Origin of the sequence: Streptomyces sp. NPDC059166, from assembly GCF_042755185.1 — a bacterium.
In the GTDB taxonomy this organism is placed as follows: domain Bacteria; phylum Actinomycetota; class Actinomycetes; order Streptomycetales; family Streptomycetaceae; genus Streptomyces.
This window is the reverse complement of the sequence record NZ_JBHZCI010000031.1, coordinates 55,075-99,957: the sequence shown is the minus strand read 5'-3', so window position 1 is coordinate 99,957 and position 44,883 is coordinate 55,075. Positions and strand designations below refer to the sequence as shown.

Sequence of the window (44,883 nt, the reverse complement as noted above, 5' to 3'; positions counted from 1 at the left end):
CACCGAAGGACGTCGAACTCGCCGCATAACCCCACCATCCGAACCACCCCAAACCCGACAGGGATGCCTTGACGAACGACATAGAGGCACCCCCCCCGACTGGCTGGCCCGGCTGCCCGACGCCTTCGTCCGACGGGAGATCCGCGCCGTGCCGATCCGCGAGGCGTATGCCCTGCGCCGCCCGGCCTTCGTCAAGTCGCCCAACGACAAGAGCATTCCGGCACTGGTCTATACGGACGGGTCACGGCTGCCCGGCCCCGACGCGGTCGACCCGGGCACGGTGGTGCTGGTGAGCGACATCGTGGTCCTCGATGTGGAGTACCGCCTCTTCCTGCTCGACGGGCAGGTGCACACCGGAAGCCGGTACGCCGCCTCCGGCCGCCTGGCCCTAGCCCCGCTGTCCGCCTCGGCGGAGGCGTTCGGCAGGGACCTGCTCGCGGCCACCGGGCACACCCTGCCCTCGGCGATCGTCGTGGACGTCGGCCGCGACGACGCGGGGCGGTGGATGGTCGTGGAGGCCAACGCCGCCTGGGCCGCCGGCTGCTACGCGTCCGACCCGGAACGCGCTCTCGATGTGGTGCTCAGGGCCGCCGGTCCCGCCGCCCTCCTGAGCGGACGGGACGCCGCGTTCGTACGCTGACGGAGCGCCGCTCGCGGGCGGTGTCCCACCGGCGGATCAGGGACGGGACGTCCGGTGGAGGGTTCGCGCGCTATTCGCGCAGCTCCTCCGGACACGGTGTCCCGGGCCGAAGCTGGTAGGGCGCCGCCAGGCGGTAGACCCCCGGGCGGGGAGCCAGGAGCTCGGTCCACTCGTCGCCGTCGCCGTCCTCCTCCACCTTGATCAGGCAGCCGTGGACGTTGGTGAAGTCCTTCGGGGCGTCGCTGTCCTCGGCGGAGCGCTTCTTGGACTCCTCGGTCTCCTGCGGCCGCTCCACCCCCTGGCCCTCGGCGTCGACGACGGCGAGCCAGCGGGAGTACGGGATCCGGATGAGGACCCTTCCCGCCGTCTGCACGCGGATCGTCAGCTCGTCGTCCTCCGCCCGCTCGACCGTCGCGGGCGGGTCGGCGAGCGGCACCGGGTCCAGGACCCGGAAGAGCTTCCAGTTGGCGTCGCTCCAGACGGCCTTCAGGTAGGGCTGCCCCTTCTCGACGAGCGCCGCCTCCTGCTCCCCGCCGGGGTCGGGCTTCCCGGTCGGCAGCACCACGTAGTGGACGGCCCAGCGGTCCAGCCACTCGCGGTAGTTCACGGCGTTCAGCGTGTCGTCGTAGAAGAGGGGGTTGCGCTTCATGTCGGCCTGACGGTTCCAGCCGCGGGCCAGGTTGACGTACGTGTCGAGCGCCGACGCCTCCCGGTGGCTGCTGGGCGGCACCACCTCGACACGGCCCTTCTCCGCGTCGACCGTCTGGAGCTGGTTGACCAGCGGGGCCAGCTCACGGTTCCAGGAGGCGGTCGGGGCGGTTCGGACGATGTCGTCGACGCCCTTGAAGCCGATCCAGAAGTTCAGCCCCGCGAAGACCACGAGCAGCGCGTACCAGTGGAGCGTGCGCCGCTTCGTGTACGGGAGGGCGGCGAGCAGGACGACACCGGCGAACAGCATCGCCATGCGCGACACGTTCGAGCCGATCTGCGAGTCGACCACGTAGGTCAGCAGCGTCCCGACGCCGTACACGGCGGCGGCGGTGCGGACGGTGTGCCAGTCGCGGGGCACCAGGAAGAAGACGAAGACGGAGTACAGGAAGGGCAGCGAGAGGGTCCCGAGTGCCATCGGCTGCGTGCCCGAGAACGGGAACAGCCACGCGGAGAGCACGACCACGAGGACGGGCGGCAGGCCGACCGCGTACGCCCCCGGACGCCGCTTGTTGAGGAAGAGCGCCGCGGCGACGACCCCGAGGAAGAGACCGGCGACCGGGCTGCCGGCCGTCGCCAGCGCGGCGAGCGGCGCGGCGACGACGGCCTTCGCCCACCGCTTGTAACGCCATCGGTGGGGCCAGCAGAAGACGGCGGCGACGGCACCGAGCGCGAACATCATGCCGAGCCCGAAGGTCACCCGGCCGGACAGGGCGTTGCAGAGATACGCGAAGACCCCCGCGAACGCGCACGCCAGGGGGTTGCGGACGGCGGGGACCCGCACCAGGATCAGGGCGGTGAGCGCCGAGGACACGGTGCCGGCGATCATCATCGTCGTACGGACACCGAGCAGCGACATGAGGTAGGGCGACACCACGCTGTACGAGACGGGGTGCATGCCCCCGTACCAGGCGAGGTTGTACGCGGTTCCGGGGTGGCGGCCGACGAACTCGGACCAGGCGTCCTGGGCGGCGATGTCGCCGCCGCTGTTCGCGAAGAAGAAGAACCAGATCAGGTGGACGGTGGCGGCGACGGCCGCGGTCAGCAGGACCGGGTGGCGCCTGATGCGGTCCCGCAGCTTCGGGCGGCCGGTGTCCTCGCCGTCCCCGGGGCCGGGCTGGGCCGGGATCCGGACGGCCGGCACCGCGGCGGGCTGTACGAGGGGGCCGTCGTTCGCCCGCGTCGGCTCAGCGGTGGTCACTACGACTCTCCCCAGTCCTTGCCCGGGCCTGCCGAACCGTCGGTCTACTGCACTGTGCTGGTCCCTGCCGGGAAGGACGCGTCCCGGCGTCCACCCGTTGCCCGGACGCTAGCACGCGGGGTTTCGGCCGCGCCGGTCCATCCGCGGACCCGCTCGCGGGTCCGTCCGGGACCGCCCGTCCCCTCCACCGCGACGGCGAGGGGCGGACGGTCCCGGGGGCCCGTCAGGTGATGCGGGTCAGCTTGTCGCCGAAGCCCGGTTCCGTCATGGCGCTCTGCAGGGCCACGGGGACCGAGACCTTGCCGGTGCCGCTGCCCACGGAGACCTCGCCCACGACTGTGCCCGCGTCGGCCTTGTGGGCCGGCACCTTGCCGCCGTCGGTCAGCTCCACGTCGACCTCGAGCCCGCCCCAGCCGACGGCCTTCAGGTCCTTCGTGGCGACGAGCGGGGTCTGTCCGCCGAAGCCGTTGTCGACGTACCCGACGACCTGGCCCTTCTTGACGACGGCCGCGGAGTTGACGCCCTTCTGCGCGGCCTGGATCAGCTTGAGGCTGTTCTGGATGGCCCGGTCCAGCTTGGCGTAGAGGGTGCCGTCGGTGTCGGCGCCCATGACCGCGCCGATGATCCGGCGGGACTTGCCGTCGATGACCGTGTCGGCGGTCCACAGCAGGTTGCCGCCCGCCGGGGTCGACGAGCCGGTCTTGATACCGCTGACACCGTCCTCGAGGAGGATCGTGTTGTTGTTGTAGATCTTGCCGACGCCGGGGATGTCGGCCTGCGGCATGTTCACGATCTCGCGGAAGATGTCGTTCTGCATGACCGCCTTGCCCAGGCTGATCTGGTCGGCCGGCGTCGACATCGTCGACGACTTCAGACCGCTCGGATCCGTGTAGGACGAGTTGGTCATCCCCAGGTCGTCGGCGGCCTTGTTCATCTTCTCGACGAAGGCGCCCTCGGAGCCGGCGTCCCAGCGGGCCAGCAGACGCGCCACGTTGTTGCCCGAGGGAATCATCAGCATCTGGAGCATCTGGCGCTCCGTGTAGGTGTCGCCCTCCTGGATACGGGCCATCGACTCGTCGGTGTTGCCCGACTCCTCGGCCGCCTGCTTGTCGACCTCGATCTTCTCGCCGGTCTGGTCACCGGTGATCGGGTGTTCCTTGAGGATCACGTAGGCGGTCATCACCTTCGCCATGCTGGCGATCGGCGCGGACTTCTCCTTGCCATACGAGCCGATGGCGCCGACGCCCTCGACCTCCACCGCGCCCTGCCCCTCGGCCGGCCAGGGCATGTCCAGCTTGTCCCCGCCGAAGGTGTACGTCGGCGACGCGGTCAGCGTCAGCGCCGGGTCGGGGAGCGGGCGCACCGACTGTGCGATCGCGAAGATGATCAGGGCGAGCAGGACGAGCGGCGTCCAGATCTTGACGCGCCGGACGGCCGTACGGACCGGTGTCTCGGGGGGCGGCGGGGTGTTGGTGAGCTCGGCCAGCAGGTCGAGCGGGGGCTTGGGCGGCATGGGCTGCTGCCTGGTCCGCTCGGCCTCGGTGAGGCCGGCCCCGGTGCTCGCGCCCGCGGCGGTCCCGGTCCCGGCCCTGTTCGTCACGTCGGGGGTGACGGTGGGGCCGACCACGGGCTCGGGGCGGACGTCGTCCGACCGCAGCGGCACGAACTTGCTGGTCCGCTCGGCGGGCGCCTCGGGGGCGCCGCCGGACGGCTTCGCTCCCCAGGACGCGGGCTTCCGCGGCGCTTCCTTCTCATCCGCCTTCGCCGTCTCCGCCGTCCTCGGCGGGAGCTTCAGGGCGGTCGTGGGATGGTCGATCCGATCGGTCCGCACCGCCTTGAAGACGGCCGTCGGATGATCGATTCCTCGCCCGTCCCCCACGGGCTCCGCGTCCTCGTCCTCCTCGGACCCGGCGTCCTCGGCGGACTTCGCATCGGCCGCCTTGCCGGCCTGCGCGGACTTCTCCGCCTGCTCGGCCGGGGAACTCTCCTCGCGGGTCTTCGGGACCCGAACGGCGCCCCCCGGGGCGGCGGCCGGAACGGCGTCGGCAGCCGCGTCGGCATCGACAGGCGAGTCTGCGTCGGCACTCGTGTCGACGTCGGCGGTCGTGTCGGCGTCGGCGGTCGTGTCGGCGTCGACCGGAGCCTCGGCTTCGGCTTCGGCTTCGGCTTCGGCGTCCGTGTCGGTGCCGTCCGCGGCCTTGCCGCCCGGAGCCTCGGCGGCTCCGTCGCCGCCGGCCTCGGCCGGGGAGGCGTCGTCGGCCGACACAGCGGCCTCGGCGACGTCCTCGGCATCGGTGTCCGAATCCGAGACTGAGTCGGACGCCTCGGCCCCGGTGCGGTTCTCGTCCGCACCGTCGGTGGACCGGCCGCCCTCGTCGCCGTCCCGGTCGGCGGCTTTCCCGTCCTCGCCGTCCGTGTCCGCGGCCTCTCCCTCGGGTCCGGTGGCCACCCACGCCGCGACGACGTCCCGGAGCCGGGCGTCGGTGGGCGTCGGCTCCGCGCCGGAACCTCGCTCGGGTGCGGCCTCGGAGCCGGATGCGCCCCCGTCCGCGTCCGAGTCGTCGTCCCCGGTGTCCGGGCCGGCCTCGCCCTCGGAACGGTCGCCCGGGTCGGACGCGTCGGACACGGCGGGTTCCGCGTCGGACGCCTCGGCGTCGGCGACGTCCGCAGCCGGTTCCACTTCGGGTTCCGGATCCGCGGTGACGGCGGCCGCCTCGGCGGCGTCCTCGCCCTCGGGCGCCTGAGGCGCCCCCGCAGCCGCTCCGGCGGCGTCCCGCGACTCCGTGGCGCCCTCCGCCTCTCCGGAGGCCGCAGAAGCGCTCTCAGGGCCCTCGGGGTCGCTCGCGCGCTCCGCGTCGCCCTCCGGCGCGTCGGAGGAACCGGAGGCCGGCAGGCGGAAGACGGCGGTCTCCGTGTCCGTCACTGCTCCGGTGGCCCCGCCCTCGGTCTTCCCGCCCGCTCCGGCGGCCGGCTCCCGGAACACGGCGAAACGCGGATCGCGCTCCTCAGCCGTCCCCGACGACTTCCGCTGCTCCGACTTGTCGGGGGACTCGCCCGCCACCGATTACCTCCTTGATGCGCCGCGGGGCCATGCCCGCACTGTCCGAACCATCTACCAGTGTCCTGTGTGAACCGTTGGCTGAGCCGCTAGACGAGAACGACATACCTAACGGTTCCCTCACAAAGCACCCAGGCACCCTCGACAGACCATTGTGAGAGGGGTCACCCTGTCATTCATCCACGCGGGGAGGCATGGATGGGCAGGAGCCGCAGAACAATTCCGGAGGAGCTTCTGCTGCTCGCTCTGGACCCGACCACGGGTACCACAGCGCAGCCGCAGTCGCTCGACCTCGGCCTGGCCGGGGCACAGCTAGTGGAGCTGGCTCTGGCAGGACGGATAGCCCCTGACGGGGATCGTATCGCCGTGGTGATGCCACGGCCGACAGGAGATCCGACTCTGGACTCCGCACTGGAACTGCTGCGCCGTCGTGGCAGTCCGGTACGGGCGGTCCACTGGATCGGCGGGCCCCGACTGGGACTTCGCCAGATCTATCTCGCTCATCTGGAGCGGTGCGGCATGGTTCATGCCGTTGCGGGCCAGATGTGCGGGGTGCTGCCGACGACTCGCTACCAGGCGACGGACACGGCGGTCAGCCGGGACATCAGATCCCGGCTGGACAGTGCGATCCGCACCGGCGTACCGCCGGACCCGCGGACCGCGGCGCTCGCCGCACTGGCCCACGCGGTCGGACTCGGCAAGCACCTGTACCCCGGGAACGAGGGGCGTTCATCGCGCTCCCGGCTCCGGGACCTGATCAGACACGACCCGATGGGCGGCCTCGTGGCGCATGCCGTGATGGACGTCCAGAACGGAGTGGCCGTCCAGCCACGCCGTGGTCAGCAGGCGGCCGGCGTGCCGTTGCAGCCGCAAGCGCAAGCGCGCCGCGGCAGCATGGCGCACACCTCCGTCCACTGACAGCACGACCGCGCGGACATGTGCGCGGAGAACCGAACACCGCCGTGCCGTCGTCCCCATGACCCGGTTCGGGAGCCGCACCAGGCGCGGGGCAGCCGGATCCACCGGCTGCCCCGCGCTTTTGCGTGCGCGCCGGGTGCGGTGGATGCGTGTGGCGATTTCCCAGCGAACCCGGGTGGCCGGGTGGCAATCTGCTGAGCAGCAGACACACACAGCTACAACAGCTGCATATCCGGAGGTGCCGTTCCCGTGCCGACCAACGTCAATCCCACCGTCAGGCGACGCCGGTTGGGCCAGGAACTGCGCCGCCTGCGCGAGATCAAGGGCATGACGGCCGAAGAGGTGGCGGATCGCCTGCTGGTGTCGCAGTCGAAGATCAGCCGCCTGGAGAACGGCCGCCGGTCCATCAGCCAGCGGGACGTACGAGACCTGTGCGGGGTGTACGAGGTCGAGGACCACCGCGTCGTGGACTCGCTGATGCAGATGGCCAAGGACTCGCGCCAGCAGGGCTGGTGGCACGCCTTCGGCGACATCCCGTACAGCGTGTACATCGGACTGGAGACGGACGCGGCCTCGCTGCGCGTGTACGAGTCCCTGATCGTCCCCGGGCTGCTCCAGACACGCGAGTACGCGCAGGCGGTGATCGAGGGCATGTGGCCCGAGGCCACCCCCAGCGAGATCGACAAGCGCATCCAGATCCGGCTCAAGCGCCAGGACAGGCTCACGGACCCGGTCAACCCCCTCCGCTTCTGGGCGGTGATCGACGAGGCCCTGCTGCGCCGCATCGTCGGCAGCCCCCACACGATGAGGGCGCAGCTGCTGCACCTCGCCGAGCTGAGCGAACTCCCGCACGTGACGCTCCAGGTGCTCCCCTACGACGTGGGCGCGCATCCCGGCATGTACGGAAAGTTCGCCATCCTCGAGTTCCAGGAGGCGATGGACGCCAGCGTCGTCTACCTGGAGGGGGTCACCAGCGACCTGTACCTGGAGAAGGCCAACGACGTCCAGAGTTACGCCGTCATGTACGAGCACCTGAGGGCCAAGGCGCTGAGCGCGGAACAGTCACGGGAGTTCATCGTCGCGGCCGCGGACAACTGTGGGGCATAAGTAATCAATCGCCACCCGGCAAAGGGAAGAGCGGAATATAGACCTCGTCACCCCACCCCCGGAAGACCCGCCCATCGCAATTCACCCTAAGGGGTGAACGGCGCTCTCCTTCGAAGATTCCGCAGCGTAGCGTCGCCTGTGGAGTCGCTGACTCGCAGCGACCGCGAACGAGGGCCCTACGGCCGACACAGTCATCGGAGGCGTGCTGATGGAGCATGGAAAGCTGACGGAATGGACCAAGTCGTCCTATTCCGCCGTTAACGGGGATTGCGTCGAGATCAAGGCCGAGGCGGGGGCGCTCGGCTCCGTGGCGGTGCGCGACTCCAAGGACCCTGGAACGGGGACCCTCGGCTTCACGTCCGGCACCTGGTCGGCGTTCCTGCGGGACATCAGCCGGGCCGCGTAACGACGAGGCAGGCAGTAGGGCCGGCCGGCACCCCTGGGGCGGCCGGGCACACCCTCTCGACTGGTCCGCCGTCCTGGCCGAGAGGGTCGCCGCTCGTCGAGGGACCGCCAGCGGAACCACCGGTCACGACCGCCCCCGAGTCGCCCCTTCCAGCAGGCACGCAAGCGTCGGATACGGGTGTACGGGTTCCGAAGTCCCGGCGCCGGCCGGAGTCGCGTGCGAGGCCGCGGGGCCGCCCGCGCTCGGCGCAGACCGATGACCGACACGGCGCGAACATCCCCGCAGTTCACGGTGCGCCGGCCTGGGAGACCACCCTCCGGCACTCGCGCTCGCCCGGGTCTCCCGGCCCGGAAGAATCACCGAGGCCGGCGTCAGCGCGCATTCAGGGCCGCGCAGGGGCTCATATTCGGCGACGGCCTTCCGTGCGAACGACCCAGCCGCTCGTCACCGCCGGAGCAGCGCGACACGAAAAGCGGAAGCCGGTCGGCATATCGTCGGCCGGCCGGGAATTCCTCCCGGTTTCAGAGATGGCGGCCACCTATTCCTCCGGCGGCACGGCCGAATTCCCCGACCCCGGCGACAGCCGCCTGACCGAGGGGGAGAACCGGACCGGGAGAGTGTCCGGACGGTCGGGAAATTCCCTCCGCGGGACACGACCGCGCACATGAACCCTTGAGGCTTGGGCGTATCCGGCCGGGATCCGTCCACGCACCCCGGCCGACCGAGCGGGTGGCGCCCGGAGAGAAGAATTCACGCCTGCCGCGGCCCGCCCCAGACCTTCCCGCCGCCGGTGTCACTACGGGGCGGCAAGGGCCGGATTCCCCGGACCTTCCCGGGCGGACGAGAGCCGCCGCCGCACGGAGGCCGGTCCGGCCCGGCGAACGAGGGCGGTCCGGGTGACGGCCTCCCGTGACGGCACTGCGACCGGGGAGGGTCGCCGGGAGGCCGTGCGGCTGCCGGCCGTCGGCGATGTCCGCCTGTCGGCGGGAGGGAACAGGGCGCCCACCGTGCGGCCACCGCTGTCTCGTAGGTACAGGTCTCCCCCATCTCGTGCCGCACGGGACCCGCATCCCGTGCGGTCGTTCTGCGTTCCCGGGCCTTTCGGCCCGGCGTCCGTCTCTGCACAGCCTGACGAAGTGCCCGCTCATCGTGTGGCCGTGGTCACGTTCACGACAACGCCCCGCAAGGTCAAGAACGAGTAAAATCGTTCTGCTTACTGATCCGCGTTCACATCTCTGACCGTGAATGCCTTGACCGAGGACCGCGGCAAGCGGTTCAATCCCGGAAGTCCCCTTCCCGCACGGGGCCCCGCTGAACGGCCGTACCGACGAAGCGCGTTCCCGTTCACAAGGCGGACCCCTGGAGGGGGCACATGAACAGTCTCGACTGGGCCGTGCTCATCGGATACTTCGGTGTGATGGTCGCGATCGGAATCTGGTCGCACAAGCGCGTGGACAACGTCAGCGACTTCTTCACCGCCGGCGGCAAGATGCCGTGGTGGCTCTCGGGCATCTCGCACCACATGTCCGGCTACAGCGCGGTGATGTTCACCGGGTACGCGGGCATCGCGTACCAGTACGGCGTCACGTCCTTCGTGACCTGGTCGCTGCCGATCGCGATCGGCATCGGCATCGGCGCCAAGCTCTTCGCGCCCCGGCTCAACCGGCTGCGTTCGCGACTTCACGTCGCCTCGCCGCTGGAGTACCTCAAGAACCGTTACAACGTGCCCACCCAGCAGGCCCTGGCCTGGTCCGGGCTGCTGCTGAAGATCGTGGACGTCGGCGCGAAGTGGGCGGCCATCGCCACCCTGCTCTCCGTCTTCACGGGCATCACGCTCACCCAGGGCATCTTCATCACGGGCGCCATCACCGCCGTCTACTGCACCGTCGGCGGACTGTGGGCCGACGCGCTCACCGAGCTCGGGCAGTTCATCATCCAGCTCTTCGCCGGCATCGCGATGCTCGTCATCGCCATGAACGAGCTGGGCGGCTTCAGCTCGCTGTGGACGGTCTGGGACAAGCTCCCCGAGGGCCACACGAGCCCCACGGCAGGTCCGTACACCACGACCTTCCTGCTCGCGTACCTCTTCATCAAGACCTTCGAGTACAACGGCGGCATGTGGAACCAGGCCCAGCGCTACATGGCCACGGACTCCGCGCACTCCGCGACCCGTTCGGCCCGGCTGTCGGCGATTCTGTGGCTGGTGTGGCCGGTGGTGCTGTTCTTCCCGATGTGGGTGGCCCCGCTGCTCGTCGAGGCGAAGAAGCCTGACGCGTCGGACAGTTACGCCCTGATGACCGAGCAGCTGCTGCCCCACGGTCTCCTGGGGCTGGTCATCGTCGGCTTCTTCTCCCACACCATGGCGATGTGCTCCTCCGACGCCAACGCCATCTCCGCCGTCTTCACCCGGGACATCGCCCCGGTCCTCTCCAAGGCGGCCCGCAACTGGAGCAGCAGGGCGGGCCTGCTGGCCGCCCGGCTGTCCACGCTGGCCTTCCTCGGCCTGTCCATGGCGCTGGCGACCCAGATCAACTCGCCCACGTTCAAGGACATCATCTCGGTCGTCATCAAGTGGGTCGCCGGTCTGATGGGCCCGATCGCCATCCCGTTCATGCTGGGTCTGCTGCGCAGGTTCCGGCGGTCCGGCCCGACCGCGGCGCTCACCAGCTGGGCGGCGGGGCTGCTCGCCTTCTACTTCACCAACTACAACTTCGACGGTTCGGTGAAGACGGACGTCGCCCTGCAGTACCAGGTGGCCCTGCCGCTCGCGATCTCGCTGGTGCTCTACATCGTCATCGGCTTCATCAAGCCCGAGGACACCCCGGAGCGCGACGCGCTGATCGAGCGGATCAACTCGGACGACGAGGGCCCCGCCGGCGGAGCCACGGCCGCGGCCGTGCCCGCCCAGAAGCCGGCTCCGGGAGTCGCGGGAGGCGTGAAGGACTGACCGGGCCCCCGCACGCGGAGGCGGGGCGCGGACACAGCGGTGGGCGGGCGCGGCGGCGTCCGCCCACCGCTGCGTCATGCCTGCCGGGTCCGGTCAGTCCCGCGGGTAGCGGGCCAGCCAGCCCGGAGCGGCCGCCGAGGGGCCGTGCAGTGCGGGGCCCTGGGTCATCTCCATGGCGAAGTCGTCGGAGAGCTCCAGAAGGGTCGAGCGCCCCTCCACCTCGGCGAGCCAGGCCGGGGGCAGAGCGGTCTCCCCGTGCATCGCCCCGAGGAGAGCCCCGCACACCGCTCCGGTGGCCGACGAGGGCCCCGAGTGGTTCACGGCGAGGCGCAGGCCGTGGCGTACGTCCTCCCCCACCAGGGCGCAGTAGAGGGCGACGGCGAGCACCTCCTCGGCGGAGTCCGTGTCACCGAGCGCTTCTATGAGCGCCGGACCCGGGATGCCCTGCCGTACGGACCCCAGCGCCTGCCTCAGCGCCTCGGAGACCTGCTCGTTCCCCGGACGCCCGGCGATCAGGGCGAGCGTGTGCTGCACCGAACCGTCGAGGGTCTCCCCGCGCGCCAGCCCGTGCACCAGGAGCGCGAAGGCGCCGGCCGCGAGCTGCGCGGTGGCGTGCCCGTGGGTGTGGGCGGCGCACTCCACGGCCAGCTGGAGCACGAGCTGGGGTTCCCAGCCGACGAGCAGCCCGAAGGGCGCGGATCGGGTGAGCGCGGCGGAGTCCCGCGCCGCGGGGTTCTTGGGCACGGCGAGGGTGCCCATGGTCTCGTCCCCGAAGCCGACGAGGCACTCACGGGTGGGGGCGCGGCGGGCGTACAGCCACTCCTCCCGGGCGAGCCAGCCGATGTCCTTGCGGCGTTCGTCGGGCCCCCAGGCGCTCTGGGTGGACGCCCAGCGCAGATGTGCCCGGTGCACGTCGGTGGGCGGATGCCAGGCACCGGTGTCCTTGCGCACCTGCGCCCGTATCAGCCCGTCGACGGTGAAGAGGGTGAGCTGGGTGACGGCGGTGACGGCGCCCCGCCGGCCGTGCGCGGGGACGAAGTCGCTTATGCCGTCGACGCCGTGCGCCGCCCGGATCGCCTCCAGGGTGAGCCCGGAGACCCCTGCCCCGAGCGCGTCTCCCACCGCCCCGCCGAGCAGCGCCCCCCGGACCCTGCTGCGGAAGTCCTGCTGCTGGGCACGGCCCCAGACTGCGGTGGTCCCTGTGGTCACCGTGCCCCCATTTCCTCCGGCCTGCGGTGCGGCTGCGCAAGCAGCGTAATCGAACGGGGACAGGGGGCTCCCAGCCGGAACGCTATGTACGGACTAGGACTCCTGGGCACTTTTGAACGCCATTCCTCACGGTTTCACGGACCGTTTACACGAAGTGCCTGGGCCGGAATTCCCGGCCCTTGGCACGCCCCGCGCCAGGCGGGCCGTCAGCCCCGCCCGGCGCCCCGATGTCCCGCCGCGGACGCGAAAGAGGCAGGCGTCGGGAGCCCTGATCACGCCGGGAGCCCGATCACCCCGGAACGCCCCCGATCAAGCCGAGGGGATCTGCGCCACCACCCCGCACACGGCACCGGGCCCCCGCCCGGCCTACCGCCGGAGGCGCCGTACACCGTGGTGGGGGCCCGTGCCGCGGCCCCCACCGGGCCCAGCTCAGCTCTCCAGCACCGGCAGCAGCTCCGGCAGGTGGCCGTCGGAGGCCGCCGCCGCCATGGTGCGTTCCTCCGGGACCTCGCCGTACAGGGTCGTACGCGGCTTCGCCGGGCGGCCCGCGAGGTCGGCGATGGCGACGAGGTCCTGGATGGAGCGGTACGAGCCGTAACTCGACCCGGCCATACGGGAGATGGTCTCCTCCATCAGCGTGCCGCCGAGGTCGTTGGCGCCCGAGCGCAGCATCTCGGCCGCGCCCTCCGCGCCCAGCTTGACCCAGCTGGTCTGGATGTTGGTGATGTGCGGGTGGAGCAGCAGCCGGGCCATGGCGGTGACGGCCCTGTTGTCCCGGTCGGTGGGGCCGGGCCGGGCGATGCCCGCCAGGTAGACCGGGGCGTTGGTGTGGATGAAGGGGAGCGTGACGAACTCCGTGAAGCCGCCGGTCTCCTGCTGGAGGCGGGACAGCGTCCTGAGGTGGCCGAGCCAGTGGCGGGGCTGGTCGACATGGCCGTACATCATCGTGGACGAGGAACGCAGGCCCGTCTCGTGCGCCGTCCTGATGACCTCCAGCCACTCGGCGGTCGGCAGCTTCCCCTTGGTGAGGATCCAGCGGACCTCGTCGTCCAGGATCTCCGCGGCCGTTCCGGGGATGGAGCCGAGGCCGGCCTCCTTGGCGGCGGTCAGCCAGTCGCGGATGGACATGCCGGTGCGGGTGGCGCCGTTGACGACCTCCATCGGCGAGAAGGCGTGGACGTGCATCCCGGGGACTCGCTCCTTCACTGCCCTCGCGATGTCGAAGTACGCCGTGCCGGGGAGGTCCGGGTGGATGCCGCCCTGCATGCACACCTCGACCGCGCCCACGTCCCAGGCCTGGGCGGCGCGGTCGGCGACCTGGTCGAGGGAGAGGGTGTAGGCGTCGGCGTCCGTGCGCCGCTGGGCGAAGGCACAGAAGCGGCAGCCGGTGTAGCAGACGTTGGTGAAGTTGATGTTCCTGGTGACGATGTAGGTGACGTCGTCGCCCACGACGTCGCGGCGCAGCGTGTCCGCGATCCGGCACAGCTCGTCCAGGGCCGGGCCGTCGGCGTGGAGCAGGGCGAGCGCCTGGTCGTCGTTGAGCCTGGTGGGGTCGTCGGCGGCCTGGCCGAGCGCCTGGCGTACGTCGGTGTCGATCCTGGAGGGGACCATGCCGGGGGCGGCGGCCTCGCGCAGGGCCTCCCAGTCCCCGTAGACCTCGTCGAAGTCGTCGCGCCGGTCGGTGGTGCGGCCGTCGGTGTCGATGGTGCGGTGCAGGTCGGTGCGGCCCGAGGCGTTGAATCCCTCGTCGGGCTCCTGCCAGGGGATGCCGGCCGGGATCACGCCCTCCTTCGCCAGGCCCGTCTCCGGGTCCGCGAGCGCACGGACGTGCGGGAGGAGGCGGGGGTCGAGCCAAGGCTCGCCCCGCTGGATGAACTCCGGGTAGATGGTGAGGCGTTCACGCAGCCGGAAGCCTGACTCGGCCGTCCGGGAAGCGAGTTCGTCGATGTGCGGCCAGGGGCGCTCGGGGTTGACGTGGTCGGGGGTGAGCGGTGAGACCCCGCCCCAGTCGTCGATGCCCGCGCCGATCAGCAGGGCGTACTCGGCGTCCACGAGGTTCGGCGGCGCCTGGATGCGGGCCGAGGGACCGAGGATGTGGCGGGCGACGGCGATCGCGGCGGCCAGTTCCTCCAGCTCGGCGTCCGGCATCCCGCGCATCGCCGTGTCGGGCTTGGCCCGGAAGTTCTGGACGATGACTTCCTGGATCCCGTGGTAGGCGCGGGCCGTCCTGCGCAGCTCGAAGAGGGAGTCGGCCCGCTCCTCGTAGGACTCGCCGATGCCGATCAGGATGCCGGTGGTGAAGGGCACGTTGGACCTGCCCGCGTCCTCCAGGACCCGCAGCCGGACCGCCGGTTCCTTGTCCGGGGAGCCGTAGTGGGGGCCGCCCTTCTCCGACCAGAGCCGGGTGGCGGTCGTCTCCAGCATCATGCCCATGGACGGGGCGACCGGCTTCAGCCGCTGAAGGTCCGTCCACGTCATCACACCCGGATTCAGGTGCGGCAGCAGCCCCGTCTCCTCCAGCACCCGGACGGCCATCGCCCGCACGTAGGCCAGGGTGTCGTCGTACCCCTCGGCCTCCAGCCACTCCCTCGCCTCGGGCCAGCGGTCCTCGGGGCGGTCCCCCAGGGTGAACAGTGCCTCCTTGCAGCCCAGTTCCGCACCCTCGCGGGCGATCGCGAGCACCTCGTCCGGCGACAGGAACATCCCGTGGCCCGCCCGGCGGAGCTTTCCGGGCACGGTGACGAAGGTGCAGTAGTGGCAGGTGTCGCGGCAGAGCCGGGTCAGCGGGATGAAGACCTTGCGCGAGTACGTGATCACTCCGGGCCGCCCGGCAGCCTCGAGCCCGGCGTCCCGCACCCGGGCGGCCGACGCGGCGAGATCGGTCAGGTCGTCCCCCCGCGCCTGGAGCAGGACGGCGGCCTCGGCCACGTCGAGGGCGACGCCGTCGCGAGCCCGCCGGAGGGCACGCCGCATGGCGTTGGTCGTGGGGCGCTGAGGATCGGTCATGATCCGAGCATACGAGCGCGTCCCCACGTCCGGACCAGGGCCTCCGTCGGCCGTCACCGCGCGATCACCGCTGGCGCCTTGGCCGTTATGTCCCGCTTGCCCCGTAGGCTCGGTGAGGTGATGGAAACGATCGTGTTCGACATCGGAGAGACCCTCGTCCGCGACGACCGCCACTGGGCCGCCTGGGCCGACTGGCTCGGCGTCCCGCCGCACACCGTCAGCGCGCTGGTCGGCGCCGCGGTCGCCCAGGGCCGGGACGCCGCCGACGCGCTGCGCATCCTCCGCCCCGGCATGGACGTGGCCGAGGCCTACCACGCGCGGGTCGCGGCGGCCCGGGGCGAGTATCTCGACGAGACCGACCTGTACCCCGATGTCCGGCCCGCCCTCGCGGAGCTGCGGGCCCTGGGCCTGCGGGTCGTCGTGGCCGGCGACCGGACCGCACGGGCCGGGGAGTTGCTGCGCGCCCTCGACCTGCCGGCGGACCTGGTCGTCACCTCGGAGGAGTGGGGCGTCACCAAACCGGACGGGGAGTTCTTCGCCCGGGTGCTGGAGGTCTCGGGCACCTCCCCGGAGGCGACGGTGTACGTGGGTGACCACCCGGCCGACGACCTGTTCCCGGCAAGGTCCGCGGGGCTGCGTACGGCGCACATCCGCCGCGGCCCGTACGGGCATTGGTGGGCGGACCACCCCGACGTCACGGAGACGGCCGACTGGCGGATCACCGCCCTGACCGAGCTGCCCGCCCTGCTGGGCGGCCCGGGCCCGAAGGGGCGCAGGCCGTACGCCGTCCCGCTCCCCGCACCCGGTGCGCCCGCGTCCCCCGGACCCTCGGAGGAGGAACCGGCCCAGGAGGACACACCGCACGGTCCGGCGTGCGAGAGGGCGGCCGAGGCACCCGCGGGCGGCATCGGGAAGCACCCGTGACCCAGGTGTGACCGCCACCCCGTAGCCTCCAACCGCCCGGGTGATTCCCCGGGGTGTGAGCGATACGGGGGCGGAAGATGACATACGGACGGGCTGCGGCACCCGCGGTCGCCGGAGGGCTGCTGCTGACGCTGCTGCTCTGGTGGGCGGGGGCGAGCGTGAACGCGCTGCACCTCCAGGGGACGGCCGACGTCCTCGGCGGCCGGGTCGCCGCCGATCTCGAACACTGGCTTTCACCCTGGTCGTTCGAGCTCCCGGACGCCGTGCGCTGGGGCACCGGTTCGGTGAGCGGTACGGGGGAGCCGGCCGGTGTCAACGGCTCCCGCTACACCGCCCTGTACGCGACCGGGATGCAGATCCGGATCATCACCGTCTTCGCGTTCTTCCTGCCGGGCGCACTGCTCCTCGTGCGGAGGCTGCCCCCGGTGAACGGCCGGGTGCCTGCCGCGCTGGCGGCCGTCTGGGGCTGGGGGATGGTCGCCGGCACCCTGGCGGTCACGGTGTCCGCCCCCTGGCTGATCGCCTCGCACGGGCGCGGCAGCTTCCGCTTCCTGCCCCAGCTGGCGGGCGAGATGACAGCCGGCCGGCAGATCCTGGTGCCGGCCTCCCTGCTCGCGGCCGTGGTGACCGTGCTGGTCGCCCGGGTCACCGCCAAGGGCGCGGGGGACATCCCCCGGGCCGTCGTGCCGGCAGGGGTCGCACGGCTGTCGGCGACGGCGGGAACCGTCGTCGTCGCCCTGTCGCTGTTCGTGCTGTCCCACCAGTCGGTCGCCGCGAAGCTCCAGGGCACCTATCTCTCCGGTGGGCTGCTGTCCGAGCCGGGGGACCTGCTGCGCCAGTTGCTGCTGCTGGGCGCCTGGGACTGGCCCGCCGGTCTCGCGCTCGACCGGTGGCTGATGTACCGGGCCACCGACGTGCTGCTCCTCCTCGTCGTGTGGTGGGCGCTGCGGCTGCTGCCCTCGCTGCTGACCCGGGCGACCGTCCCGGCCATGGCGGCGGGGGCGGTCGGCGCGACCGTCATGGGGCTGCTGGCCGGCCAGTCCGCCCGGATCCTGATGGACGCCTCGGACTCGGGCATGCGATGGGGGCTGGTGCAGATGACGTCGGTCATCGGCACCGGTGTCCCGGCCGCCCTGGTGGTCGGGGCGGTGGCGGGTACGACCGCCGCCGTGACCCTGCGGCTGACGGCCGTCCGGATGCCCGATGGCACGCGGGCGGCTCCGGAATCCCCCTCCCCGGAGCCGGCGCCCCGGGCCTGAGCACCGGCCCGGGTACGGGCCGGAGAAGTCCCCTTCGCCCGAACACGACTCGGCCCGCACGCCCTTGAGCCCACGGGCCGGCCCTCAGGGCTCGACCGGGGGGTGCCGGGAGGTGCGAGCGGCCGTCCTACTTGCCCAGGACCGCCTGCATCACCTTCCGCGCGATGGGCCCGCCCAGGCCGCCACCGGAGATGTCCGAGCGGGAGATGTCCATCGCGGTCGGGTCGATGAACACCGCCACCGCCACCGAACGGCCGTCGGACCCCTTGCCGTACGACACGAACCAGCCGTACGGCACCTCCTTGGTCACGTCGTTGCCGCGCTGGGCCGTGCCCGTCTTGCCGCCCACCGTGACACCGTCGATCAGGGCGCGCTTCGCGCTGCCCTCCTTGGCGGTGAACTCCATCATCTCCTGGACCTTCTTCGCGGTCTCCTCGGAGACCGCCTGGCTCATGAGCCGCGGCTCGTGCTGCTCCAGTACGTCGGTGTCCGCGTCCTGGAGGCTGTCCACGATGTAGGGCTGCATCAGCTCGCCGTCGTTGGCGAGGGCCGCGGTCACCATCGCCATCTGCATCGGGGTGCTGGTGAGACTGCCCTGACCCATACCGGTGAGGGCGGTACCCGGCTTGTCCAGCTCCTCGGGGTAGAGGCTCTTCGTGGCGAGCAGGTCGCCGAAGGCGTCGGAGTAGACGTCCTCGTTGAAGCCGAACTTCTCGGCCGTCTCCCGCATCCCCTCGTCACCCACCTTGAGGGCCGCGTCGAGGAAGACGTTGTTGCAGGAGTACTGCATCGCCGTCTTGAACGACGCCTTGTCGCACACCGCGTCCCCGGCCTCGCTGCTGATCGTGCTCGACGACAGCGGAAGCTTGTACGGGGAGCGCGCGTCGGTGCGGGCGTCCACATCCGTGACGACCCCGTGCTCCAGGGCGGCGGCAGCCGTAAGGATCTTGAAGGTGGATCCGGGCGGGAAGGTCTCGCGCAGCGGGCGGTTGGCCAGCGGCTTGCCCTTGTCGTCGATGAGCGCCTGGAACCTGTCGCCCTCCTTGAAGGAGTTGCCGGCGAAGACCGAGGGGTCGTACGACGGTGTGGACACCAGGGCGAGCACCTTGCCGGTCGACGGTTCGAGGGCGACGACCGCGCCCCGGGCGTCGAGGTCGGACAGGCCCTTGTACGCCGCCTCCTGCGCCTCCGGGACGATGGTGGTCACCACGTCACCGCCGCGCCGCTCCTCACCGGTGAGGATGTCCTTCGCGTGCCGGAAGGCGAACCGCTCGTCCTGTCCGCTCAGGATGCTGTCGTACGTCTTCTCCAGCAGGGACATGCCCTGCGACTGGGAGGCGTAGCCGGTGACGGGGGCGTACATCGGGCCCTGCTTGAAGGTGCGCCGGTACTTGAAGTCGGTCCCCTCCACCGCCTTGGAGCCGGTGATCGCCTTGCCGCCCACGATGATGTCACCGCGCGGGGTCGCGAACTGCGCGATCTTCACCCGGCGGTTGTGCTCGTGGGTGGAGAGTTCCTCGCTCCTGGCGAACTGCAGCCAGTTGGTCCTGATCAGCAGAGCCAGCATCAGGAGGCCGCAGAAGATGGCTATGTGGCGCAATGGCCTGTTCATCGTGCTCCCGCTCCCAGGCAGCCGGGTACACACGCACGCGGGCCGCATCTTCGATGTCCGGGGTGATGGATGCGATTTTAGCTTCGGCGGTTGCACCCGACGATCACAACGGCGGAAGCTCGGCCACGACTCCCGCCAGTTTCAGCCATATACGGAGGACTTCGGCTGACCGTGCCCGGTTCCGCCCTTCGCCCGCGAGGAGACGGGCCCGTCCGAAGCGCCGGGCCCCCGGGCGCCCGGGGGCCCGGGGCGGCCCGGAGGCCCCCCGGGATCACCGGACGGTCTCAGTCGGCGACCACGAAGGCGGGGGTCTCCTTCGTCAGCACCTCGCCGCGGAAGAACGCCGGGCTGCGGCGCCGCATGACCTCCATCAGCACCACGCCGAGCAGCAGCAGGCCCACGCCGATGACGAAGACCGAGCCGACGCCGAGGACCGACGAGCCGGAGCCGTAGGCCGGGTCCCACATGTCGTAGAGGGTCTTGCCGAAGACGGCGGAGAGCAGGATGCCGCCGGCGACGGGGAAGAGGCCCTTGAAGACCAGGTCCCGTGCGGAGCGGGTGAGTTCGGCGCGGAAGTACCACGCGCAGGCGAAGGCGGTCAGCGCGTAGTAGAAGCAGATCATCAGGCCGAGGGCGTAGATGGTGTCGACCAGTACGTGCTCGCTGACGAGCGTCATGACGGTGTAGAACGCGCCGGTGGAGACACCCGCCACCACCGTCGCCCTGCCCGGTGTCCTGAAGCGGGGGTGGACGCGGGCGTAGGAGGCGGGCAGCGCCTCGTACGACGCCATCGCCAGGACCGTGCGGGCCACCGGGATGAAGGTGGTCTGGAGGCTCGCCGCGGCGGAGGCCAGCACCGCCAGGAAGAGCAGGATGCCCAGGCCCGGACCCATCACCGGTCCGGCGAGGGCGGCGAAGACGTTGTCGGAGGTGTCGGGGTCGGCGAGGCCCAGCCCCGAGGAGCCGGTGCCGACGGCCATCTGGGCGGCGATGCCCGTGGCGAGGTAGGAGCCGACCAGGACGATCATCGCGATGAGCGCGGCCCGCCCCGGCGTCCGGTCGCTGCCGGTGGTCTCCTCGTTGGCGGTGAGGCAGGTGTCCCAGCCCCAGAACATGAAGATCGAGAGGGACAGGCCCGCGGTGAAGGCGCCGAAGGACTGGACGGCGAAGGGGTTCAGCCAGGACCAGGAGAAGTCCGTCGAGGTGGCGGCGAACTCGCCGCTGCCCGCCTTGCCCACGGCCATCGCCACGAACACCGCGAGGACCACCAGCTGGAGTGCCACGAGGGTGTACTGGAGGCCCTTGGTCGCCGTCATCCCCCGGTAGCTGATCGCGGTCGCGACGGCGATCAGCAGGAGGCAGGTGACGATGTGCACCGGCTTGCTGCCGTCCAGGGCCGCGACCGAGTCGCTCCCGGTGATCTCCCCGGCCAGCAGCCAGAAGTAGGAGGTCGCGACGCCGGCGAGGTTGGAGAGCACGATGATCGTGGCGATCACCAGCCCCCAGCCGCACATCCACCCCAGGCGCGGCCCGAAGGCCTTGACCGTCCAGGTGAACGAGGTGCCGCAGTCCGGCACGGCCTTGTTGAGCTCGCGGTAGGCGAAGGCGACCAGCAGCATCGGCAGGAACCCGGCCAGGAACACGGCGGGCATCTGCACCCCGACCTCACCCGCGGTGGAGCCGAGGGTCGACGTCAGGCAGTACACCGGGGCGACCGTGGAGATACCGAGGACGGCGCTGCCCAGCAGGCCGACGGAGTTCCCGCCGAGGCCCTTCTCGCGTACACCGCTCCCGGCCGGGCCGCTTCCCGGTACCGCGTCTCCGGCCTGTGGCCGCGTGTCCAGCTCAGTCATGAGAGGGACGCTATGTGCTGCGATTTCCACATCCGGAGGATGAGACTCCCCCGTCTCACCCTTAACTCATACCACCTGCCAGCCAGTTACCCCAGCACATCCAAGGCAATATGCGAACACGACCTTGCAATTAATGATCGACGACGCGGCCTCGCGTCGTACGAGAACCGCACCACCGCCCGTTTTGTCCGGTTCAAAATTTTCCCACGCCGGTGTCGACCGCACCGCCGCGGCCCCGGTCACCTGCGGTACAGCTCCTCGATCTCGGCGTCGAAGTCCCGTGTGATCGCGTCCCTCTTCAGCTTCAGCGAGGGTGTGAGGTGCCCGCTCTCCTCGGTGAAGTCCCCCGGCAGGACGGTGAACTTCCGGATGGACTCGGCGCGCGAGACCAGCCGGTTCGCCTCGTCCACGGCGCGCTGCAGGGCCGCGCGCAGTTCCTCGTCCCGGACCAGTTCGCGCATGGGGACGCCTTCCTTCTTCCGCATCCGGCGCCAGTGGGCGAGGCCGTCCGGCTCCAGGGTGATCAGGGCGCTGACGAACGACCGGTTGTCCCCGACCACCATGCACTGGCTCACCAGCGGGTGCGCTCGCAGCCAGTCCTCCAGCGGGGCGGGTATGACGTTCTTCCCGCCGGAGGTGATGATGACGTCCTTCTTGCGGCCGGTGATGGTGAGGTAGCCGTCCTCGTCCAGCGCGCCCAGGTCTCCCGTCGGGAACCAGCCGTCGTCCGTGTACGGGACCGCCCCGCCGCGAGCCGTGTCCCAGTAGCCCCGGAATACCTGCCCGCCGCTGAGCAGCACCTCCCCGTCGTCCGCGATGCGCACGGCGGTGCCGGGCAGGGGCCAGCCCACCGTGCCGAGGCGGGGCTTGAGCGGCGGGGTCACCGTGGCCGCCGCGGTCGTCTCGGTCAGGCCGTACCCCTCGAAGATCTGGATGCCCGCCCCCGCGTAGAAGGCGGCGAGCCGGCGGCCCAGCGGGGAGCCGCCGCAGATCGCGTACCTGACGTGACCGCCCAGCGCGGCGCGGATGCGCCGGTAGACCAGCGGGTCGTACAGGGCGCGGGCCGCGCGGAGCCCGAGGCCGGGCCCGGGGCCCGTGCCGTGTTCGGCGGCCTCCACCGCCTCGCCGTAGCGCTGCGCGATACGGGCCGCCCGGTCGAAGGAGGAGGCCCGGCCCATCTTCTCCGCCGTGGCGCGGCCGGTGTTGAAGACCTTCTCCAGGACGTACGGGATGGCCAGCAGGAACGACGGCTTGAAACCGGCCAGGTCGGCGAGCAGGTCCTCGGTCCGGATGGACGGAGCGTGCCCCAGCCGCACCCTCGCACGCAGGCAGCCGATCGCCACCATCCGGCCGAACACATGGGAGAGGGGCAGGAAGAGGAGGGTGGAGGCCGGGTACTTCGACACCGACTTGAAGACGGGGTGGAGCAGTTCGATCGCGTTGTCGACCTCGGCGAAGAAGTTGCCGTGGGTCAGGACGCAGCCCTTCGGTCTGCCCGTGGTACCCGAGGTGTAGATGAGGGTGGCGGGGCTGTCCGGCCCGAGCGCCTGGCGGCGGGCGGCGAGCGCCGCGTCGGGGACGTCCTTGCCGAGGGTCTTGAGCCGCCCGATCGCACCCGTGTCGAACTGCCAGAGGTGGGTGAGGTCCGCGAGCTGCTGCCGTTCCTGGCTGACCAGCCGGCCCTGTTCCTTCGACTCGACGGCGCAGGCGACCGCACCGGAGTCCTGGAGGATCCAGCGGGTCTGGAAGGCCGAGGATGTGGGGTAGACGGGCACGGTGACCAGGCCGGCGGCCCAGGCGGCGAAGTCGAGGAGCGTCCACTCGTAGGTCGTACGGGCCATGATCGCGACCCGGTCACCGCTCTGCAGCCCCTCCGCCACCAGCCCCTTGGCGACGGCCTGGACCTCCGCGGCGAACTCGGCGGCGGTGACGTCCAGCCAGCGGCCGTCGCCCTGCTTTCGGCTGAGGACCGCTTCGGACGGCGCCTGGAGGGCGTTGTCGAAGGGGATCTCGGCGAGCGAGCCGCTGTGCACGCCCGGTGCGAGCGGCGGTACGGAGACCTCCCGTACGGCGCCGCCCGCGTCTCTGACCTTGGTCGGCTCGACGAGTACGGGGGCGGCGGGCGCGGCGGATTCGGCGGCGGGTGCGGGCGTGGACACGAGCGGCTCCTCGACATGGGGTCCGGCGCGGGCGGCTGCTGGATGCGCGGGGTCGTTCACGTACGGATGTGACGGGGCGGGTGGTGCGGGCTGGTCAGGGGCGTTCGAGGATCGCGGTCACTCCCTGCCCCCCGGCGGCGCAGACGGAGATCAGACCACGGCCGGGCTCTCCCCGTTCGGCGAGGAGCTTCGCCAGGGTCGCGACGATCCGGGCACCGGTCGCTGCGAAGGGGTGCCCGGTGGCGAGCGAGGACCCGGCCACGTTGAGCTTCTTCCGGTCCACGGGGGCGAGCCCCTGCTCCTCCCAGGCGGCCAGGGTGGCCAGCACCTGGGAGGCGAACGCCTCGTGGATCTCGAAGAGGTCGAAGTCCCCCACCGTCAGGCCGGCCCGTTCCAGCATCCGCGGCACGGCGTACGCGGGGGCCATCAGCAGGCCGTCCTCGCCACCGACGTAGTCCACGGCCGCCGTCTCGTACAGCGACAGGTAGGCGAGCGGTTCCAGGCCACGCTCCTCGGCCCACTCCTCGCTCGCCAGCAGCACCGTCGCCGCCCCGTCGGTGAGGGGCGTCGAATTGCCCGCCGTCATCGTCGCGTCGGGGTGCGAGGCGCCGAACACCGGCTTCAGGGTGGCGAGTTTTTCCACCGTGGAGCCGGGGCGAAGGTTCTGGTCGCGGTCCAGGCCGAGGTACGGGACGACCAGGTCGTCGAGGAGACCGCGGTCGTAGGCGGCGGCGAGCCGCTGATGGCTGGTGGCCGCCAGGAGGTCCTGGTCCTCGCGGGTCACACCCCACTTCCTGGCGGTCACCGCCGCGTGCTCGCCCATCGAGAGCCCGGTGCGGGGCTCCGCGTTGCGCGGGATGTCCGGCACGAGGTGGCCGGGGCGGATCGCCGCCAGCGCCTTGATCCGGGCCCCCGCCGACCTGGCGCGGCGGGCCTCCAGCAGGATCCGGCGCAGCCGGTCGTTGACCCCGAGCGGGGCGTCGCTCGTGGTGTCCGCGCCTCCGGCGATCGCCGAGTCGACCGCGCCGAGCGCGATCTTGTTGGCCGCGGCCACGACGGCCTGCAGCCCGGTGCCGCAGGCCTGCTGGATGTCGTACGCGGGGGTGCGCGGGTCCAGGGCTGATCCGAGGACCGTCTCGCGCGCCAGGTTGAAGTCCCTGCTGTGCTTGAGGACCGCGCCGGCGACGAACTCCCCGACCCGCTGTCCCCGCAGGCCGAAGCGCTCGGTGAGCCCGTCCAGCGCCGCGGTCAGCATGTCCTGGTTGGACGCCTGCGCGTAAGGGCCGTCGGAGCGGGCGAACGGGATGCGACTGCCACCGATGACCGCGACCCTGCGCGGCTGCGGAAGTGCGAGGGGAATCAACTCGACCAACTCATCTCGACAACTCCTGACCCTTGAGTAACCTTACTCAGGAGTAAATCTACGACCGAGCAGGAGTCCAGACAATGGCCGACCGCTATCTGCACTTCACCGGCACGGCATCCGGCCGATTCCTGACCCGCAGGCTCGGCCTGCCGCAGCCCGCCCCGCTGCGCCGCTGGTCCCTGGAGACTCCTGCCCTCGACGGGCCGCTGCTCCACCTCACCGCGGGGGACTCCGTACACCGGGACTCCCTCGGCCCGGTGCTCGCCGCGACGGGGCTGGAGGTCACCGACCGGGCCGAGCGCCCGGGCGCGGTCGTCCTGGACGCCACCGGCGTCGCCACCCCCGCCGCGCTGTCCGGGGTGCACACCGCACTGCATCCGGTCGTCCGGTCCCTGGCGCCCGGCGGCCGGGTCGTCGTGCTCGGCACGACGCCCTCGCCCCGCGACCACCACCAGGCGGCGGCGCAGCAGGCCCTGGAGGGCTTCGTACGCTCGCTCGGCAAGGAGATCGGCAAGGGAGCGACCGTGCAGCTGCTGCGGCTCGCCCCGGGGGCCCGGGCCGGCTGCGCCGAGTCCACGCTCCGCTTCCTGCTGTCCCCGCGCTCCGCGTACATCAGCGGCCAGGTCGTCGAACTCGGCACCGGGGAGCCCGGAGAGGTCGCCGACTGGGACGCCCCGCTGGCCGGGCGCACCGCTCTGGTCACCGGCGCCGCGCGCGGCATCGGCGCGTCGGTCGCCTCCGTGCTCGCCAGGGACGGTGCCGATGTGGTCTGCCTGGACGTCCCGCAGGCCGCGGAGGAGCTCACCCGCACCGCCGCGCGCCTCGGCGCCACCGCCCTGCCCCTGGACGTCACCGCGCCCGACGCGGCGGAGCAGATCGCGGCGGCCGTCCCCGGCGGGCTCGACGTGCTGGTGCACAACGCGGGCATCACCCGCGACCGCAGGCTCGCCAACATGGCCGCCGACCGCTGGTCCTCCGTCATCGACGTCAACCTCGACAGCGTCCTGCGCACCACCGACGCCCTGCTGGCCGCCGGTGCGGTGAACCGCGGCGGCCGGATCGTCGCCACCGCGTCCATCGCCGGGATCGCGGGCAACACCGGCCAGACCAACTACGCGGCGAGCAAGGCGGGGATCATCGGTCTGGTCCGCTCCCTCGCACCGCGCGCCGCGGCCGAGCACGGGGTCACCGTCAACGCGGTCGCACCCGGGTTCATCGAGACGAGGATGACGGCCGCCGTGCCCCTGTTCATCCGGGAGGCCGGCCGCCGGATGAACTCGCTGTCCCAGGGCGGCCTGCCCGTCGACGTCGCCGAGACCACCGCCTGGTTCGCCCAGCCCGCGTCCGGCGCGGTCAACGGCCAGATCGTGCGGGTCTGCGGCCAGAGCCTGCTGGGAGCGTGAACGCCATGACCGGTCTCGGCCTCTCGCTCGCCCGCGGCGCCCTCACCTCCCCCTTCAAACGGGCCGGCCGGCCCGGCGCGACGCTGCCCGGCCGGCGCGAGGTGCTCCCGGCCCGCCCGATCGCGCCGGGCCCCCTCGCCGCCTACCGCGGCGTCTGCGGATTCACCGGTCCGGAGACGCTGCCGCTCACCTACCCGCACGTGCTGGGCTTCCCCTCGGCCATGCGCCTGATGACCGCACGCGACTTCCCGCTGCCGGTGCTCGGACTCGTCCACACCTGGATCGAGATCACCGCACACCGCACGCCGCGGCCGGCGGACGAGCTCGGACTCACCGTGTACGCGGCCGAGTTGAACCCGCACCGCCGGGGCACGGAGGTCACCGTCGTGACAGAGGCGCGGATCGCGGACGAGCTGGTCTGGGAGTCCCGCAGCGGATACCTCGCACGGCACCGGACCGGCGACGACGGGGCGCCCGCCGGGGTCGGCGGACGGGAGGCACCGTCGCGCGCACCGGCGCCCCCGAAGCTGCCCGCCGTCGCCGAGTGGCGGCTGCCCACCGGTCTGGGGAGGCGTTACGGCGCCGCCTCGGGCGACCGCAACCCGATCCATCTCCACCCTCTGACGGCACGGCTGTTCGGATTCCCCCGGCACATCGCGCACGGCATGTGGACCGTCGCCCGCTGCCTCGCGGAGACGGCGAACAGCCCCGGCGGCGCGGGCCGCGTCCATTCCGTACGGGCCGACTTCAGGGCACCGGTCCCGCTGCCCTCGACCGTCACCTACGCGGCCGAGGGAACCGCCTTCGAGGTACGCGGTGGCGAGCGCGTCCACCTCACCGGGATCGTGACGCTCCGGGACTGAGGAGCCCTCAGTCCCCCCGGGACTGCCAGCCGCGTCCGTGCATGAGGTTCTCCAGGCCCGCCCACGAGAAGTTCATCAGCGTGGACGCAGCCTCCTTGGCCGAGACCCCCGGGGTGACGTTCGCCCACCCCGCGAGCGCCTCCGCCGCACCCACCAACGCCTGCGCGAGCCCGGCCACATCCCGGTCGGGCAGCGCGGGGTCGTGGTGCGCCTCACGGGCCGCCGCGCCGATCAGACCCGTCACGAACGCGACGATCTCCGCACGCAGGGCCACCACCTCGCTGACGAACGGCTCACCGTGCGAGCTCGCCTGCTGGTGGAGCACCGCCCATCCGTCCGGATTCTCCGCCGTGTGCGTGAAGAAGGCCCGCAGCCCCGACCACAGCTGCCGGTCGGCCGGGATCCCCGGGTCCACCGCCGCCTGCACCGCTTCCACCAGCGCTTTCGACTCGCGGCGGATGCACGCGGTGAAGAGCTCCTCCTTGGAGTTCAGGTACAGGTAGACCAAGGGCTTGGAGACACCGGCCAGTTCGGCGATCTCGTCCATCGAGGCGGCCCGGTACCCGCGCTGCCCGAAGGTCCGCACGGCGGCGTCCATCATCTGCTGCTCGCGCACCGCGCGCGGCATCCGTTTGCCCTTCACTGCACCCACGTCCGACGTCCCTCCCGCCCCCACTGCGCTACTCCCCGGTAAGCGTACGGCCCGGCCCCGCACCCCACCGTACGGAAGCGCCAGTCCCCGGCCACGTGGCCGGTAAGTGATCCATCCGGTGGTTGACGTCCCGTACGACCCGGGGACCCCCCGCGATCAGACCCGTGGCCGATGTCCGGTGCGGTGTCCGGCGCCTACCGTCACTCGCATGACGACAGGACTCCGGCGGCGTACCGCCCTCGCCGCACTCACCGCCCTGGCCCTGCTGGGCGCCCCCGCGGTCTCCGCGCAGGCGTCGGGGCACCCCGCTGCGGCTGCGGCCGCCACGCTCGAACTGCCCCGCCCGGCCGGTCCGTACGCCGTCGGCTCGCGGATCCTCCACCTCACGGACCACGGCCGGACCGACCCCTGGGTCCCCGAGGCGGACGGCCGGGAGCTGATGGTGTCGGTCCACTACCCGGCCCGTCCCGGCGGCGCGGGCTCCCCCGCCCCGTACATGGACACCGAGGAGGCCCGGCTGATGCTGGTCCAGCGCGGGCTGGACGGGATCGTGCCCGCCGCGACCGTCGGCGCCACCGTCACCCATGCCCGGACGGACACCCGACCGGCTCCCGGACGCTTCCCCCTCGTGCTGCTCTCCCCGGGATTCGGGACGCCGCGCGCCACGCTGACCTCGCTCGCCGAGGAACTGGCGAGCCGCGGCTACGTCGTGGCGAGCGTCGACCACGCCTACGAGACCACCGGGACGGCGTTCCCCGGCGGGCGGATCCTCACCTGCGCGGCCTGCGACGCCGTCGAGGCGGAACCGGACGACGACGCCTCGGCCGCCGTGCTCAGGTCCGTCTCCGCCGGACGGGCCACGGACCTCTCCTTCGTGCTCGACCGCCTCACCGGCCCTCGTCCCGCCTGGAACCACTCGCGCATGATCGACAGCCGGCGGGTCGCGGTCGTCGGGCACTCCATCGGCGGGAACGCCGCGGCCTCCACGATGCTCGCCGACCCCCGTGTCGACGCCGGAGTGAACATGGACGGCACCTTCTTCGACCCGGTGCCCGCCTCCGGCCTCGGCGGCCGTCCCTTCCTCATGCTGGGGACCGACATCGGCCACCACCCCGGTGGTGAGGACGAGTCCTGGGACCAGGCGTGGCGGCGCCTCGACGGGTGGAAGCGCTGGCTGACGGTGAAGGACTCCGGGCACTTCACCTTCACCGACCTCCCCTGGCTGGCCGAGCGGTTCGGCCTCCCCGCCGACCCGGAGGCGCCGCTCGCCGGTGACCGCTCGACGGAGATCACCCGCGACTACGTCGCCGCCTTCCTCGACCGGACCCTGAAGCACGAACGGCGGCCCCTGCTGGACGGGCCGTCCCCGCAGAACCCCGAGGTCGTCCTGCGCCGGCCCTGAGACGGCGTACGGACGGGCCTTCGTCAGCGAGCCGGCAGGGCGGGCAGCCGGCACAGCAGCAGCGGTCCCTCCGCCGTGGCCGCGTAGAGCGCACCCGCCCGGCCGGCGAGACCCGTGCAGCCGACGGGCCCCGGGACCGCCCCGTCCGTGAACGGGGTGGCGGGCCCGTCCGGGCCGACCGGCAGGCGGGTGCGCAGCCGGCCGTCGGCCGTGACCGCCCAGAGCCTGCTGTTCAGAGTGGTGAGGGTGACCGCGCCGCCCGCGTCACCGACCACCCGCCAGGGCGCGGAGAGGGCCTGCGCCGAGAGGTGGTGGAGGGTGTCGTCGTGCGGGGTGACCGCGAAGACGCCCGCGTCGCAGAGCGCGATCCCCGTCGTCCCGGCGGGCACGGAGGCGACCTCCACCCACTCCCCGGGGCCCGCTACCGGGCCGGCCGCGGGGTCCCTGCGCAGCAGCCTGCCGTCGTCGGTGGCGGCGTACAGCTCCAGCGGCAGTCCGCCCGAGGCCTCGCGGGCGGAGGCCAGCGCCCTCACCCCCGGGGCGGTCCCGATCACCCGCCACGGCAGGTTCTGCCCGGACGGCTCCCGGCACAGCAGCCGGCCGCGCGCGTCGGCACCCAGGAGGGTGCCCTCGCAGACGGCGAGTGCGTGGACTCCGTCCGGGGCGCCCGCGGCCTCCCAGCCGTCCCCCGGATCCGTACCGCCCAGCCGGTCCAGCACGTTGCGGGTGATGCGGTCGGCCACCGGGTCGTCGGCGAGGACCTTGCCCCAGTTGATCGTGCCCGCGTTGAACACGGTGCCCGCGCCGAGCCGGAAGACCCCCATCGTCGCGGCACCGCCCTGTCCGTACTCGCGCCAGTGCCGCAGGTCGGCGGTGGCGAGGACGACGAAGGAGGACGGGGTGCCGTCGGTCCCCGTGGCGCGGGGCACGTCCCCGGTCCACTCCAGGGCGCAGGAGTCCGTCTCGTAGCCGAGGGCGCCCCGGGCGAACTCCTGGCCGTCGGCGAGTCCCGTACCGGCGAAGACCCAGTGGTCCGCGAACCGTGCCGTGTACGCGTCCTTGACCATGACGGCCATGCCCTCGCCCCAGGCTCCGGCACCCCGGCGGAAGCTCAGCCCCGTCATGGTGTTCTCCGGCCGGTCGACGGGGGAACTCGACCACTCGACGGTGACCCGGCGCGGATCGGTCGCCGTCATCGGGTCGGTCAGGGCGTCGCGGTGGCAGACCATGGTGCGGCCGTCGTCCTCCAGGCGCATCTGCCACCAGGCGGTGTTGGCGGCGAAGAAGGCGACGTTCCCTCCGCGCCGGGCGAAGGTCTCGACGCTGTCGCGCATCTCCATCGACCAGTACTCGTCGTGGCCGTTGACCACCAGCAGGCGGTAGTGGGCCAGGAGTCCGTCCCCGCCGTGGAGGTCGAGCCCGGAGCAGAACTCGACGGCGTAACCGGCCTCGGGCAGCCAGCGCAGCAGGCCCTCCTCCCAGCGTTCGGGGGGCGGGCCGCCGCCGGGGGAGGCGAAGGAGGCACGGGCCGCCCGGTCGGGCTGCTCGGAGTAGTAGAGGCCCCGGTCCGGCTGTCCCGCGTGGGTGTAGGCCCGCCAGGTCGGGAAGGGGATGGAGACGAGCACGCGCGAGGCGGTGCCGGGGCTCGCGGCGCGTACGGCGAACCAGACCTCGTGCTCGGCCTGACCGGTCGTGGGACGGTCCTCGCCCGGTACGTCGAAGGTGGCGCGGTAGAGGGAGCTGGGCCAGCCCTCGGGCACCTCCAGCGTCCATCTCGGCCCGCCCACCCGGGCCGTGAGGCGCGTCCGCCCGCTCACCGCGTCGGTGACGACGACGCGTGCGGCGCTCTCCCCGAGACCGGTCGTCCCGAAGGACAGGGTGCCGCCCTGCACACAGGACGTCCGGTCCGCCCAGGCCCGTACGGGCTCTCCCACCCTGCCGGTCATACCCGGCCCTCCGGTCATGCCCGCCCCTCCCGCGCCTCGTCCAGCAGGTCCCTCAGCCGGGTCACCAGCGGGGGCCGCCCGGAGGCGCTCGCCACGACCAGCTCCTCCATCGCGTACAGGTGCGCGCGGATCACCTCGGGAGGCAGATAGGCGGTGTCGGCGGTCAGCGAGACCGCGAGCGCGTCGTCCTCCTCGGTGATGTGGAGGCAGTAGCGGCACGCCACCTTGTCCTGGGTGGCGGGGAAACCGAACCGGGTGCGGCCCCTCAGCCGTTCCAGCTCCGCCGGGGAGGGCGCGGGGCCGGCCGGGGCGGGCCGCTCGACCAGGCGCATGTCGTTGAAGCAGCAGTACGGGTGGACCTCGGTGCCGTACTCCGCACGGAGCCGCTCGCCGAGGGCGTCCCACTCGACCGGGTCGTAGACGGCGGCACGGTAGGCGCGCAGGGCGGACCGGTAGGCGGCGGGCAGCAGGTCGGTGAAGACCGGACCCGCCCCGCCGGCGGGCTCCTGACCGGCGGCCCGGTCCAGGTCGAGGACGAACAGGCCGTCCTGGGACAGGGTGGAGACCAGGTCGCGGTGGGCCGGCGCGGTCCGGTTGCCGACGATGGGCATGACGGCGGCCGTGCGGTGCCCCTCGCCCGCCGCCGCCAGCGCGGCGGACGCGGCCAGCAGCACCGTCGACCCGCTGACCCGGTGCGCGGCGGCCACCGCGCCCACCGCACGGGCGAGCGCGGCGGACACGATCCGCCCGGTCCAGAAGCGCGGGGTGCGGGGTTCGGCGGCCCGTACCGCGAACATGGTGGGCGGGGCCGCCCGGTAGCCCGCCTCCCAGTGGGCGATGGCGGCCGTGCCGCGCCGCTGCCCCGCCTCGCCGTGCTGCTCGCGCGCCAGGTCCAGCGGGTTCGCCCGGGGCGGGCGCCCGGCGGAACCCCGGCGGGCCAGGAGCCGGAGGTCGCGTACGAGCACCTCGGCGGCGTGCCCGTCGGCGGCGAGGTGGCACAGGACGAGGACGGCGTGGCTGACCTGGCCGTCGACGGCCACCAACCCGGCCCGCAGCGGCCACTCCCCCGCGTAGTCGAAGCGGGTGGCCGACAGCCGGCCGAGGAGCGCCTCGGCCTCGTCCGCCGCGCTCCCGGGACCGGAGGCGCGGACGACGGTGACCGGCAGCACCCCGGCGTCCTTCAGGTCCTGGGACGGCCCGGCCCCGGACAGCAGAAGCCTCGTACGCAACGCCTCATGGCGTTCGACCAGTCTCCCCAGGGCGTCGGTGCACGCCGCGACCGACACCGGGCTGCCCCGGTCGGCAAGGGACAGCACACGGCCGATGTTGAAGTAGTGGTCGTTCGGCGCAGTACGGCGGATGGCATGCCAGATCGCCCGTTGCCCCCACGTCAGCGGCGCCTGCCCGGAGCGCCCGCCCCGGAAGGCGGCCGCCTCGGGCGCGGCGGGGAGCGCGGGGGCGGCGGCGTCAGCCATCGTGGCCGCCGCCCGGCCCGGCCCCCTGCGCGGCCAGATGGCCGACCAGCCCGTCGAGGTCGTCCAGGAAGCGGAACGTCCCGTCGAGGTCGAGCAGGATCCCGAACTCCTCCTCCAGCGAGTCGATCAGCCGGAGGAAGGCCAGCGAGGAGACACCGAGCGCGGTCAGCGACCCGTCCGCGCCGAGGATCTCCGCCGGTGTCACCTCCCCGTCCGTCGCGGACGAGACCAGCTCCGCGACGCGGGACCGCAGCCCGGCCCCGGCGGCGTCGGCGGCGGTCACCGGCCCTGCTCCGCGAGCCGGGTGCGCAGGGAGAGCGGGCGGATGTCGGACCACACGGCGTCGACGTGCGCCGTGCACTCCTCCTCCGAGCCGGTGAACCCCTCCGCACGCCACCCCGCGGGCGGCTCGGTCCTGGCCGGCCAGAGGGCGTGCTGCTCCTCGTCGTTGACGACCACCTGGTACGCCGTGGCGTCGCTCATCGCTGATCTCCCTCTGCTGCGGTCTGCCGCTGTTCGTCCTGGAGTTCGCTCACCACGGCCGAGACCTCGGCGAGCGTCGGGGTGTCGAAGAAGACGTCGAGCGGTACCTCGACGCCGAGCTGCTTGCGGATCCGGGCGGCGATCGCCGTGATCGTCAGGGAGTGGCCGCCGAGGTCGAAGAGGTCCTCGTCGGGGCCGATGTCGTCGAGCCGCAGGACCTCCTGCCAGATGTCGCGTACCACCGCCGCCGAACCGCGCGGTTCGGCCGCCGCGGCGGCAGGGACCGCGTCCGCCCTGACCCGTGGGGGTTCCGGGAGCCGCCCCCGGTCGACCTTGCCGTTGGGGGTGAGCGGCAGCGCCGGCAGCGTGACCCAGACACCGGGGACCATCGCGGCCGGCAGCGTACGGGCCAGCCGGGCGCGGAGCTCGTCGGCGGGCGGGGCCTCGGGCGCGCCGACCACGTACGCGACCAGCCGGTCGCCTCCCTCCCCTGGGCCGTCCTGCCCGTGCCCGCGGTCCAGGACGACGACGGCCTGGGACACCGCCGGATGCTCGGTGAGCCGGGCCTCGATCTCACCCAGCTCGATGCGGTGGCCCCGCAGCTTCACCTGGGTGTCCAGCCGGCCGGCGAACTCCAGCCGCCCGTCGGCGAGCCTGCGCACCAGGTCGCCGGTGCGGTACATCCGCGATCCGGGCGGACCCCACGGATCGGGCACGAACCGCTGCGCGGTCAAACCGGGCCGGCCCCGGTAGCCGTGCGCCACACCGGCACCGCCGAGGTGCAGCTCACCGGGGACCCCGTCGGGGACGGGCTGCCCGTACGCGTCGAGGACGTACGCCCGGGTCGCGGCCAGCGGACGGCCGACGGTGACCGGGTCACCGGGACGCAGAGGGGCCAGGGTGGACCACACGGTGGTCTCGGTGGGCCCGTAGACGTTCACCAGCCGGCCCACGGCGGCGGTGAGTTCACCGGCCAGCGGTCCGGGCAGCGCCTCCCCTCCCGCGAGGGCCACCAGGCCGGGGCGGGTGAGGCCCGCGGCCAGCATCAGCCGCCAGCTGCTCGGGGTGGCCTGGACGTGCGTGACACCGTGTCCTTCGATCAGCTTCAGCAGCGCGGCCCCGTCGCGCTGCCGCTCCTCGGGTACGAGGACGACCCGGGCGCCCACGGTCAGCGGCAGCAGCAGCTCCACCGTGGAGATGTCGAAGGAGAGCGAGGTCAGCCCGAGCCAGCGGTCCCCGGGCCCGGACTCCAGGTGGTCACCCATCGTCGCCAGCAGGTTGGCCAGCGCGCTGTGCGGGATCTCGACGCCCTTGGGCCGGCCCGTGGAGCCCGAGGTGTAGATGACGTACGCGGGGTCCCCGGGCGCCGGGGCGGTGGCGCCGGTGCGGGGTGCGACGGGCTCGGCGGCGGCCGACGGTGAGAGGACGGGCAGCCCCGCGGGGAGCCCGTCCGGCACCGCGCCCTCCACGACCAGGGCGGCGAGCGAGGCGTCCTGCCGGACGTACCTCAGCCGGTCCTCCGGGTAGCCGGGGTCCAGCGGGACGTAGGCCGCCCCGGCCGCCATCACCCCGAGCACCGCGACCAGTTCGCCCACCGACCGGGACACCTGCACACCCACCAGGTCACCCGCGCCCAGCCCGGCGGCGGCGAGCCGGTCCGCGAAGTCCTCGACGAGCGCGTGCAGTTCGCCGTACGTCAGCTCACCGCCGTCGGCCGCCACCACGGCCACCGCGCCGGGCACGGCCGCGGCCCGTTCCGCGAACATCCCCACCACCGTGGCATCCGCCGGGCAGGCCGCCGGAAGGTCGTTGCCGGTGTGCAGCGCCGCCTCCAGCTCGTCGCCTGCCAGCAGCGGCAGAGCCGCGAGCGGGGTGGCGGGCGCAACGAGCACGGCCTCCAGCAGGGTGCGGAAGTGGCCGGCGATCCGGGCGGGAGCTCCGGGGGCGAAGGCGTCGGCGCGGTACTGCAGCGAACCGTCGAGGCGGTCGGGCCCGTCGACCAGCTGGAGGTGCGCCAGGTTGCGCACGGCGTGGGTGAAGCCGATCCAGTCGACGTCCGAGCCAGGCGCCTCCGCCGTCTCCCAGCCGGTGCGCCGGCGGTAGCTGACCGACAGCGGGGTGAGCGCGGTACGCGGGGTGAGGCCCCGCACCGCACGGGCGAGCGGGACCGCGCGGTGCGCGTACAGGGCGCGCAGCCCGGCGCGCACCTCCCGGGCGAAGTCGGCGAAGGACAGGCCCGGGTCCGGGCGGGTGAGGAGCGGGAGTTCGTTGACGTACAGGCCGATGTGTTCCGGGCTTCCCGGGGCCCTGGTGGACAGTTCGAGGGCGGTCGCCGGGTTCTGGTTGCCGTAGCGCAGGAGCAGGGTGTGCCAGAGCGCCAGCAGCAGCTCGAACCGGGTGACCCCGAGCGATTCGGCCGTCCCGGTGAGCCGCGCGTGGTCACCGGCGTCCAGGGTGAAGGGGACGGCGGCCCCCGGGGCGGGGGTGGTGCCGGCCGCGGCCGAGGCAGGGAGGCCGGGCAGCACCGGGGCGTCCGGTTCGTACCACCGCGCCGACCAGAACTCCTCGGCTGCGGCGAGCGCCGGTGCGTCCGGTTCCCCCGGCGCGGAGCTCGCGGCGGACGGGTCCGGCTCACCGGTCGCCGCGCCGCCCGCGTCCGGCTGCACGCCGAGGAGCGCGGCGAGCAGGACGTCCTTCGACGTGCCGTCGAAGGCCAGGTGGTGGGCCACGGTGTGCAGCACGGGCGGGGCGCCGGCCTCCGTCACCAGCGCGAACCGTACGAGGGGCCCCTCGGCCAGGTCGAAGGGCCGGGCGCTCTCCTCCGCGAGGAGGGTGTCGAGGCCACCGGGTTCGCAGGCCAGGACGCGGAGTTCGGGGGCAGGTCCCGTCGCCGGGGCGAGCGCGGGGCCCTCCGGGTCCACCCGCGACGCCAGCACCGGGTGCCGGGCGACGAGACCGGCACAGCGCGCGGCGAGGACCTCCGCGCCCGGCGGTGAGGCGAACCGCACGGTGAGCGCGAGGTGGTGGGCGGCTCCGGGGCGCAGTATCTGTTCGGTGACCCACATCCCGTGCTGGGCCGGGGTGAGCGCGAGGGGGAAGGGGGAGGTGGTCGTCATCGCAGTGCCTCGTCGTCCAGGAGCAGGCGCAGTTCGCGCTTGAGGATCTTGCCGCCCTCGTTACGGGGCAGCGAGGGGCGGAACAGCAGGCGGGCGGGGAGTTCGTGGGACGCCAGCCGGTCGAGCAGGAAGGTGCGCAGGGCGGGCACGGTCAGCTCGCCGCGCGGTACGACCACGGCGGCGACGACCGACCCGAGCACGGGGTGCGGCACGCCGAACGCGGCCGCGTCGGCCACCTCCGGGTGGGCGTGCAGGGCGTTCTCCACCTGGAGGGTGGAGACCTTGTACGCACCGGACTTGACCACGTCGCGTTCCCGGTCGAGGAGGTGCAGGTACCCCTCCTCGTCCAGCCGTCCCAGGTCTCCCATCCGCACCCAGCGGCCCTGGAAGACCTCCGCGCCCGCCTCGGTGTCCCCGAGGTAGGTGCGGGGTGCGGCAGGGCTGCGCAGCCACACCTCGCCCGGTTCCCCGGGCGGCAGCGGAGCCCCTTCGGACGTGGTGATCCGCAGTTCGCTCACGGACGCGGGGCGGCCCGGGGAGTCGGGGCGTTCGGGGTCGAAGAGCAGGGTGATCTGGGCGGGCGCCGCCTCGGTGGACGTGTAGTAGTTCACGACCTGGGCGGCGGGGAAGGCGCGGGCCAGTCCCAGCGCGACGGGCTGCGGGAGCGCGGCGGCGGTCGAGCCGACGAGCCGGACGCTGTCGGTGGACCAGCGGCGGGCGGTGTCCGAGCCGAGCAGTTCGATGGCCATCGCGGGCACGAGGAAGACGCTGCCGACGGCGTGTTCCTCGATGAGCCGGGCGAACCGCCCCGGGGTGAACTGCGGGGCGACGACGGCGGTGGCGGCGGAGTCCAGTGCGTTGACCAGCATGGTCTGCCCGGCGTTGGTTCCCACCGGGAAGGCGTGCAGGAAGTGGCGGGAGTGCCGCAGCGGCCGCCGCCGCTCGTCGAGGGTGCAGCCGTGCACGAGGTTGGCGTGCGTGGCGGTGACGCCCTTGGGGGTGCCGGTGGTGCCCGAGGTGTAGAGGATCTGGGCGAGCGCCGCCGGATCCGGCTCGGGTCCCGGACCGGGACGGGCCCCTGGGGCGGGGTGGGACTGCCCCGGGGCGGAGCCGTCCCCCTGACCGGCGTGATCCCCCGGGACGGAGCCGTCCCCCTGACCGGCGTGGCCCCCCGGCCCGGCATGGTCCCCCGGCCCGGCTTGGTCCCCCGGGACGGAGTCGGGAGCCGCTCCGGGGTGCGGAGCCGCTGCGGCCTCGACGTCCTCCGCCGTCGCCTCCCAGACCCCATCCGGCACACCGCCCGGCATGCCGCCGCCGGGCCCGTGCAGGACCGCGGAGGCCCCGCTGTCCGCCAGGACGTGCGCGGCCACCGCGGGTGCCTGCCGGTCGGAGAGCGGCACGGCGACACAACCGGCGCGCAGGACACCGCAGTAGGCGACGGCGTACGCGATCCAGTCGCCGCCGCCGTACCGGAGGACGACCCGGTCCCCCGGGGCGAGCCCGCGGGACCGGAGCCCGGCGGCGAGCGCCTCGGCGCGCGCCCGCCAGGCGCCGAAGGTCAGGCTCCGCGGGCCGCAGACCATCGCGGTGCGCTCGGGTTCGGCGGCGGCCCGGTGGGCGAGCAGGTCCGGGAGGCCACGCGGGGCGCGCGGCCGGACCCGTGCGGGGCGGGCGGGGGCGGCGGTCATCCGGCATCCCCCTCCCCGGTGCCCGCGCCGCGTCCCCGGGTGGTTCCGGAGGCGGAGGCACCCACCAGGGCGGTTTCGCCGGAAGCGGCCCCCGCCGCCTTCACCCGGCGCTCGCGCTCCTGGATTCCGACCAGGTCGTCGGGGAGCGCGTCGGGCACGTCGAGGTCGAAGCGCGCCAGCACCGGCAGCCGCAGCCCGATCGCCACCAGGACCAGCATGGCCGCGCCGAACAGCAGGTACATGAAGCCGATACCGCGCCCGGGCCCCGTACCGATCAACGCGCCCACGGACGAGGTCAGCGATCCGCCGTCCTCGAACATCGGGCCGAAGAACGAGGAGCCGACCGGGGCGATGATCCCGTGCCCGATCGGCAGGGTCGACCAGGCGACCAGGGTGTTCAGGGCGAAGACCCGCCCGTGGAAGCGCTGCGGCACCTTGATCTGGACGATCGTCGTGTAGACCCCGTTGACCATGGACAGGGCGCAGGACATCCCGAACGCCCCGATGCCGATGATCCACAGGTCGGCCCGGACGCCCACGAGGGCACTGGCCAAGGCGAGCAGCCCGGCCAGCCCCAGCATCCCGCGCATCCGGTTCTCCTTCGGGCCGCCCCAGAAGCCCATCGCGATCCCGCCGATGATCGCCCCGGCGCCGCCGGCCACGGCGACCCTGGCCACCGCCTCCAGCGAGTCGAAGGACAGCACCAGCGGGGTGACCAGCAGGAACAGCGGTGAAAGGAAGATGTTCAGGGCGGCGAACCAGAGCAGCATCGCCCGGAAGCCCTTGTTCTGCCACGAGTGCGCGAAGCCGTGCCTGATCTCCGCGACCAGGGACTCCCGGCGAGTCCAGGGGAGCGTCTTCGGGAACTTCACGAGGAGGAGCACACCGATGGCGATCGCGTAACTCACGACGTCCAGGACGAGGATGCCCTTCAGCCCGATCCCCGCCATCAGCGCGACCGCGGCCAGCGGCACGATGAACTGGGCCACCCCGAAGGCCATCTGGACGATGCCGTTGGCGTGGCCGAGGTACTGCTTGGGCACCAGCTGCGGTACGGACGAAGCATAGGCGAGCCGCTGGAAGGTGAGGGCGACCGACAGCACCCCGAGGAGCACGTAGATGTGCCAGGAGTGGAGGTTCCCGGAGAGCAGCAGGGCGAGCAGCGCCCCCTGTGTCGATCCGGCGACGATGTCGCTGACGAGCATCACCCGGCGCCGGTCGAGCCGGTCGACGACCGCCCCCGCGAGCGGGCCGACGAGGATGCCGGGCAGCATCCCGATCACGGCGTACAGGGCGTACTTGCCCATCGAGCCGGTCTCCGTGTAGATCCACACCGGCAGCGCGAACTCGGTGAGCGCGGAGCCCGTGATGGACAGCAGCTGCCCGAAGGCGACGGCCAGGAAGCGGCCCATGCTGGGCGCGGGGCCGCTGCTGCCGGGAGCGTCCGCCGCGGCGGGCTCCCCGGGTCCGGCCGGACCCGCCACCGCCCCGCTCGCCTCGTGGAACCACCACGGCCCGTCGTCGGAGCGCGGCGGGAGTTCCTTCTCCGCGGTGCCGTCCAGCACGGCGGGGTGTGTACGGGTGAGGATCTCGGCAAGCTCCGCGGCACGGTACTTCAGGAAGAAGTGCCCGCCTTCGTCGAGCACCGCCAGCGCCGAACTCTCGGCGAGCATCTGCCACTCGCGGTAGCGCTCCTGGAAGAAGTCGGTCGCCGGGTCGCGGTTGCCGACCACCGAGATCACCGGGGCCCGCAGCCGGGCGCCGCCCGCCTCGACCTCGGCGAGCACCTTGGTGAAGTACTCCTCGGCCGCCTTGGAGTCGGCGCGCATGTTGCCGATGATGAACTTCATCTGGGCGTCGTCGAGTTCACCGACCTCGGCTCCCATGGAGCGCAGCCAGTTGACGTAGACCCGGTCACCCAGCAGTGGTTCGAGGGCCGACACCCGGCTCAGTGCGCCCAGCAGCCTGCTGCGGGGCCGGGCGAAGGGGAACTGGGCGCCGATGTAGACGGCCTCCGGCACCCGGCCGGACGCCTCGAGGAGCCGGGCGACGGCGACGGTCAGCGCGCTGCCGACACCGCAGTGCCCGTAGAGGGCGACGGGGCCCTCGACGCGCTCACGGATCTCGTCGGCGATCTTCTCGGCGAGCACCTCGAACTCCAGGTGCGCCTCCGTCACGCCGACGTCGTGGCCGGGGATGGCGACGGACCACAGGTCGTATCCGTCGGGCAGCTCGTCGGCGACCGGCTGGTAGACGACGGCGCTGCCGCCTCCGTACGGGACGCAGACGTAGGACAGCGTGCGGGTGCCCGCCGACCCGGCGGGCCGGGTCAGCCGGTGCAGCAGCTTGCTCGGGCCGCGCTCGGACGCGTCGAGGTCGGCGAGGGCGGCGAGTTCGCGCACCGTGCGGCAGGTGAACAGGTCCATGACGCTGACCGGCTGGGCACCCGCCTCCGGAAGCCGCTTGCGGGCGCGGGCCACGACCTGGGTGGCGAGCAGCGAGTGCCCGCCGAGGTCGAAGAAGTCGTCGTCGACACCGACCTCGGGCAGCGTCAGCACCTCCGCCCAGATCTCCGCGAGGATCCGCTCGGTCTCCGTCTCCGGTACGGCGATCGCACCACCCGTGCGGCGCGCCTGCGGAGCGGGCAGGGCACGGCGGTCGAGCTTGCCGTTCGGCGAGAGGGGGAGCGTGTCCAGCACGACGAAGGCGGCGGGCACCATGTAGTCGGGGAGCGTACGGCGCAGCGCCGTGCGCAGATCGGCCGGCTCGGGCTCCCCGGCGCCCTCCCGCAGGACGAGGTAGGCCACCAGCCGCTTGTCGCCCGGGTTGTCCTCACGGACGACGACGGCCGTGGCGGCGACGTCCGGCTCGGCGCGCAGCGCCTGCTCGATCTCCCCGGGTTCGATGCGGAGCCCTCTGATCTTGACCTGCTGGTCGATCCGGCCCAGGTGTTCCAGCTGTCCGTCCGCGCGCCACCGGGCCAGGTCACCGGTGCGGTAGAGCCGTGAACCGGGCGGGCCGAAGGGGTCGGGCACATAGCGGGCCGCGGTGAGGCCGGGCCTGCGGTGGTAGCCCAGGGACACCTGGACACCGCCGATGTGGAGCTCGCCCGGGGTGCCGAGCGGCACCGGCCGCAGGGCTTCGTCCAGGACGTACAGCCGGGTGTTGTCGACGGGCGCGCCGATGGGCACGGCCGCGAGGTCCCCGGCGCACTCCCAGCTCGTCACGTCGACGGCCGCCTCGGTGGGCCCGTAGAGGTTGGCGAGCGCGCAGTGCGGCAGCCGGGCCTTGAATGCCCGTGCGGTGTGCGGGGCCAGCTCCTCGCCGCTGCACACCACCCGGCGCAGCGAGGCGCAGCGCTCGACGTCGTCCTCGGCGAGGAACACGTCGAGCATGGAGGGGACGAAGTGGGCGAGGGTGACGCCGCGCCCGGCGATCGTGTCCCGCAGGTGCGCGGCGTCCTTGTGCCCGCCGGGCTTCGCGACGACCAGCCGGGCGCCGGTGAGCAGAGGCAGGAAGAGCTCCCAGACCGACACGTCGAAACCGGTCGGTGTCTTCTGCAGGATCGCGTCGCCGGCCCCCACCTCGTACGTACGGGCCATCCACAGCAACCGGTTGACGATCGCACGGTGGGTGTTGGGCACCCCCTTGGGGCGTCCGGTGGAGCCGGAGGTGTAGATCATGTACGCGATGCCGTCGGCGTCCGGGCCCGCCGGGTCCGTCCCCGCGCCGTCCCACAGGGCCGGGTCGTCGAGCAGCAGCACCCTGGCCTCGCACCCCTCGGGCACGGGCAGCCGGCCCTGGGTGAGCAGCACCTCGGCCCCGCTGTCGGCGAGCATGAAGGCGAGGCGCTCGGCCGGGTACTCGGGGTCGAGGGGGGTGTAACCGGCTCCGGTCCGCAGCACCCCGAGGAGCCCGGTGACCAGCTCCAGGGACCGTTCGGCGCAGACCGCGACCAGGCTGCCGGGGCCGACTCCGTCACCGGCGAGGCGCCGGGCGACCCGCTCGGAGGCCCGGTCCAGCTCGGCGTAGGTCAGCGTTGCGCCCTCGAAGTCCACGGCCACCGCGTCGGGGGTACGGGCCGCCTGCGCCGCGACGAGCGACGGCAGGGTCGCCCCCTCGGGGACCTCGGCCGCCGTGTCGTTCCACTCGACGGTCGTCCGGCGCAGCTCCGCCGGGTCGAGACCGTCGTGGGCGGAGACCGGCAGCCCCGGACGGTCGGCCACCGCGCGCAGCAGCCGGCCGAGGTGGTCGGCGATCCGGGCGATCCCGGACTCGTCGAAGAGGTCGGTGTTGTAGTTGAACGCGCCCCGCAGCCCCTCGGGCCACTCCATCAGGAAGAGCTCGACATCGAACCGGGTGCCTGCGGCATGCAGCCCGAAGGGCTCGGACTCCAGCGGGAGTTGCACGGACTGGGAGGCGGAGGCGTAGTTCTGGATGGCCAGCACGGCCTGGAAGACCGGCGAACGCGAGACATCGCGCTCGACGTTCAGCTCGGACACCAGCTGCGCGAAGGGGAGTTCCTGGTGGGCGTAGGCCTCCAGGCAGGTCTCCCGCGTCCGGTCGAGCAGTTCCGCGAAGGTGGGATCGCCGTCCAGCCGCGCCCGCAGCGGCAGAACGTTGACGAACATCCCTATGAGACCTTCGAGTTCGGGCTCCGGGCGTCCTGCCACCGGGGAGCCCACGGCGAAGTCGCGCTGCCCGGAGAACCGGGACAGCACCAGCTGGAACGCGGCCAGCAGCACCATGTGCACGGTCGCCCCGTGCCGCTTGCCCAGGTCGGTGAGCCGGTCGAGGAGGTCCCGGTCGACGTCGAAGCCGTAGCCGGCACCCTCGAAGGTCTGCCGTTCCGGGCGGGGCCGCGCCGTGGGCAGTTCCAGCGGCCTGACGTCGGCCAGCTCACGGGCCCAGTAGGAGACCTCGGCGTCGAGCCGCTCGCCCGTCAGCCTCTCGCGCTGCCAGATCGCGAAATCGCCGTACTGGACGGGGAGTTCCTTCAGCGGATCGGGCTCCCCCGCGGCGTGGGCGGCGTATCCGCGCAGGATCTCGGAGAGCAGCACCTCACTGGACCAGCCGTCACTGACACTGTGGTGCACCACCAGCAGGAGTACGTGGTCGTCGTCGGCGAGCCGGACCAGGAGGCCGTTGACCAGCGGGCCGGCGACCAGGTCGAAGGGGAGCGCTCCCAGCTCGTCCACCAGCCGCGCGGCGTGCTCCTCGTCGTCGGCGTCGGCGGTGCGCAACGGGAACGGGGCGGGGTCGGCGATCTCCAGCACCGGCCGGCCGTCGTCGGTGGCCGGGTAACGGGAACGCAGCGTCTCGTGGCGGGCGAGGACGGTGTCCAGTGCGCGCTGGAGGGCGGGACGGTCCAGAGCGCCGCGCAGTCTGCGGGCGACGGGGATGTTGTACGCGGCGGTGCCGGGCGCGAACTGCTCCATGAACCAGAGGCGTTCCTGCGCGAACGAGAGGGGCGGCACCGTGCCCTCGGGCCTGCGGGGCACCGCGCGCACGGCGGCGGCCCGGCCCCGCAGCCGCTGGGCGAGCAGGGCCCGCTTGGCGTCCGAGAGGGCGGCGGGGGGTCTCCCCCCGGGTCTCACCCCCGGTGTCCCGTCCCCCTCGGCGGTGGGGCCGTCGCTCTCGTGACGGCCGGTGCCGCCGGGGCGTATCTCGGTGCTGCTCATGCCGTCGTCGTTCCGTTTCTCTCCGCGCGGGTGGGGCCGGACCCGGACGCGGGAAACCGCCCGGCGTCCTCTTCGGTCTGCGCTTCGGTCTCCGCCGGTGCGGGTGCGCACCGTGCGGCCAGGGACTCACAGCGGGCCGCCGGCCGGACCGCGGGGGCGACCGCTCCGCCGGTGACACGGAGGGCGGTCCGGTGGGCTTCTCCGCCCGGAGGGAACGCGGGCGGGATTCCTGGCCCGTCCCCGCGAAGCGGGACCCGCTCCGGCCGGCGGACGGCCGCGGAACCGGCCGGTGCCACCCGGAGCTGTACGGGCGGGCGACGCGTCCCGGGACACCGACGGGGCGGCCGTCCCGCCGGACCGCTCCCCGGCATCACACCGACAGCGGTCGTCCCGCTCTCGTCGGACGTACCGATCATGTGCCCTGCTCCCCCTGCGTACCGGCCCGGGTCGCCCCCTCCGCCCGATCACGGCGAAGCAGCGCCGACAAGATCTGACGATCAGTCAGATAACGTGCGGATAGGGGGAGTTGCACCAGCCGATCCCCCGCGACTTCGGTCCTGGGCACGCACACAGTAAGGGCGGACCCCCCGTGAGTCAATGGTCTGGACCACGCGACATTGGCCTGTACCTGAGAGCGATAGCGGCTCAAACCCCCCTTCTCCCGGCATCGGAGCGCGCCCGACTGGCCGGAACCATGCCTTCGCCACAGAGATCCGCCCCGCACAGCAAGGCGCCCCCGGTCCACAGTCTGTGGATCGGGGGCGCCTTGTAAGGGCGGCGGGTGCTACGCCGTGACCGGGACCCCGGCCTTCGGCTCGGCGTCGCGGTCGCTGTCCCGGCCGTCCGCGTCCTGGCCGAAGGAGTCGACCGGGGAGGACGAGGCCGAGTTGTACGCGTCGTGGTCGAGGATCTTCTCGCGGGCCGAGACGATCACCGGGACGAGAGCTTGGCCTGCGACGTTCGTCGCCGTCCTCATCATGTCCAGGATCGGGTCGATGGCGAGCAGCAGACCCACGCCCTCCAGCGGGAGGCCCAGCGTCGAGAGGGTCAGCGTCAGCATGACCGTGGCGCCGGTGAGGCCGGCGGTGGCCGCCGAGCCGATCACCGAGACGAAGACGATCAGGATGTAGTCGCCGATGCCGAGCTGGACGTCGAAGATCTGCGCGATGAAGATCGCGGCCAGCGAGGGGTAGATCGCGGCGCAGCCGTCCATCTTGGTCGTGGCGCCGAACGGCACGGCGAAGGAGGCGTACTCCTTCGGGACGCCGAGGCGCTCGGTGACCCGCTGGGTGACCGGCATGGTGCCGACCGAGGAGCGCGAGACGAAGGCCAGCTGGATCGCGGGCCAGGCGCCCTTGAAGAACTGCAGCGGGCTGACCTTGGCGACCGTCGCGAGGAGCAGGGGGTAGACGCCGAACAGCACCAGGGCGCAGCCGACGTAGACGTCGGCGGTGAACGTGGCGTACTTGCCGATCAGGTCCCAGCCGTAGTCGGCGATGGCGTAGCCGATGAGGCCGACGGTGCCGATCGGGGCGAGGCGGATGACCCACCACAGCGCCTTCTGGAGGAGCTCCAGGACGGACTCGGCGAGGGTGAGGATCGGCTTGGCCTTCTCGCCGAGCTGGAGGGCGGCGATACCGGCGACGGCGGCCATGAAGACGATCTGCAGGACGTTCAGCTCGGTGAACGGCGTGATGATGTCCGTCGGGATGATGCCGGTCAGGAAGTCGAGCCAGGAGCCGGCGCTCTCGGGCTTCGCGCCGTCCTTCGGGGTGAGGTCGGTGCCCGCGCCCGGGTCGGT

27 protein-coding genes (1 of these 27 only partly in view) are annotated in these 44,883 nt (G+C 72.7%); 10 read left to right on the top strand and 17 right to left on the bottom strand.

Features of this window, described 5'->3' with window-relative positions:
* Positions 1–25: 25 nt before the first annotated feature.
* Entirely contained in the window at positions 26–640 is a 615-nt protein-coding gene (locus ACFXOA_RS22970; protein WP_385031589.1) for an ATP-grasp domain-containing protein, read from the top strand.
* 70 nt (positions 641–710) lie between these two features.
* Here ACFXOA_RS22970 and ACFXOA_RS22965 read toward each other — a convergent pair whose 3' ends face one another.
* Both ACFXOA_RS22965 and ACFXOA_RS22960 read right to left on the bottom strand, forming a co-directional pair.
* Complete coding sequence (locus ACFXOA_RS22965) at positions 711–2,549, bottom strand: MFS transporter (RefSeq protein WP_385031575.1); 1,839 nt, start codon at positions 2,547–2,549, stop codon at positions 711–713.
* A gap of 223 nt (positions 2,550–2,772) precedes the next feature.
* Positions 2,773–5,610, bottom strand: a complete 2,838-nt coding sequence (locus ACFXOA_RS22960) for a D-alanyl-D-alanine carboxypeptidase (protein WP_385031572.1) — start codon at positions 5,608–5,610, stop codon at positions 2,773–2,775.
* Positions 5,611–5,805: 195 nt separating this feature from the next.
* On the opposite strand from ACFXOA_RS22960, the gene ACFXOA_RS22955 reads away from it, so the two are divergent.
* The 4 genes from ACFXOA_RS22955 to ACFXOA_RS22940 all read left to right on the top strand — a co-directional run bounded on the left by ACFXOA_RS22955 (position 5,806) and on the right by ACFXOA_RS22940 (position 10,985).
* Positions 5,806–6,525 (top strand): GPP34 family phosphoprotein, encoded by a 720-nt coding sequence (locus ACFXOA_RS22955; protein ID WP_362540190.1) that lies wholly within the window; start codon positions 5,806–5,808, stop codon positions 6,523–6,525.
* A 249-nt stretch (positions 6,526–6,774) separates the two neighbouring features.
* On the top strand, positions 6,775–7,632 hold the full coding sequence (locus ACFXOA_RS22950; RefSeq protein ID WP_385031568.1) for a helix-turn-helix domain-containing protein: 858 nt from the start codon (positions 6,775–6,777) through the stop codon (positions 7,630–7,632).
* Between the two features lie 208 nt (positions 7,633–7,840).
* On the top strand, positions 7,841–8,038 hold the full coding sequence (locus ACFXOA_RS22945; protein ID WP_385031565.1) for a DUF397 domain-containing protein: 198 nt from the start codon (positions 7,841–7,843) through the stop codon (positions 8,036–8,038).
* Positions 8,039–9,410: 1,372 nt separating this feature from the next.
* Entirely contained in the window at positions 9,411–10,985 is a 1,575-nt protein-coding gene (locus tag ACFXOA_RS22940) for a sodium:solute symporter family protein (RefSeq protein ID WP_385031562.1), read from the top strand.
* Positions 10,986–11,078: 93 nt separating this feature from the next.
* On the opposite strand, the gene ACFXOA_RS22935 is transcribed toward ACFXOA_RS22940, so the two are convergent.
* Positions 11,079–12,194 (bottom strand): ADP-ribosylglycohydrolase family protein, encoded by a 1,116-nt coding sequence (locus ACFXOA_RS22935; RefSeq protein WP_385031559.1) that lies wholly within the window; start codon positions 12,192–12,194, stop codon positions 11,079–11,081.
* 429 nt (positions 12,195–12,623) lie between these two features.
* Positions 12,624–15,200 carry a bifunctional FO biosynthesis protein CofGH gene (locus ACFXOA_RS22930; RefSeq protein WP_385031556.1) on the bottom strand — a complete coding sequence of 859 codons (2,577 nt, stop codon included), beginning with the start codon at positions 15,198–15,200 and terminating at the stop codon, positions 12,624–12,626.
* A 120-nt stretch (positions 15,201–15,320) separates the two neighbouring features.
* On the opposite strand from ACFXOA_RS22930, the gene ACFXOA_RS22925 reads away from it, so the two are divergent.
* Both ACFXOA_RS22925 and ACFXOA_RS22920 read left to right on the top strand, forming a co-directional pair.
* Positions 15,321–16,124: an HAD family hydrolase gene (locus tag ACFXOA_RS22925; RefSeq protein WP_385031586.1), complete on the top strand. Its 804-nt coding sequence runs from the start codon at positions 15,321–15,323 to the stop codon at positions 16,122–16,124.
* A 77-nt stretch (positions 16,125–16,201) separates the two neighbouring features.
* Entirely contained in the window at positions 16,202–17,383 is a 1,182-nt protein-coding gene (locus ACFXOA_RS22920) for a hypothetical protein (protein ID WP_385031553.1), read from the top strand.
* 127 nt (positions 17,384–17,510) lie between these two features.
* Here the strand turns inward: ACFXOA_RS22920 and ACFXOA_RS22915 are convergent, their stop codons facing one another.
* The 4 genes from ACFXOA_RS22915 to ACFXOA_RS22900 form a co-directional block, all read right to left on the bottom strand.
* Positions 17,511–18,995 (bottom strand): peptidoglycan D,D-transpeptidase FtsI family protein, encoded by a 1,485-nt coding sequence (locus tag ACFXOA_RS22915; protein WP_385031550.1) that lies wholly within the window; start codon positions 18,993–18,995, stop codon positions 17,511–17,513.
* 284 nt (positions 18,996–19,279) lie between these two features.
* A complete protein-coding gene (locus ACFXOA_RS22910; RefSeq protein WP_385031547.1) occupies positions 19,280–20,848 on the bottom strand; it encodes an APC family permease in 1,569 nt (522 codons plus the stop codon).
* Between the two features lie 239 nt (positions 20,849–21,087).
* Complete coding sequence (locus tag ACFXOA_RS22905; protein ID WP_385031544.1) at positions 21,088–23,007, bottom strand: AMP-dependent synthetase/ligase; 1,920 nt, start codon at positions 23,005–23,007, stop codon at positions 21,088–21,090.
* Between the two features lie 94 nt (positions 23,008–23,101).
* Positions 23,102–24,379, bottom strand: a complete 1,278-nt coding sequence (locus ACFXOA_RS22900; protein WP_385031541.1) for an acetyl-CoA C-acetyltransferase — start codon at positions 24,377–24,379, stop codon at positions 23,102–23,104.
* Between the two features lie 74 nt (positions 24,380–24,453).
* On the opposite strand from ACFXOA_RS22900, the gene ACFXOA_RS22895 reads away from it, so the two are divergent.
* Both ACFXOA_RS22895 and ACFXOA_RS22890 read left to right on the top strand, forming a co-directional pair.
* Positions 24,454–25,776, top strand: a complete 1,323-nt coding sequence (locus ACFXOA_RS22895; protein WP_385031538.1) for a 3-oxoacyl-ACP reductase — start codon at positions 24,454–24,456, stop codon at positions 25,774–25,776.
* Between the two features lie 5 nt (positions 25,777–25,781).
* Positions 25,782–26,639, top strand: coding sequence for a MaoC family dehydratase (locus tag ACFXOA_RS22890; protein WP_385031535.1), 858 nt, complete (start codon positions 25,782–25,784; stop codon positions 26,637–26,639).
* Between the two features lie 7 nt (positions 26,640–26,646).
* On the opposite strand, the gene ACFXOA_RS22885 is transcribed toward ACFXOA_RS22890, so the two are convergent.
* Positions 26,647–27,267, bottom strand: a complete 621-nt coding sequence (locus tag ACFXOA_RS22885; RefSeq protein WP_385031583.1) for a TetR/AcrR family transcriptional regulator — start codon at positions 27,265–27,267, stop codon at positions 26,647–26,649.
* Between the two features lie 232 nt (positions 27,268–27,499).
* Here ACFXOA_RS22885 and ACFXOA_RS22880 point away from each other — a divergent pair, with 232 nt between their 5' ends.
* Positions 27,500–28,693 carry an alpha/beta hydrolase family protein gene (locus ACFXOA_RS22880; protein WP_385031532.1) on the top strand — a complete coding sequence of 398 codons (1,194 nt, stop codon included), beginning with the start codon at positions 27,500–27,502 and terminating at the stop codon, positions 28,691–28,693.
* Between the two features lie 23 nt (positions 28,694–28,716).
* Here the strand turns inward: ACFXOA_RS22880 and ACFXOA_RS22875 are convergent, their stop codons facing one another.
* From ACFXOA_RS22875 to ACFXOA_RS22840, 8 genes are all read right to left on the bottom strand, one after another.
* Positions 28,717–30,639 carry a N,N-dimethylformamidase beta subunit family domain-containing protein gene (locus tag ACFXOA_RS22875; RefSeq protein ID WP_385031529.1) on the bottom strand — a complete coding sequence of 641 codons (1,923 nt, stop codon included), beginning with the start codon at positions 30,637–30,639 and terminating at the stop codon, positions 28,717–28,719.
* A 14-nt stretch (positions 30,640–30,653) separates the two neighbouring features.
* A complete protein-coding gene (locus ACFXOA_RS22870) occupies positions 30,654–32,114 on the bottom strand; it encodes a condensation domain-containing protein (RefSeq protein WP_385031526.1) in 1,461 nt (486 codons plus the stop codon).
* Entirely contained in the window at positions 32,107–32,397 is a 291-nt protein-coding gene (locus ACFXOA_RS22865; RefSeq protein WP_385031523.1) for an acyl carrier protein, read from the bottom strand. Before ACFXOA_RS22865 ends, ACFXOA_RS22870 begins: the two co-directional genes overlap by 8 nt.
* The gene (locus tag ACFXOA_RS22860) at positions 32,394–32,597 is read right to left on the bottom strand and encodes an MbtH family protein (protein WP_385031520.1); all 204 of its coding nucleotides are present in this window, start codon (positions 32,595–32,597) and stop codon (positions 32,394–32,396) included. The genes ACFXOA_RS22865 and ACFXOA_RS22860 overlap by 4 nt, the downstream gene beginning before the upstream one ends.
* Positions 32,594–35,713: an amino acid adenylation domain-containing protein gene (locus tag ACFXOA_RS22855; protein ID WP_385031517.1), complete on the bottom strand. Its 3,120-nt coding sequence runs from the start codon at positions 35,711–35,713 to the stop codon at positions 32,594–32,596. The genes ACFXOA_RS22860 and ACFXOA_RS22855 overlap by 4 nt, the downstream gene beginning before the upstream one ends.
* Positions 35,710–37,401: a class I adenylate-forming enzyme family protein gene (locus tag ACFXOA_RS22850; RefSeq protein ID WP_385031514.1), complete on the bottom strand. Its 1,692-nt coding sequence runs from the start codon at positions 37,399–37,401 to the stop codon at positions 35,710–35,712. The genes ACFXOA_RS22855 and ACFXOA_RS22850 overlap by 4 nt, the downstream gene beginning before the upstream one ends.
* The gene (locus ACFXOA_RS22845) at positions 37,398–43,082 is read right to left on the bottom strand and encodes an amino acid adenylation domain-containing protein (protein WP_385031511.1); all 5,685 of its coding nucleotides are present in this window, start codon (positions 43,080–43,082) and stop codon (positions 37,398–37,400) included. Before ACFXOA_RS22845 ends, ACFXOA_RS22850 begins: the two co-directional genes overlap by 4 nt.
* Positions 43,083–43,866: 784 nt before the next feature.
* On the bottom strand, positions 43,867–44,883 hold the 3' portion of the coding sequence (locus ACFXOA_RS22840) for a dicarboxylate/amino acid:cation symporter (protein ID WP_385031508.1). It continues 369 nt past the right edge of the window; 1,017 of the gene's 1,386 nt are visible here — the last part of the coding sequence; the start codon falls outside the window, past its right edge — the gene reads right to left on this strand; its stop codon occupies positions 43,867–43,869.

Coding starts and splice junctions, on each gene's coding strand:
- ACFXOA_RS22885 (WP_385031583.1), bottom strand. CDS start 27,267: ATGCCGCGCGCGGTGCGCGAGCAGCAGATGATGGACGCCGCCGTGCGG.
- ACFXOA_RS22930 (WP_385031556.1), bottom strand. CDS start 15,200: ATGACCGATCCTCAGCGCCCCACGACCAACGCCATGCGGCGTGCCCTC.
- ACFXOA_RS22955 (WP_362540190.1), top strand. CDS start 5,806: ATGGGCAGGAGCCGCAGAACAATTCCGGAGGAGCTTCTGCTGCTCGCT.
- ACFXOA_RS22850 (WP_385031514.1), bottom strand. CDS start 37,401: ATGACCGCCGCCCCCGCCCGCCCCGCACGGGTCCGGCCGCGCGCCCCG.
- ACFXOA_RS22895 (WP_385031538.1), top strand. CDS start 24,454: ATGGCCGACCGCTATCTGCACTTCACCGGCACGGCATCCGGCCGATTC.
- ACFXOA_RS22880 (WP_385031532.1), top strand. CDS start 27,500: ATGACGACAGGACTCCGGCGGCGTACCGCCCTCGCCGCACTCACCGCC.
- ACFXOA_RS22890 (WP_385031535.1), top strand. CDS start 25,782: ATGACCGGTCTCGGCCTCTCGCTCGCCCGCGGCGCCCTCACCTCCCCC.
- ACFXOA_RS22915 (WP_385031550.1), bottom strand. CDS start 18,995: ATGAACAGGCCATTGCGCCACATAGCCATCTTCTGCGGCCTCCTGATG.
- ACFXOA_RS22945 (WP_385031565.1), top strand. CDS start 7,841: ATGGAGCATGGAAAGCTGACGGAATGGACCAAGTCGTCCTATTCCGCC.
- ACFXOA_RS22845 (WP_385031511.1), bottom strand. CDS start 43,082: ATGAGCAGCACCGAGATACGCCCCGGCGGCACCGGCCGTCACGAGAGC.
- ACFXOA_RS22870 (WP_385031526.1), bottom strand. CDS start 32,114: ATGGCTGACGCCGCCGCCCCCGCGCTCCCCGCCGCGCCCGAGGCGGCC.
- ACFXOA_RS22875 (WP_385031529.1), bottom strand. CDS start 30,639: ATGACCGGCAGGGTGGGAGAGCCCGTACGGGCCTGGGCGGACCGGACG.
- ACFXOA_RS22920 (WP_385031553.1), top strand. CDS start 16,202: ATGACATACGGACGGGCTGCGGCACCCGCGGTCGCCGGAGGGCTGCTG.
- ACFXOA_RS22910 (WP_385031547.1), bottom strand. CDS start 20,848: ATGACTGAGCTGGACACGCGGCCACAGGCCGGAGACGCGGTACCGGGA.
- ACFXOA_RS22940 (WP_385031562.1), top strand. CDS start 9,411: ATGAACAGTCTCGACTGGGCCGTGCTCATCGGATACTTCGGTGTGATG.
- ACFXOA_RS22925 (WP_385031586.1), top strand. CDS start 15,321: ATGGAAACGATCGTGTTCGACATCGGAGAGACCCTCGTCCGCGACGAC.
- ACFXOA_RS22855 (WP_385031517.1), bottom strand. CDS start 35,713: ATGACGACCACCTCCCCCTTCCCCCTCGCGCTCACCCCGGCCCAGCAC.
- ACFXOA_RS22860 (WP_385031520.1), bottom strand. CDS start 32,597: ATGAGCGACGCCACGGCGTACCAGGTGGTCGTCAACGACGAGGAGCAG.